The sequence below is a fragment of the Endozoicomonas numazuensis genome, assembly GCF_000722635.1.
Lineage (GTDB): Bacteria > Pseudomonadota > Gammaproteobacteria > Pseudomonadales > Endozoicomonadaceae > Endozoicomonas_A > Endozoicomonas_A numazuensis.
Genome location: NZ_JOKH01000001.1, coordinates 1 through 57,671, shown reverse-complemented (window position 1 = coordinate 57,671; position 57,671 = coordinate 1). Strand labels below are relative to the sequence as shown.

At 46.8% G+C, this 57,671-nt stretch carries 52 protein-coding genes and 2 tRNA genes; 29 read left to right on the top strand and 25 right to left on the bottom strand.

Annotation, left to right across the window (positions count from 1 at the left end; genetic code table 11):
• Positions 1–112 precede the first annotated feature (112 nt).
• From GZ78_RS00275 to GZ78_RS00265, 3 genes are all read left to right on the top strand, one after another.
• Positions 113–1,018 carry an EamA family transporter gene (locus GZ78_RS00275; RefSeq protein ID WP_034831821.1) on the top strand — a complete coding sequence of 302 codons (906 nt, stop codon included), beginning with the start codon at positions 113–115 and terminating at the stop codon, positions 1,016–1,018.
• Between the two features lie 116 nt (positions 1,019–1,134).
• Entirely contained in the window at positions 1,135–1,326 is a 192-nt protein-coding gene (locus tag GZ78_RS00270; protein ID WP_034831819.1) for a flagellar biosynthesis anti-sigma factor FlgM, read from the top strand.
• A 128-nt stretch (positions 1,327–1,454) separates the two neighbouring features.
• Positions 1,455–1,531 (top strand) — tRNA-Arg (locus GZ78_RS00265).
• A 105-nt stretch (positions 1,532–1,636) separates the two neighbouring features.
• On the opposite strand, the gene GZ78_RS29900 is transcribed toward GZ78_RS00265, so the two are convergent.
• Positions 1,637–2,002: a site-specific integrase gene (locus GZ78_RS29900; protein ID WP_236631447.1), complete on the bottom strand. Its 366-nt coding sequence runs from the start codon at positions 2,000–2,002 to the stop codon at positions 1,637–1,639.
• Positions 2,003–2,269: 267 nt separating this feature from the next.
• Between GZ78_RS29900 and GZ78_RS00255 the strand changes: the two genes are divergently transcribed.
• Genes GZ78_RS00255 through GZ78_RS00245 form a run of 3 tightly spaced genes read left to right on the top strand, consistent with a single transcriptional unit; the run spans position 2,270 to position 6,140 of the window.
• Positions 2,270–4,297, top strand: a complete 2,028-nt coding sequence (locus tag GZ78_RS00255) for a MotA/TolQ/ExbB proton channel family protein (protein ID WP_034831815.1) — start codon at positions 2,270–2,272, stop codon at positions 4,295–4,297.
• On the top strand, positions 4,294–5,001 hold the full coding sequence (locus GZ78_RS00250) for an OmpA family protein (protein ID WP_236631446.1): 708 nt from the start codon (positions 4,294–4,296) through the stop codon (positions 4,999–5,001). Before GZ78_RS00255 ends, GZ78_RS00250 begins: the two co-directional genes overlap by 4 nt.
• Entirely contained in the window at positions 4,998–6,140 is a 1,143-nt protein-coding gene (locus GZ78_RS00245) for an HNH endonuclease (RefSeq protein ID WP_034831813.1), read from the top strand. Before GZ78_RS00250 ends, GZ78_RS00245 begins: the two co-directional genes overlap by 4 nt.
• Before the next feature lie 245 nt (positions 6,141–6,385).
• Here GZ78_RS00245 and GZ78_RS00240 read toward each other — a convergent pair whose 3' ends face one another.
• Both GZ78_RS00240 and GZ78_RS00235 read right to left on the bottom strand, forming a co-directional pair.
• Entirely contained in the window at positions 6,386–7,540 is a 1,155-nt protein-coding gene (locus GZ78_RS00240) for a saccharopine dehydrogenase family protein (RefSeq protein ID WP_034831812.1), read from the bottom strand.
• Entirely contained in the window at positions 7,537–8,271 is a 735-nt protein-coding gene (locus tag GZ78_RS00235) for a Rossmann-fold NAD(P)-binding domain-containing protein (RefSeq protein WP_051785672.1), read from the bottom strand. Before GZ78_RS00235 ends, GZ78_RS00240 begins: the two co-directional genes overlap by 4 nt.
• Positions 8,272–8,621: 350 nt before the next feature.
• On the opposite strand from GZ78_RS00235, the gene GZ78_RS00230 reads away from it, so the two are divergent.
• Positions 8,622–9,866, top strand: coding sequence for a dicarboxylate/amino acid:cation symporter (locus GZ78_RS00230; RefSeq protein ID WP_051785671.1), 1,245 nt, complete (start codon positions 8,622–8,624; stop codon positions 9,864–9,866).
• Positions 9,867–10,159: 293 nt separating this feature from the next.
• Here the strand turns inward: GZ78_RS00230 and GZ78_RS00225 are convergent.
• The 5 genes from GZ78_RS00225 to GZ78_RS00205 all read right to left on the bottom strand — a co-directional run bounded on the left by GZ78_RS00225 (position 10,160) and on the right by GZ78_RS00205 (position 19,831).
• A tRNA-Pro gene (locus GZ78_RS00225) sits at positions 10,160–10,236 on the bottom strand.
• Positions 10,237–10,357: 121 nt separating this feature from the next.
• On the bottom strand, positions 10,358–10,690 hold the full coding sequence (locus GZ78_RS00220; protein WP_034831811.1) for a DOPA 4,5-dioxygenase family protein: 333 nt from the start codon (positions 10,688–10,690) through the stop codon (positions 10,358–10,360).
• Between the two features lie 58 nt (positions 10,691–10,748).
• The gene (locus GZ78_RS00215) at positions 10,749–11,087 is read right to left on the bottom strand and encodes a hypothetical protein (protein ID WP_034831808.1); all 339 of its coding nucleotides are present in this window, start codon (positions 11,085–11,087) and stop codon (positions 10,749–10,751) included.
• Between the two features lie 71 nt (positions 11,088–11,158).
• Positions 11,159–14,473: a PAS domain-containing hybrid sensor histidine kinase/response regulator gene (locus tag GZ78_RS27015; protein WP_236631445.1), complete on the bottom strand. Its 3,315-nt coding sequence runs from the start codon at positions 14,471–14,473 to the stop codon at positions 11,159–11,161.
• A 75-nt stretch (positions 14,474–14,548) separates the two neighbouring features.
• A complete protein-coding gene (locus GZ78_RS00205; protein WP_034831807.1) occupies positions 14,549–19,831 on the bottom strand; it encodes a hypothetical protein in 5,283 nt (1,760 codons plus the stop codon).
• 323 nt (positions 19,832–20,154) lie between these two features.
• Here GZ78_RS00205 and GZ78_RS00200 point away from each other — a divergent pair, with 323 nt between their 5' ends.
• The gene (locus GZ78_RS00200; RefSeq protein WP_034831805.1) at positions 20,155–21,357 is read left to right on the top strand and encodes an MFS transporter; all 1,203 of its coding nucleotides are present in this window, start codon (positions 20,155–20,157) and stop codon (positions 21,355–21,357) included.
• Positions 21,358–21,435: 78 nt separating this feature from the next.
• Complete coding sequence (locus GZ78_RS00195) at positions 21,436–21,699, top strand: PepSY domain-containing protein (RefSeq protein WP_051785669.1); 264 nt, start codon at positions 21,436–21,438, stop codon at positions 21,697–21,699.
• A gap of 62 nt (positions 21,700–21,761) precedes the next feature.
• Here the strand turns inward: GZ78_RS00195 and GZ78_RS00190 are convergent, their stop codons facing one another.
• The 3 genes from GZ78_RS00190 to hutI all read right to left on the bottom strand — a co-directional run bounded on the left by GZ78_RS00190 (position 21,762) and on the right by hutI (position 25,523).
• Positions 21,762–22,868: an acyl-CoA desaturase gene (locus GZ78_RS00190; RefSeq protein WP_034831804.1), complete on the bottom strand. Its 1,107-nt coding sequence runs from the start codon at positions 22,866–22,868 to the stop codon at positions 21,762–21,764.
• Between the two features lie 332 nt (positions 22,869–23,200).
• The gene (hutG, locus tag GZ78_RS00185) at positions 23,201–24,175 is read right to left on the bottom strand and encodes a formimidoylglutamase (RefSeq protein WP_034831802.1); all 975 of its coding nucleotides are present in this window, start codon (positions 24,173–24,175) and stop codon (positions 23,201–23,203) included.
• 106 nt (positions 24,176–24,281) lie between these two features.
• A complete protein-coding gene (gene hutI, locus GZ78_RS00180) occupies positions 24,282–25,523 on the bottom strand; it encodes an imidazolonepropionase (RefSeq protein ID WP_034831800.1) in 1,242 nt (413 codons plus the stop codon).
• Positions 25,524–25,847: 324 nt separating this feature from the next.
• On the opposite strand from hutI, the gene GZ78_RS00175 reads away from it, so the two are divergent.
• The 5 genes from GZ78_RS00175 to hutH all read left to right on the top strand — a co-directional run bounded on the left by GZ78_RS00175 (position 25,848) and on the right by hutH (position 31,839).
• Positions 25,848–26,561 carry a hypothetical protein gene (locus GZ78_RS00175; RefSeq protein WP_034831798.1) on the top strand — a complete coding sequence of 238 codons (714 nt, stop codon included), beginning with the start codon at positions 25,848–25,850 and terminating at the stop codon, positions 26,559–26,561.
• A 16-nt stretch (positions 26,562–26,577) separates the two neighbouring features.
• On the top strand, positions 26,578–27,702 hold the full coding sequence (locus GZ78_RS00170; RefSeq protein WP_034831797.1) for a M48 family metallopeptidase: 1,125 nt from the start codon (positions 26,578–26,580) through the stop codon (positions 27,700–27,702).
• 16 nt (positions 27,703–27,718) lie between these two features.
• Positions 27,719–28,276 (top strand): hypothetical protein, encoded by a 558-nt coding sequence (locus GZ78_RS00165; RefSeq protein WP_034831795.1) that lies wholly within the window; start codon positions 27,719–27,721, stop codon positions 28,274–28,276.
• A 366-nt stretch (positions 28,277–28,642) separates the two neighbouring features.
• Positions 28,643–30,319: a urocanate hydratase gene (gene hutU, locus GZ78_RS00160; RefSeq protein WP_034831794.1), complete on the top strand. Its 1,677-nt coding sequence runs from the start codon at positions 28,643–28,645 to the stop codon at positions 30,317–30,319.
• A complete protein-coding gene (gene hutH / locus GZ78_RS00155; protein WP_034831791.1) occupies positions 30,319–31,839 on the top strand; it encodes a histidine ammonia-lyase in 1,521 nt (506 codons plus the stop codon). Before hutU ends, hutH begins: the two co-directional genes overlap by 1 nt.
• Positions 31,840–31,958: 119 nt before the next feature.
• Here hutH and GZ78_RS00150 read toward each other — a convergent pair whose 3' ends face one another.
• The 3 genes from GZ78_RS00150 to hpaR form a co-directional block, all read right to left on the bottom strand.
• Complete coding sequence (locus GZ78_RS00150) at positions 31,959–32,384, bottom strand: cupin domain-containing protein (RefSeq protein WP_034831788.1); 426 nt, start codon at positions 32,382–32,384, stop codon at positions 31,959–31,961.
• Positions 32,385–32,723: 339 nt separating this feature from the next.
• The gene (locus GZ78_RS00145) at positions 32,724–33,200 is read right to left on the bottom strand and encodes a peroxiredoxin (protein ID WP_034831786.1); all 477 of its coding nucleotides are present in this window, start codon (positions 33,198–33,200) and stop codon (positions 32,724–32,726) included.
• 394 nt (positions 33,201–33,594) lie between these two features.
• Positions 33,595–34,017, bottom strand: a complete 423-nt coding sequence (gene hpaR, locus GZ78_RS00140; protein WP_034831784.1) for a homoprotocatechuate degradation operon regulator HpaR — start codon at positions 34,015–34,017, stop codon at positions 33,595–33,597.
• Positions 34,018–34,399: 382 nt separating this feature from the next.
• Here hpaR and idi point away from each other — a divergent pair, with 382 nt between their 5' ends.
• On the top strand, positions 34,400–35,038 hold the full coding sequence (idi, locus tag GZ78_RS00135) for an isopentenyl-diphosphate delta-isomerase (RefSeq protein ID WP_236631444.1): 639 nt from the start codon (positions 34,400–34,402) through the stop codon (positions 35,036–35,038).
• Between the two features lie 80 nt (positions 35,039–35,118).
• A complete protein-coding gene (gene mmsB, locus GZ78_RS00130; protein ID WP_034831782.1) occupies positions 35,119–36,018 on the top strand; it encodes a 3-hydroxyisobutyrate dehydrogenase in 900 nt (299 codons plus the stop codon).
• Between the two features lie 65 nt (positions 36,019–36,083).
• Here the strand turns inward: mmsB and GZ78_RS00125 are convergent, their stop codons facing one another.
• The 4 genes from GZ78_RS00125 to GZ78_RS00110 form a co-directional block, all read right to left on the bottom strand.
• A complete protein-coding gene (locus GZ78_RS00125) occupies positions 36,084–36,935 on the bottom strand; it encodes a CvfB family protein (protein ID WP_034831781.1) in 852 nt (283 codons plus the stop codon).
• 284 nt (positions 36,936–37,219) lie between these two features.
• Entirely contained in the window at positions 37,220–37,699 is a 480-nt protein-coding gene (locus GZ78_RS00120) for a GNAT family N-acetyltransferase (protein ID WP_034831779.1), read from the bottom strand.
• A 115-nt stretch (positions 37,700–37,814) separates the two neighbouring features.
• Positions 37,815–39,044: an OprO/OprP family phosphate-selective porin gene (locus tag GZ78_RS00115; RefSeq protein ID WP_034831778.1), complete on the bottom strand. Its 1,230-nt coding sequence runs from the start codon at positions 39,042–39,044 to the stop codon at positions 37,815–37,817.
• An 18-nt stretch (positions 39,045–39,062) separates the two neighbouring features.
• Positions 39,063–39,983 (bottom strand): pseudouridine-5'-phosphate glycosidase, encoded by a 921-nt coding sequence (locus tag GZ78_RS00110; protein ID WP_034831776.1) that lies wholly within the window; start codon positions 39,981–39,983, stop codon positions 39,063–39,065.
• A gap of 148 nt (positions 39,984–40,131) precedes the next feature.
• Between GZ78_RS00110 and GZ78_RS00105 the strand changes: the two genes are divergently transcribed.
• From GZ78_RS00105 to GZ78_RS00045, 12 genes are all read left to right on the top strand, one after another.
• Entirely contained in the window at positions 40,132–40,713 is a 582-nt protein-coding gene (locus tag GZ78_RS00105; RefSeq protein ID WP_034831775.1) for a thymidine kinase, read from the top strand.
• 151 nt (positions 40,714–40,864) lie between these two features.
• Positions 40,865–41,554 carry a sulfite exporter TauE/SafE family protein gene (locus GZ78_RS00100; RefSeq protein WP_161787268.1) on the top strand — a complete coding sequence of 230 codons (690 nt, stop codon included), beginning with the start codon at positions 40,865–40,867 and terminating at the stop codon, positions 41,552–41,554.
• A gap of 221 nt (positions 41,555–41,775) precedes the next feature.
• Positions 41,776–42,492 (top strand): nucleoside recognition domain-containing protein, encoded by a 717-nt coding sequence (locus GZ78_RS00095; protein ID WP_034831771.1) that lies wholly within the window; start codon positions 41,776–41,778, stop codon positions 42,490–42,492.
• Positions 42,485–42,958, top strand: coding sequence for a YjiG family protein (locus GZ78_RS00090; protein WP_034831770.1), 474 nt, complete (start codon positions 42,485–42,487; stop codon positions 42,956–42,958). The genes GZ78_RS00095 and GZ78_RS00090 overlap by 8 nt, the downstream gene beginning before the upstream one ends.
• 741 nt (positions 42,959–43,699) lie before the next feature.
• Positions 43,700–44,731, top strand: coding sequence for a methionine ABC transporter ATP-binding protein MetN (gene metN / locus GZ78_RS00085; RefSeq protein ID WP_034831768.1), 1,032 nt, complete (start codon positions 43,700–43,702; stop codon positions 44,729–44,731).
• On the top strand, positions 44,721–45,377 hold the full coding sequence (locus GZ78_RS00080; protein WP_034831767.1) for a methionine ABC transporter permease: 657 nt from the start codon (positions 44,721–44,723) through the stop codon (positions 45,375–45,377). The genes metN and GZ78_RS00080 overlap by 11 nt, the downstream gene beginning before the upstream one ends.
• Before the next feature lie 72 nt (positions 45,378–45,449).
• On the top strand, positions 45,450–46,268 hold the full coding sequence (locus GZ78_RS00075; protein WP_034831765.1) for a MetQ/NlpA family ABC transporter substrate-binding protein: 819 nt from the start codon (positions 45,450–45,452) through the stop codon (positions 46,266–46,268).
• Between the two features lie 268 nt (positions 46,269–46,536).
• Positions 46,537–47,172 carry a glutathione S-transferase N-terminal domain-containing protein gene (locus GZ78_RS00070; RefSeq protein WP_034833875.1) on the top strand — a complete coding sequence of 212 codons (636 nt, stop codon included), beginning with the start codon at positions 46,537–46,539 and terminating at the stop codon, positions 47,170–47,172.
• A 278-nt stretch (positions 47,173–47,450) separates the two neighbouring features.
• Positions 47,451–47,918 carry a ClpXP protease specificity-enhancing factor gene (locus GZ78_RS00060; RefSeq protein ID WP_330217592.1) on the top strand — a complete coding sequence of 156 codons (468 nt, stop codon included), beginning with the start codon at positions 47,451–47,453 and terminating at the stop codon, positions 47,916–47,918.
• A gap of 289 nt (positions 47,919–48,207) precedes the next feature.
• Entirely contained in the window at positions 48,208–48,810 is a 603-nt protein-coding gene (locus tag GZ78_RS00055) for an NADPH-dependent FMN reductase (protein ID WP_034831759.1), read from the top strand.
• Positions 48,811–48,979: 169 nt separating this feature from the next.
• Entirely contained in the window at positions 48,980–49,192 is a 213-nt protein-coding gene (locus tag GZ78_RS00050; RefSeq protein WP_034831758.1) for a YgdI/YgdR family lipoprotein, read from the top strand.
• Positions 49,193–49,324: 132 nt separating this feature from the next.
• Positions 49,325–49,801 (top strand): rhodanese-like domain-containing protein, encoded by a 477-nt coding sequence (locus GZ78_RS00045; RefSeq protein ID WP_236631443.1) that lies wholly within the window; start codon positions 49,325–49,327, stop codon positions 49,799–49,801.
• Positions 49,802–49,812: 11 nt separating this feature from the next.
• Here GZ78_RS00045 and GZ78_RS00040 read toward each other — a convergent pair whose 3' ends face one another.
• The 6 genes from GZ78_RS00040 to GZ78_RS00015 all read right to left on the bottom strand — a co-directional run bounded on the left by GZ78_RS00040 (position 49,813) and on the right by GZ78_RS00015 (position 55,053).
• Entirely contained in the window at positions 49,813–50,418 is a 606-nt protein-coding gene (locus GZ78_RS00040; RefSeq protein WP_081869609.1) for a glutamine amidotransferase-related protein, read from the bottom strand.
• A gap of 181 nt (positions 50,419–50,599) precedes the next feature.
• On the bottom strand, positions 50,600–50,983 hold the full coding sequence (gene grcA / locus GZ78_RS00035) for an autonomous glycyl radical cofactor GrcA (RefSeq protein ID WP_034831755.1): 384 nt from the start codon (positions 50,981–50,983) through the stop codon (positions 50,600–50,602).
• 187 nt (positions 50,984–51,170) lie between these two features.
• Positions 51,171–51,743, bottom strand: coding sequence for a BON domain-containing protein (locus tag GZ78_RS00030; RefSeq protein ID WP_034831753.1), 573 nt, complete (start codon positions 51,741–51,743; stop codon positions 51,171–51,173).
• A 105-nt stretch (positions 51,744–51,848) separates the two neighbouring features.
• The gene (locus GZ78_RS00025) at positions 51,849–52,433 is read right to left on the bottom strand and encodes a phosphoheptose isomerase (RefSeq protein WP_034831752.1); all 585 of its coding nucleotides are present in this window, start codon (positions 52,431–52,433) and stop codon (positions 51,849–51,851) included.
• A gap of 381 nt (positions 52,434–52,814) precedes the next feature.
• Complete coding sequence (locus GZ78_RS00020) at positions 52,815–53,201, bottom strand: YraN family protein (RefSeq protein ID WP_034831750.1); 387 nt, start codon at positions 53,199–53,201, stop codon at positions 52,815–52,817.
• Positions 53,173–55,053 (bottom strand): penicillin-binding protein activator, encoded by a 1,881-nt coding sequence (locus tag GZ78_RS00015; protein WP_034831749.1) that lies wholly within the window; start codon positions 55,051–55,053, stop codon positions 53,173–53,175. Before GZ78_RS00015 ends, GZ78_RS00020 begins: the two co-directional genes overlap by 29 nt.
• Positions 55,054–55,260: 207 nt before the next feature.
• On the opposite strand from GZ78_RS00015, the gene rsmI reads away from it, so the two are divergent.
• A complete protein-coding gene (gene rsmI / locus GZ78_RS00010; protein WP_034831747.1) occupies positions 55,261–56,097 on the top strand; it encodes a 16S rRNA (cytidine(1402)-2'-O)-methyltransferase in 837 nt (278 codons plus the stop codon).
• 230 nt (positions 56,098–56,327) lie between these two features.
• Here rsmI and GZ78_RS00005 read toward each other — a convergent pair.
• Positions 56,328–57,671, bottom strand: a 1,344-nt coding sequence (locus tag GZ78_RS00005; protein WP_034831746.1) for an IS1182 family transposase, incomplete at its 5' end; no start/stop codon positions are given.

Genomic DNA, 57,671 nt, shown 5'->3' with positions numbered 1-57,671 from the left:
GTTGGAGCTTAAATTACACGATTTTCTCGAGATTAATTAAGAACTCACTGATTCAGGTATATAGTGTCCGGTTCAGGACAAAAACGCATTACGCCTGTTCAGGAGTATAAATTTGGACAACCTGGCTATTTTCCTCGTGTTCATCTCATCTTTCATGCATGCGGGCTGGAACTGTTTAGGGAAAAAAGTGAGGCCCTCTGGAGCCAGCTTTACCCTCTCTGCAATATTGGGCATGCTGGCTTTTGTGCCTCTGCTACTTTTTTATATCGACTGGTTGAGCGAAATTTCTCAGGAAATTTGGCTTTTGGTGTTATTGAGCGGCTTTTTTCAGGCTGTTTATTTTCTTGGGCTGGGTCAGTCTTATCGTTTTGGGGATATGTCATTGATGTATCCGGTCTCCAGAGCCTTGCCTGTTCTTCTGGTGCCACCTGTCATCGCATTGTTGGGCTGGGGGACAGAACTTTCTACAATGAAGTGGCTGGCATTCTGCTTGATTGTGTCGGGTTGTATCATTTTGCCACTCTGGCACTGGAGTGATTTCAGGTGGTCTCATTACCTCAACCCTGCGTCAGCTTTTGCCATGATAGCGGCACTGGGCATTACGGGGTATTCCGTCGTCGACAGCCATACTCTGATGCTCATGAGAGCGTTATGGCCCGTTGAAGGAGTGGCCTTCAAGAGTGCTCTTCTTTATCTGGTTCTGCAGGCAGTGGCTACCTGTCTATGGTTAATGCTCTTTTCAATGCCTTTTCGAAGGCAGCGCAGGGAAATTGCCCGATTGTTCGAAGATCATCGAGGGGCTCTTTTTTTCACAGGAGTGGCGATGTTTGCCACCTACTCCATAGTACTGGCGGCCATGGCTTTTTCAGATAATGTCAGTCTTATAGTGGCTTTGCGACAGATCAGTATTCCGGTGGGGGTGTTGATGGGGGTGTTTTTACTCGGTGAGAGAGCTTCGTCACAAAAATGGTGCGGGGTTGGATTTATTGTCACCGGCTTGATTCTGGTAAGTCTCTGACGATGCATAAGTTAATGGATCTGGCATGAAACCTGAATGGTAAAAAGCCAGAGTTTGGCTCTGGAACCTGCAAAGGTCTTGTGAGAATATCAGGTGCTTAGCGATCAGGAGGAATCATGGACGATAGCCGAAAGAACGAAACCGAGTCTCGCAGCAGTATACCCAACCGTCATACTGAGGCTCGATTACTGGCTCTTAGAAAAGCTTACCTGGCGGGCGAGCTGAAAGTAGACAGTGCCAGAGTGGCAGACAAACTGCTCACTTTCGAGAGTACACTTGAAAATCATCTGAAAGATAAAAACAGCTGATTGATTTCACCGATAGGGGCTTATCACCTGTCATTGCGCAGAACGACTTTATTTCTTGGAAAAATCACATCGATTCGTTAGAATACAAAGCAAGCCAGCCGGAAAGATAAGCCCGCTGGCTTTTCTATGCTCCCTTGGCACAGCTGGATAGCGCGGCCCCCTCCTAAGGGGCAGGTCGGAGGTTCGAATCCTCCAGGGAGCGCCAATAAAATCAAAGAGTTACAGAGATGTAGCTCTTTTTTTATGTCTGAATTTTGCGAAATGAGAATAAAAATGAGAATAAAACAATTGTTTAAAAAATGACCGTCGCTCATTTTCTGGTGCTGCTTCCCTTTACCTTGGGGGCTTTTCTGATATAGATTTTTTTACCCTTCAGCGTCTTGTGTCCTGAATATTGTTCTTCATGATCTGATACGCCTTTCGCTTTCAAATCATGAAAGGTGAACCGCTCTTCTGACGTTAATTTACCGCTTTCAACCAGCCTGCGCATCGTGTCTTTAAATCGGGAAGATATTTTTTCTTCGGTGAGTCTTGAACCGTCTTTATCTGGAAATAAGTAAGGGCTATTGGTGGCAGGGTTTAGTTTTTGAGCCATCTCTACAGCGCATCTTAGTCGCCGGTTCCAGAAGGTTACTTCTAAGCCCTTTTGAGTTTGTTTTTCGGGATTTTTTGCCATTGGAGGGAGCTGTCACGAATGAGGGAGTCAGGTGTCATGGTTTGGGTCAATAAGTGTGTTAGAGGATCAACTCGCCTGAGTTTCGCTTAATGGGTGGTATGTACCTGAAACTAGCATGCTTATGCTGTAACAGTCTCGATACTATTTAGATACTGTCGTGTGATAAGATCCTGCGAATTTTTAATTTCTCGTTTTTACTTCCACGCTCTCCCTGTCCCGGTATTGATTACCAGCGCTGTAGTATGGGTAACTCATAGAAGGTTTTTAATGGAATCCATTGGATATTTTGTAACTGCTGTTTTTGTATTTTTCATCGTAGCTATTGCTATCCGTTCTTTTCAATGGAAAAAGAAAGGTCAATATCCGCAGTTTGTTGAATATGCCCCAACATTACTAACGACTATAGGTATCTTTGGTACTTTCTTGGGCATAGTACTGGGTCTGTTGGCGTTTGATCAGAATAATATTGAAACCAGTATTGCACCGCTTCTGGGCGGGTTGAAAACTGCTTTTATAACCAGCTTGGCAGGTATGTTGAGTTCGCTGGTATTGAAGGTTCTGTACACTACTATGTTTAAGGATTCTCATGACAGCATGGACTCTGTCAGTGATGCCTCTCCCGAAGCAATTCTAAGAACTATGCAGGCACAGCTTTCTGCAACTGAAAGCTTGAAATCAACTTTGGTGGGTGAGCAAGAATCAACTCTTTTGAGCCAAATTAAAATCATGCGTGGTGTTTTGCAGTCACAGCTGAATGCGACCGAGAATCTGAAAGAGTCATTGGTAGGGAATGAAGAAACTACGCTGTTTGGTCAGTTAAAGATTTTTCGAGGCGATATCAATGATCAGATGAAGATGTCTCGCAATTTGACCACTGAATTGTTTGATGCGCAGCAGGCACAATTTTCAGCATTTACAGAAAAACTCTGGCTGAAGCTACAGGACTTTGTGGACACTATGTCCAAGTCGGCTACAGAGCAGGTTATTGAAGCCCTGAAGCAAGTCATTCAGGACTTTAACAACAACCTGACTGAACAGTTTGGTGAAAACTTTAAGCACTTAAATGAGGCTGTCCACAAACTGGTGGAATGGCAGGAAAGTTATAAGTTGCAACTGGAGCAGATGAACCAGCAATACGAACAGGGTGTTCAGGCTATTACAGCGACTGAGTCATCGGTTGCTCATATCAGCGAAAAGACTCAGCTTATTCCGCAGACTATGCATGATCTGCATAGTGTGATGACCGTTAACCAGCAACAGCTGTCAGAGTTGGAGAGTCATCTAGAAGCGTTTAAAGAGATGCGTGATAGGGCGGTTGAGGCCGTGCCTGAAATTCGCAGGCAGGTAGAAGAGACTGTGACGGATATTTCTGCAGCGGTCAGTACGGCTAATCAACACTACAGCGAGCTGCTGGTTGAGTCTGACCGCTATATCCAGAACCATGTTCAGACATCTGAAGAACTGCTGAATAAGTTTGCGACAGAAACAGAGAAAGGTATAGATGCCGTCGGCTCTCGTTTGATAGAGGGGTCGAAAGCTATAGGTGAGAGTTTGGATACTGCGTCGACAGACTTTACCGAAAGCGTGGTTCGTACTAATGAAAACTTGCTGGGCAGTATTCAGGGGCATATGGAAAGCTCTGAAACACTGATGAGCAAGGTGGTGACAGAGACCGAGAAAGGTATTGATCAAGCGGGTACACGTTTAGTAGAAAGTTCAGTCGCTATTGGCCAGAGCATAGATACCGCCGCTACTGAATTTACCAACAATACAGCCCGTACTAATGAAAGCTTGCAAACCAGCTCTGACTATTTGCAAACACAAACGGAGATCATCAAGCAGCATTTGGCGGATACGGTAAGCGACCTGAATAATACGCTCCGGGATATGATCGAAAAACTGGTAAATGATGCCCAGAGCATGAATAAGACCATGCATGATGCCAATCAGAACCTGGTGGCTGATACCAGTCAGGTGAGAGATAGCTTTGTGAAAGCTACTGAGCAGCTTCAGAAGCAGTTGGCTGATGTAGTGGAAGATGCGGCCATGCAACAGGTAAATCAGGCTCGAAGAACCTTTGAAGCGATGGAAGAGCAAGTTCGCCAGCAGGTCGGCTTGACGGGTGAGGCGGTAGACAGCCAGCTGAAACTGATTGATCAGTCCATGCAGCAGGAAGTCACTCGAGTCATGACAGAAATGGGGCAGGCGCTGGCGCAGGTAACTGGAAAGTTCACTAATGATTACATCAAGCTGACTCAAGCTATGGATAAAATTGTCAGACAGCAGGCTGCATGATGGAACAGATTTTTGGAAAACGCAGGGAGCCTGTTGAAAGTGGTGAGCACTGGTTAACTATCTCTGATCTGATGGCTGGTTTGATGATGGTTTTTCTGTTTATAGCGATTGTTTTTATGCTGGATACTCAGAAAGAGAACGAGAAAATAAAAAATGTCGCTGTCGCCTATCAGGAAAATCAGGTGGCCATTTATGATGCCTTGATGATGGAGTTTGAAGGTGATCTTGATAAGTGGGGGGCAGAAATTGACAGAGAGACGCTATCATTCAATTTCAAATCACCAGAAGTGCTGTTTGATGTTGGTAAGATCAGTCTGAAACCCGGTTTCCAAAACATATTGGATGACTTCTTTCCCCGCTATCTATCCGTGCTGAAACCCTTCAGGGACTCATTGGATGAAGTCAGAATAGAAGGGCACACCAGCAGTGACTGGAATGCAAACAGCTCAGAGAAAGAGGCCTATTTTAAAAATATGTCGTTGTCTCAGGGGCGCACGAGAGCTGTATTGTATTATCTCTACGGTGTCATCCCTTCTGAAACTGACTGGATTAAAAAGAATATTGCGGCAGTTGGCTTCTCTTCCTCCCGCTTGGTTCTCAATGAAAAGGGCCAGGAAGATGCCCATCGTTCAAGACGAGTCTCATTCAGGGCTATCACCAATGCGGATATCCAGATAAAGCGTATTCTGGAGGCTGAGTCTTGAAACTGAAGATTGATTTTAGTGCGTTGCACCGGGCAGTGGCTCCGCTCAAACATACGGTGGCTGAATTCGAGATAATTAGTCAATCCGATGAGCTGGTTTCAGTAGCTTCTGAGCTGCTTCAGGGGTTGGTGCTTGGACAAGATATTCAGCTAGAAGAGATTGATGGCTCTCAGGGCATACTGAACTATAACGGGCATCAGGTGATGCTCTATATCACCGATCAGGGGGATGATGTTGAAGCAGTTCTTCAGGATGGTAAACAGGGGCGCAGGATACATATTGCTGAATGTTCAACATTAGAGTTGATGAGAAATGCAGGGCGGTTTGGTCGCTATGGAGTCATCAGTAGAATGGATGGTATGTTTCCTGTTTCGGGTATAAATCCTGATAATGGTAAAGAAGTGCATGGTGAGTCCGATTTAGGTGTCTGTAAAAATTGTCTGAAAGTATTGAACTATAAGTCGTATGAGGATTTACCCAAGGCTGCGAAAAGTGAGATTTTTATCAATTTTGAGTATGAGAGCTTCTTTGAAACCTATAGCTCCTATTTCAAGAGCTTGCCGGCAACCAGCAAAAAACAATTAGGGGCTGTAGACTACACGGCTGATTGGACATCAATCTCCACAAAATTTCGGCAAAACCTGAATTATTGTTGTGAGCACTGTGGCGTTGATATGAGCCAATATAAACATCTCATGCATGTCCACCATATCAATGGTATTAAAAATGACAACAGCTTGGAGAATTTGCGAGGACTTTGTGCTGATTGTCATAAGAAACAGCCCCATCATGGTCATTTGCATGTGAGCCGGGAAAATATACTTCTTATCAACAACCTTAGACGTGAGCAGAAGAAATTTGATGCTTTCGATTATGACAAGCTAGATCAATATGCTGATACGGCGTTAGGAGGTTTGATCAGTAAGTGTCGAAAATTTAGGTTACCCACGGCTGACCTTGGGGTAATGGTTCAGAGTGGAAGCAGTGTTGTTTCTATTGACCTTGCCTGGCCGAGGTCTAAGGTGGCAGTTTTGATTGACTCTGCCGAGCAGGCTTTACTTGAGTCGGCAGGCTGGACTGTTTTTTCTGTGGGTTCCTCGATGAAACATTTTGAACAGTTTCAGAAAGGGGTTCGATAAAATATCAGGCACCCATTCAGTGATGAATTGGATGTACTGGAAATAAATGAAACGATCTAATACATCAGGATACTGGCAAAGCCTAGAATGTATAGATTTGGCAGATTCACATGAAATTTTGTGAGACTAGCTGGGACTGAAATCCTGCTATTCCTAAGGGGCAGGTCGGAGGTTCGAATCCTCCAGGGAGCGCCATCTATAAAAAGCCTGAAGTGTTTTAAATGCTTCAGGCTTTTTTGTACCCGTCAGGCATGTACAAAAATATGCTCACCCATTTCAGATAGCTGAGTTAGCCAGTTTTGCACGAGTTGGGGGTTGTGAGGAGCCGTCGTCACCCCAGCAGGTAATTCATCGGCCAGCAGGGATTCAACAGCGATGGCAACGGTTAAGGACACCAGCCGTGCCATGGCGGATCCACGTTCATTGCCTGTCTCATCAATGCTGTAACTCTGTTTGAACAGAGTCGCTTCCCCCTCTGGCTCTTTAACCTCTAATTCAACCGCCAGAACAACACGGTCTTGTTCGCCTTCTTCGTATGGGTACTTTGCCCATAGGTCATCACTGATAGCGGCCAGTTCTTCTATACCTTTTTCACCGGTTAAAGAGTCGACCTTTTTAAACAGATCTGACCAGGCCTCTGCCCAGCCATTCAGGCGCAGGGTACCACGAACAAATTCCTGAACATGCCAGTTGTCGGCAATGCCATATTGTTTCAGGAAGGGCACCGAGTCTCTATTGGGGTAGGCTTGAAATATTTCCTCAAGGCCATCGATTCGTTTAAAACGATAACTGATCAGAGCGGTCCAGGGTTTTTCGGTTTGTTGAAGGGTGTTATCTGCAATCCATCGTGCTGGAGATTTCAGTGCCTTCAGCACTCCCAGGGGGGACCAGGAAAATTTGTATTTGAAGTCATTGGCTTGCTTTGGGAATCCTCCGCAATAGGAGCGGAAGGAGTGCTGGTTTTCTGGGTTAAAAACGTCTGATTTCGTGTATTTATCGATCAGTGCATGGGCAAACAGGTGATCCAGCCCCGGGTCCAGACCTACTTCATTGACAAAGCAAAGCCCCTGTTCTTTAGCCTGGGCATCCAGAGCCTGCATTGGGGCTGACACGTAACTGCTGGAAATAAAGTGAGCCTTACGGATCAAGCAGAGCTTGGCAACCTGAACATGCAGGGCAGCGGGCAGCATAGAAACCACCAGGTCGCCCTCTGCAATGGATTCCTCCAGAATGCGCCATTCCAGCTGTTTGACTTGAGCATGAATGCCCAGAGCATTAACGGCTTGTTGAGCCTTTTTTAGAGTTCTGTTCCACAACACCAGAGAATGGCGCGATTGGGCGATTTTTTGAATACCGGGCAATGAAGATAAGCCGGTACCTAACCAGTGAATTGTTTTCATACGAATCCTGCTTGCAGCTCACGAACTTTTTCTTCGAATGTCTGGTGTGCTCTTTTCCAGACGCCCTGTTCCAGATTATCCAGTTGTAGCAGGTAGGGTAATAACTGCCGACAAAAATCTTCACTGCTCTCAACAGGCAGGAGAGAGGGTAAGTGGTCAAGGGCGATCAGGTCCAGAGGGTTATCAGCATTGATGAGGCGCAGCACCGGCTTGTCGAAATGGGTGCAATGAGGATAAATAGGCAGAGGGTTGTAGTCGCTGTTGGGATCACAACTGACATCACAGATGATGCTGAGACGTCTGTCAGGGTTTTCGATCAGCTCCGGAGTCAGGAAAGGAGGTATTTTTTTCTGAATAAAGACACAGTTGATGACAAGGTCAACGTCCAGCAATTCAGGAAAAGGATCATCTCTCGCGGTTTCTTCAAGATCCCACTCAATAGTTTCTATTCCAGCCGCTTGAATCAGCTCTGCCGCACCATGGCCACTGCGCCCTTTCGCGCCAATAATCAGGGCTTTTAATGGGCCAGAATCAGAAAGTTCTGATCGAACATCATCAATCAGGTGTAGTTTACTTAAAAAAGGTTTTAAAGGAGGCAGTAAATGTCTCTGTCGCTTTCGATTCACTGCCAGTGCTTTCAGGGCAACAGCTGCACCAGCGTAGCCTGCCAAGTAGCCAAAGGCCGCAATACGGCGATTATCGTCGTCTACCAGATATTCCAGATCAAACAATTGTCCATTACCTGCACTAAATCGTTTAAGTACCTGCTGCCAGCTATGAGCTGGGGCGATGTCACAACCAACGTCTGCAAACGACTGAGAAGAAATAGCACTTTGGGCTGAATCTTCTACTGTGACCCTGAAGCCAGCTTCCAGAAGTGATCTTTTCTTGATGAGGAATCATGATTGAAAATACTGGAAGCCATGCTTCACTAATATTGATTCTTTGTCGTATAGGTAGTGCAAGACAGATACCGTCTTATATATTCTATAAGGTTATTGAATAATGAAATTTAATTACTTCTAATGAATTATTGATTCCGTAAGATGGTCTGATACTCGCCTTATTGACAGAGCTCTCCATGCCTTCAACGCTCACTTTTGTAGAGAATCCTTCTGCACAACCTAATCGTCAGTGGATATATATTCTGACAGCCCTTGCCCTGGGTGTTTTGACCGGGCTCGTGTTTCATCAGCAAGCAGTAGTGCTGAAGCCCTTGGGCGATGCCTTTATCAAAGCGGTTAAAATGATGGTTGTTCCCATTGTTTTTGTTTCTATTGTCAATGGCATCATTTCTATTCGTGACTTGTCCTCTTTTGGTCGCATTGCTACCAAAGCGTTATTTGTTTTTATTTTCACCATGGCCTCGGCAACCACCCTGGCTTTGATTGTCAGCCAGCTTCTGGGAATAGGCAGTTCCTTGGACCTCAATTTACCCGTTACGGCTGTATCGACAAAAGAAGCACCACCTATTGTCGAGGTTCTGTTGAATATGATTCCATCGAATCCGATTCAATCTATGGCTCAGGGCGATGTCTTACCCACCATCGTGTTTGCTTTGCTGGTGGGCTTTGGGATCAACCTCAGTGGTAAAGGGGCAGAGCCTGTAGCAAACTTTTTTACGGCGTTGGCACAAGTTGTGTTCAAAATGATCGATCTTGTCATGAAGCTGGCCCCATTGGGCATTTTTGCTTTGATTGCTTATACCGTAGGTACTCAGGGTATTTCGATTCTGGGCAAACTGGCAGGCCTGGTATCGACTACCTGGCTGGTGGCTCTGATTGTCATTTTCGGGTTCTACAGTTTGGTACTGAGGTATTTAGGGCTGTCCCCAAAAATGTTTATTCGGAAGATGTTTACGCCACAGATAGTTGCACTGACAACGACGTCCAGTGCTGCGACATTACCGGTTAATCTTCATGTCGCGGAGCAACGTCTTGGGGTGGATAAGAGTATTGCCAGTTTTGTATTGCCCGTAGGTTCAACGGTTAATATGAATGGGCTTTCTATTAATCTGGGTGTTATTGCCGTTTTTGCAGCCAATGTCTTTGGTCTCGATCTGGGGCTGGCTGAATACATCTCCATTCTTATGATCAGTACACTATCTGCTATAGGAGCGGCAGGTGTTCCAGGTATGTTTCTGATTACCATGTCATCATTGCTGATGTCCTTGGGAGCCCCTCTGGAACTGATTGCTCTGGTGGCTGCCGTTGACAGATTGATAGAAATGAGTGGAACTGTGACCAATATTACAGGCGACACTTTCACAGCAGTGGTAGTGGCAAAGATGGAAAATCGTCTGGATGAAACGGCTTATAACAGTTAATAGTCGTGTGTTTTGGTGAGATGAATCCTATAGAGTTTCAACGCGTTAGTAGATACTGAATGATTTGAAAGCTCTATAGGATTTTTTCGTATCTTCTCGGGTATAGGTTACCAGGATATGGGGATTTCAAGCGCTAGTAGTCCGGCCTGCTTACTTTCTGACAACGAGTGAGTGAGCTGGTTGTCGCCTGTACCAAAAAATACTTTAGTTAAAAGTCTTGGAAGGGGTGGAGGAAACAAATTCAGGAATAATCAGGATCAAGCACCAAGGAAAGATTTTTGGACTGCAAATACTGGTCGGAGCGAGAGGATTCGAACCTCCGACCCCCACAACCCCATTGTGGTGCGCTACCAGGCTGCGCTACGCTCCGACTTCGTTCTGAAGGATAAAAAATTATCCCGCTGACGTCGCTGTATATTACCTTGGCGACTGTATTTTGCAAGGGGAATCTGCCACAGACTCGCCCCAGCCGTAGCTCTGGAGCGATCGGGTTATTGAAAGATCTTGAGATTTAAAGGCTCAATACTGCCCATCCAGAGAGCATAGTCCGTATGGTCCTTTAAATCGTCCTGAGTCAGCGGATGGGTGAAAACAGTCAGTCCCTTTCTGTTCAAAGCCAGCCAGGGGATAAGTTTGGCAAATTCTTCATTCTTAAAAGCCAACTGGCAACTCCATTCAGGATGAGGACCAACCGGCTTCCGATGCATTCTGCCTACTGTGACATCAAACAACTGATTGGCTTTTTCAATCACACTTTCAGCTACTGGGTAGGTTTCTTCGTTGAAATAGATGTGGGCATGGTAGCCCTTGATGACATCAGTCATGAGTTATTATTCTCATCCTTCAGAACAAGTCCGACAGGCTCCTAAGTAGCCTGTCGGTTCAGTGCAGAGTTTCGTCTTTGATGCTATGAAATTTAGCCAGTACTTCGTGCATCATTTTAATCTTTTTAAGAATACCCTGAATTTTTACCTTCTGGTTTTCTTGTTCCATAATCGGAAGGCTTTGAATCTCGTCGTTTAATTCAATCAGATAGGGCAAAAAACGGTTAGCTGAAGCACTGAAACCTGAGTCCGGCTGGAAAATAGCAGAAAACTTGCCTTTCTCTTCTTTCTGCAACACTTCCAACTGCTCATCCGCATTGAGAGCCAGAGGGTAGATATCTTTCAGACTGAGTGTCAGTTTGGCCTGGATTTCAGGAATATTTAAGGTTGAACTCATTGATGACTCGATAGGCGAAATAATAGCGCAGTATAGGTTAATCAGAGGCTCTGTTGTAGCGCTTAACGTCTTTATGCTGAGCTCTTATCAGGCTGCCTTTTCAGTTGTTCATAAAACTTTTCCAACTGGTCCATATCGCAGGCCTCAGCTATCTGAGTAAGATACTGACAATACGCTTGCATTTCAGCTTCCCTGAACTCTTCGGTGATGGAACTCAGTTCTTGTATATCACCAAATTCAAGTACTTGAGAGACTTTTCTGAGAAGTGCCTTTTTATGTGTTTCATCCAGTTGCGGGAGTTCTGAGGCTTCAGTCATATCAAGGGGGAGTTGTGACTCTTTGAGATCGAGATTTAAGAGACTGGCCACGACCTGAAGAAGATGGTTCACCCTGAAAGGTTTGGCAAGCACGCCGTCAAATCCTTTCTGCTTGAGACGGGTTTTGATATCAGAGCCTGCGCTGGCGGTGACGGCAATGACTTTCAGGTTTCTCAATTCAGGATTCAAGCGGATGTGCTTGAGTGCTTCTATACCGTCCATTCTGGGCATTCTTATATCCATCATGACCAGTTCCGGTTTCCGGGCTTCCAGACAGGCCAGAGCTTCCAGTCCATCACAGGCTTCCAGCGTTCTGAAACCGGCTTCTTCCATAATGACTTTAAGAAGATCACGGTTTATTTCCAGATCATCAACAATTAAAGCGGTATAGGTATGATTGTCAGGGAGGATGAGTTCCACCTGATCGGATGAAAAGACATTATCGGTGTCCAGGGCCGGAGCTTCTTTTAATGGGATTGAAAACTGGAAACAGCTGCCTTGACCTACATTACTGGTGACGGTCAGGTCATCTCCCATGGCTTTTACCAGGTGACGGCTGATGGCCAGACCCAGTCCGGTTCCTCCTGATTTAAGACCTTCGTCCAGCTGCCTGAAGGGGTCGAAGATGATTTCAAAGTCTTTCGGATCAATACCGACACCGGTATCTTTTACTGAGAAAAAAAGTCGATCACTGCCAGTGTAAATCTCGATTTCAACGGAGCCTTCTTCTGTGTATTTGATGGCATTACCCAGAAGGTTGGTCAGAATCTGCCTGAGTTTGACTTCATCTACTTCCACCCAGTCCGGGACCTGTTCATCAATATTGAGTATTAACTGCAAATCTTTGTGTTCTGCCTTGGGAACAAAGAGCTCCCTTGTTTCCAGTAGTAACTGTCGAAGGTCAACAGAGACCGGGTGCAAGTCCACACCCTGAGTTTCAATCTTGGTGAGGTCAAGAATGTCGTTAATCAAGGTCAGCAGGTGTTGCCCGCACCGTTCAAGAATGGCCAGTTTCTGGTGCTGACCGGGGTTAAGGCCTCCAGATCTCTGTAGGACCTGGGCGTAACCAATGACGCCGTTCAATGGCGTACGCAGTTCATGACTCATGCAGGACAGGAACAGACTTTTTGAGCGGCTTGCGGTAATCGCCTCATCATGCGCAGTCAGCAGAGCCTGCTCAATCTGTTTGCTTTCCGTAATATCCCGGATCACTACGGATATCAGCACACCGTCACGAGTAATGAGTGGGTTACTGGTCAGTTCTGCAGGAAAGATCCGTCCTTGTCGGTCAACGGCTTTAGTTTCCTGACGAAACAGTCGTGTTTGTTTCCAGGCCCTGTCGAGTAAAGGGCAGAGCAAAGGATGTTTCTCGCGGAACTGAGGCGGAACCAGCAGAGAAAGGGGCATGTTAATCAGGTCTTCCCTGGGAAAGCCCAGCAACTCTACCGCTCTGGAATTGACCATGACTATGATTCCATCCGGATTCAGGATAATCATGGCGTCCGGAGCAGAATCCAGCAGAGCCTTGAATTTAAGGGTGTCGCTGACCCGCTCTGTCACATCGTTGGCCAGACCCTCAATGACTCTTTGTTGACCAGAGGTCATGGCATTCCAGAACAGTTCAATCCTTCGAGAGTGACCATGTTTATTCTGGATATCCAGCTCAAAAGCTTCGACCGGCTCTCCCCGGAGCACTTTTTCAAAATTGGTCTTGTAGCTGTGATTGCCCGGATCATTACTTAAAAAGTTTTCCAGCGGACCTTTGAACTCTTCGCTTCGGTATCCCAAAACCGATTCCACCGATCGACTGATATGAACAATCTCGCCGTCTGTATTGAGCTGGAAATAAAAGTAGCGCCCTTTTAACCCCTGCACGATGTGTCCCATATTATTGGCTCGGGCCTGGTGCAGGGCCTTGTCTCTGGCATCAAGCCACTGGGTCAGCTTGACGAATGAGCGGGCCAGTGAACCGGCTTCGTCTCTGGAGCCGGTGTCGGGTAACTCAACGAGCTTATGATGCTCGATAAAGGTATCCATGCAGGATTTCAGGGTGATGAGCGGGTGGGTTATCTTTTTAGAGACGTACAAGATACCACCCAGAATCAACAGCAGGGAGATCAGCATAATGGCGATGTCCACCAGGGCAATGTCGAGAACACCCTGAAGAGCATGCTGCCGGCTGACCGAGGTATAGAGCCACCACTGGGAAGAAGAGACTGGGGCACCAAAGAACCAGTATTCTTTCTGGTACTGGGGGTTGGGTATCCAGGCCCTGAAGGTTTCAGCACGGCCAGAATCAATCCACTGCTCGATGTGATCGCCAAAGCCTTCAATGCCATAGACCTCACCGGTCTGTCGCAGGTTTTTATGGCCAAAGCGATTAGCTTGTACACTGTCGCTGTACAGGTAATCACCGCTGCGATCCACCATATTGAACTTCCAGAGGTTGATTCCGATATTTCGTCCTTCAAACAGCTTTGGGTTGATGACATCGTGAACCATCCGGTTGATATCAACATCCAGCTTGAGCATACGCCCATCACCCGGGTGACGGCAGGGAACGATAAAACTGACCAGCCTTTTTCCGGTTTTTGAGTCCCGGTAGAGTGTGCTCCAATACTCATTGGGTCCGAGCAGCTGTGACCAGTTTTTGCCCAGTTCAGTGGGTGGCAGTTCTGGCAACTGTATGGGTTCTGCCTTGTTTTTCCGTTTATTAATGCAGGCTGAGGCAACGGTGTTTTTGGTGTCTATCCAGCAGACTCTGGTCAGGAAAGGGCTGGAAGCCAGAATGCTGTGGAGCAGTGGGTACGTCGGGTAGGTTTCTGTCTGTAACAGCCAGGTCTGAGCCGAAGCCTGAGACATAATCTCCTTAGTGTAGGCATCCAGTGTGTGGGCAAAATGCACGACGTTATTGCGCATCTGGATCTCTATTTCATGAGAGGATTCCTTGAAAGAGGTATATATATGCAAGGCACTCAACAGGTTATAGAAGAGTGTGACGGGCACGACCGTGAATAGAATAATTTTTTTTCGAATAGAGGGTTTGACCACGCCCTGCCCCAAGCACAAATCCTAACAACCTGTACAGAATAGCCAAGGGTGGTAAAGTTGCTAACGCTTTGCCAGTCGAAATATTTATTCGCATCAACTGCTTGAGTAGTTACTGAGGACCAGAGTGAGAGTGATTATCAGCCATTGAAGCCAGTACTCCGCCTCAAGCTGGGTGCAGGGTATCCCTAAAGTGTTTTGAATACACTGACTGAAAGCCTCAAGACTGGCTTCAACGGGGTCAGGCTCCTGTTTTAAAAGTTTTTGCAGTCCTTCGTTGTTGATGGGAGGCAGAGTCGCCAGTAAATTTACGAAGTCAGGTGGCAGGTGTTCTACAGCTATGTCCATCTCGTCACCGTTCATGACACTGCCTGGTACTTTTGGCTGTTGTTCAGTGGTTTGGCCCGTTGTTTCTGTTGTAGGGAAAACAAGTTGAGGAAAAGGGGCTGGAGGGGCTAAGTTTGCTGGCGGAGCTAAAGCCGTTGGTTGTTGTGTTGGTGCTACTACAGGCTCCCAGTGTGTTCCTGCATTCATCATATTCTGAGGGAGCAAGGGTGTTTGCAGGTTGCCATGAAACAGCGTTAATGTATCCGGGTCATTCAGCCATCCCATGATCTGTTGAAAATCATCGGTGGGTTGTGGCATAACGCCCAGTGCAGGGTTACCCGCCATTGCTGGTATAAACATGGCACCCAGTGGGTTTTGAGGGTTGTGAATGGCAGGGGCTACAATCATAACGTTCAGAGGTGTATTGGCAGCCTGAAGTAAAGGCATCAACAGTTGTTCAATGACATTGTTATCTCCCCACATATGATGTCCTGGTTGCAGAGGCATTAAATCTTGCAGCATCTGAAAACCAGCCTGTGTCGGATTATTCATGAGGTTATTAAGAGCCTGGGCACCCAGACCCAGAAACAGCATGTGAGGAGTGAGTGGGTGATTATCGTGGTGCCATTGATGCTCCAGGTTTATGATCAGATCATTGATGAGTTGAGTGTGTTGAGCTTGTCCTGCAACTCCACCCAGCTGGTTTATCAGGTTGGCCAGCAACAGGTTCAGAGTCGTATTATTTTCAGCATTGATGATCATCTGATTAAAAATATCCCAGAGTTCATCTGTGCCCATATGATCGATGCTCTCAAGGATGTTGTAATAGTCCAGGTTAAGCTGCCCCAGAAGATGGGGTGGGAGTTGGAGGTCGTTCAGGAATTTTTTGAGTAACATTCTCAGTTGAGGCGTTGTATTCGAAAGCATGTTTCTGAGCTGGGAAAGCAAATGATTTCTAATGGCACTGTTCTTCAAAGCCAGAAAAATAATGTTTCTGAATAAACCTCCCACCACGTAATCGTGAAGGCCGTGAGTGGCATAAGGCATATTCTGTATCAGCTTCTTTAACAGAACAATGATATGTTCGATGATTTTCCCTGCACTTTCAGGTCTCATGTTCAGCAGATGCACCAGGCTGTTATACAGGCAGAAATGGTCACTTGCTACTGGCACAATTTGACACCAATGTTGTCTCAGGGTTCTGACAGCCTGCTGTTCGATCTTTTGCAGGTTCGCCTGTGCCTCAGCTTGATTGGCTCTGAGCTGCGTCAACTCCTCCATTGACAATTCAGTGACTCCCTGTTGTTCCAGCTCCTGCTGTTCAAGAGAATTAAGAGGCAGGTTTTCCAGTTTGATCCGTTTTGCGGGGGGTGATAAGAGAGCATTCTGGGAGCTTGAGGATTCATCCTTTTCTGGAGGGGTGCTTCTTTTTTCTTTCTTTGTTCTGATAGGTTCAGGCAGTTTAAGGGTGAACCATTGGTCCTCATTGTGGACTCTTAAAATTCTGAGCAGGTAGTCGTAGTTCCTGTGTTCACTAATCCATTGGTTCAATTCTTGAACAGGAACGGATTGTTGTGTTACCTGGCTTTTTTCTCCGATCCCGTTACGATGCAAGACGGATTTAATCACAATTATTCTGGGTGGTGAGGGAGGAGGAGTGGTGTGATAAGCAGCACCTGAAATCATTTCATCGACAGAGGAGGACAGGTCAATGATCACCAGAGGTTTGGATTCCCGGTTGGTGTTTCGGTGTTCCATGACCTCTTTGATAGCCTGTAACACTGTGTCCCTGTTGGTATAGCTGGGAAACTGTACTTTATCATGACTGGGGATCAGGTTGAGCTCTCTGGCCAGGTACTGGCGTTCATAAGTCCGGGGTGGTAAGCGCAACCTGACGGTTTCTGGCAGCGGGTAGACAGCAGTGAAAGGCAGTAAAAGGTTAAGGCTGTCCAAAGCTCTCGCCCAGTTCTGGGATTTGAGTTTGCTGTAGGCTTCAGGAAAGGTTGTGGCTTCTGCCCGGAGAATATCCATGGGGTTGACACCCCATTTTTTCATCAGTTCGGTCAGGCTTTTTCGGGTCAGTGTCCCGGAGGAGTAGCCGGTTGGCAGTAGTTTGCTATCCGGGGTTGGTCGGGTAAGCTCTATGTGCGTTGACTGCTGACTGGTAAACGTGCTGCTTCTTTTTCTTCTTGTATGCGGAGGGTGGTGAGCAGGTACATCGGTCTCCATTTCCACTGAGTCTGGCTCATCCATATTGATGACTTCGCCCTCAAACAAAGTGATACTCTGATCGGATAAAATTTCCCGGGTCAGTATTTCCAGCAGGGAATCATTGGTCAGGAGTGGCACCTTATCTTCGAAAGATTTCTGTCCAAAAGCTTTGACTAAAGTAGTGCTGATTTTTTCTGAATACTTATTGTTGACCCACTGAATCCATTTATCCTTTTTGATGTCATCGAATTGTTTCTGCTCTTCTTCAGGCAGGTCAGGGCGGTGCTGGTTTACCAAGTGAAACCAGAAAAGCTGTTGCAGCTTGCTAAATCCATTTTTGAAAGCTTCCAGGCTGTCCTTAAAAATATCAATGGCACCGGCTGGGTGAGTCTCAAGTAACTCCTCAAAAGATATGTCCGGCCAGGGATTCATATGCAGGCTCTTTAGTTGGCTGGCGTAAAAGCGATTGACTCTTCGAATGAGGTGGTCCCTCTCGATTTTTTTTAACTCTCTTTCATGCTTTTTCCATGATTCTGGGGCATGGTCGGGTATTTTTCCTGCAGCCACATGCCAGTTGAGTAGTCTGTTGAGTTTGGCTTCGTCCACCAGTGATGGATTGGTTGCCACTGAATCAACCAGAGCTTTCAGAGTGTTGCTGGCAGTCATATTGGGTTCTGTATCAGGAAGTTGGTTGTTTTCCATCTCAGAAAATCGATTTTCAAGTGCCTCAGTGAATTCTACGCGGTATTTTTTATCAACCACTCGCAGCCACCAGTCTTGCTGGTAATCAACCGGCAGGTAGAGCTGGTGATGAAACTGATCAGGCCGCATTTCTCTGGCCAGTTTTAAAAGATAGTGATGCAGCTTTAACTTGAGATTGTTTCTGGAACTGTTATTTCGATACTGGATCACACTTTCAGCCGTAATTTCATCGGGGTCAAAGAACAGGCGCTCCAGTGGCAGTTTGTTCGTGTCAACCCTTTGCATGGGGGCCTGATGCAGATACTCCATATAGCGTCGGTTGAGTTCTGGGTTGGTCTGCCATTTATCCAAAAGCATTATACGCGTTCTATCCACCAGTTCTGGCATGATCTCATGGGCCATGTCGCCAGCGTGATAGGCAATGTTGGCCAGAGATTTTACAACCAGTTTTTTGGCGTCGGCCCAGTTTTTAATTTTCTCCTGATAGACCTGGTAAGGGTTGTAGCCCAGAATGTGCGTTAACATGGCCGCTTCCGGTCCGCCATCGAACAACAGTTGATCGAACAGGACCAGGGAGCAGGGGTGAAAGTCCGTCAGGTCAGCCTGGGTGATAACGTCCCGGAGATACAGGTCGTTTCTTTTCCATTCTTTGCGGTATGAAAAGCCGACACCAAAATTATCGGGTTTGGCGTCACAGCAGATTCGGTGAGCACAATCTTCGTTGCCCAGTTTTTCCAGATTGTTATAGATAGCGGCGATGACCGCATGGAGTATCCGGCTCACTGCTTCAGCGTATCCCATTTTATGGACTTCGCCCCTGCTACCCTGAGACTTTATCTCCATGGCAATGTCTGCAGGGCCATAATCAAGAAGGCCTTCGATAAATGTTTCAGCCAGTTCATCTTTTCTCAGATGACGCTGGATCATATAGATGGTGTACCCTTCCTTCGCCTTTACTCTCAATAGCCTGGTCGTTTCGAGGTTAACACCCAGCTCCTTGTAGAGGGTGAGCGCTGCTTCGTGGGTGAGTAGAAAATTGTCTGCATCTTTTCTGTCCATGTAGCCAGGAAATCGTCTAAGAGCGAGTCCGGGCAAAACATTGTCCAGAGCAAACACCACAGAGAACTGACCTCTACCGATGACCCTTGCATGGGCATGACCAATGGTTTTGTATTCTTCTGTAACGTCTATGCTCATACCATCCTGAACATTCAGGAATTCACCCTGGACATTTCGTTCAAAGACTTCGAGAAACCTCAGATAGTCATCATCTGTCAGCGAGGAAGCAAAGTCAGCACCTGACAGTTCTTGTTCAATAGGGTTGTTGAATGCATTTCCATGGTCATAAAAGTGGCTGGCTGTTCTGAGATCATGAATGCTTTTTTTGTCTTCCAGAGTCTCAAACTCTACACAGACCTCACAGGTTGAACCTTTACTGTTGATATAATGGCAAAAAAAGGTCTTGTTGGGCTTTTTCCGAGAGTTGAGTGCTTGTAAAGCAGGATTAGGTACAAGAATAAAGGTTCTTTGTTTAGGCTTGGACTCTGCGTTTGTATGATTTTGTATTCTCATTCTTACACTGAGTAAAGTCTCTTCGTTCGCAGAGAAGGTAAAGGGGTTGCCACCCGTTGCCAGTTGTTTGAACGTGGAGGGCCCCACTCTTTGAAAGGCGGGACCACTGACCAATGAATGGGCTTCGCTATCAATGCGCCAGGAAGGAAAAAAGCGATTGCTGGTTACCAATGGAGTGCCGCCTGAGAAGGGTGAAATCTCCGGTATGTTTGAGGGTACGGGCGATGCTCCCAGAGGGGTTTCGGCAGGAGTTGAGCTCAGCTCAGGATCAATCAGCATATATTCGTTTTGATCTTTTTGGGAGCGCAGTATATGAACTCGCCAGTATCGGTTGTTGCTGGAAGAGTACTCTTTGATGTTTCGGGCAATCTCTCCCAGCATTCTGAAATAGTCTTCATATTTTTTAACCTTTTCGACATTTTCCAGAAGGCTGTCAGAGGCATGAGAGGATAGGGGCAACGTGAGTAGAGCGATAACAATGAAACTGGAGTATTTGTTCCAGTTTTTACAGTACAGGAACAGGAAAAGGAAGGGCACAGAATAAGCGACCTTTACTAATAGAGTCATAGATACCGACATTAATTCAGTCAATGTACCGCTGTAAGTTCAGTCATTATTTATTGATGCTCTGCCTGAAGAAGGTTTCCTTCGGCTTTGCTATCAGGTGTCTTGTGAACCGTTGAACAGCTATGAAATTTATATTTATGAACCTTCTAGAGTAGACCAGTCTTTATTGGAATATGACTGTAAATCTTTATTTTACTTTCGTGTGAATACTCTGCTGAATGTTGAGCGAACTTTTCATACCTAACTAGTATTAGCATTATCCTGAATGGCGAGCACATTATTGCTCAATAAAGGTCTGGTTATTCGTAATCTGAGGTCATGGTTTGAAGTGGAACTTTGGTGATAATCGCTTTTCTTGTGTGGTTGTTAGCTTGATTATTGCGATTCCTTCTCTTGCATATACTTTCTATTTGCCCGCTTTACCTGCTATGGCCAAAAGTCTTGGTTTTTCTCCTTCAGTGGCCAAGTTGTCAATGACCTTTCTCATGATGACAGCGATGGCTTCTCTGCTTGTGATTGGTCCATTGTCGGATCGCTACGGTAGAAAGCCAGTGCTGATTATTGGCTTGCTAATCAATATTGTTGCCTGCCTGATCCTGAGTCAGATGGATTCACTGCAAATGTTGTTGATTGGGAAAGGTGTTCAGGGGATTGGGTTAGCAACCTGTTTTGCGGTAGCTAATCCCATGATCAGGGATGTAATGGATGGGGCCGGGGCCATGAGAATGATGGCCATGTCTGCGGCTGTTTATATTGGTGCGACCGTTCTGGGTCCGACTGTGGGTGCTCATATCTATGACCGATATGGCTGGTCCATGCAGTTTTATATTGAAGCTGCCTACAGCTTGATCCTGGTTTTAGTGTTTGTGCCTTTTCTTCCAGAAACCTTACCGGTAGAGAAAAGAAAATCAAAGTCTACATGGATAGCCCAATACCTTGATCTATTTAAAGAAGCTCAAAACCGACAGTTGTTGATTCAGGGGGCTGTTGTCAACGGTGCATTTGCTGTTTATATGACCTCTTCAGCCTTTTTGTACATGCATTATTTTGGGTTGAGTTCTCTGGCATTTGGCTATCTCTATGGAATCAAGTGCTTCTTGCAGTTTCTGGCCAGTATTGCGACGGGCAAACTGGTTGAGCATTATCCGGTAGAGAGCCTGATGCTCATCAGTTACCGATTATTGTTGTGTTCCTGTCTTGTTCTTCTTGCCAGTGTCTATATCTGGCCTGAAAGTCTGGTAGCCTGGTTTATTCCTGTGTCAGTGTTGCTGATCGTTAATGGTTGTTTCTGTACCAGTAATAGAATTGCTGTCGTTTATTTAAATCCGGATCGGGCAGGTGTAGCGAACAGTGGTCAGATTTTTCTGCATTTAATGTGTGACACGTTGGGCAGTGGTTTGGTGGCTGTCTTCTATGATTCTTCCCAGAATGTAGCTGCCCTCATGACGGCTGTATTGTTATTGTCATGGGTTATTTCATCTGTGTTAATGCCGTTGTTTTCAGGGCAAAAGTCCATCGAAAAATAGTCTGCTTAGCACTGTTAGGGGCTATGCTGATTGCCGTGAAGTTAGTTTTTTTCAGGTGTATAGCGGTCACCGGAGTGTATGATGGAATCTAAGACCTTCTTCTTTTTAGTGGCCATGTTCATGGCATTTTGTACTTCTTCTTTTGCCAAGCCTCCGGTTCCCGTTGCCAAGCCTTTGTCGCATATTATCAAAATGCTTGAGGGTCAGGGGTATCGACCGATTGTTGATGTCTCTATGAATGATGGGTTGTGGGTTGTGGAAGCCTATAAAGGCAGTGAGAAGAGAGCGTTAAAAGTGAATCCTGATAGTGGTGAAGTGGTTTCAGACCGTCCCGATGACTGATCTGTAATATTCAGGGTATAAGGGTGTCCTTATACCCTGAATGTGCAGAGGTTGGACCCTGATCAGGTTAACAGGCCAGCCCGGGCAAGCTGCCAGCGTTTTTGCTGTTCTTGCATGGATGATTTCATTTCTTCGTATTGTTTATGAAGCTCTGAACTCTCCCAGTTATGTTTAAGCTCTTCTGCTTTGTGTTCTACCCACTGCTGTCGTAACTTGTTCCAGTCATGCCAGGTGTTGCTCACCAGTTCATACTGTTCTTCCAGCTTTTGCAGTGCTATCTGGCAAGTCAGCTTCTGGCTGGCGTACTTGTACTGCATGTCGATTCTGGCTTTTTCAATCCGGTAATCGCTGACACGTTTCAGGCTGTCAGTAAGGCCAACTTTTGAGCAGCCATAAATCAGCCATTTGGTTGGATCAAACTGCCACCACCGAATGCCGTTACGATAGTCATACTGAAAAATATGATGGTAGTTGTGATAGCCCTCACCCCAGGTCACCAAAGCCAGGAAGCCGTTGTCACGGGCAGTGTTCTTATCAGTGTAAGGACGTTTGCCCCAGATATGAGCCAAAGAGTTGATAAAGAAAGTAAAGTGATGGCTCAGTACCAGCCTTAATACTCCCCCCAGCAGCAGCATGGCGACAACATCGCCCATCAGGAAACCGATCAACGCCGGAACACCCACATTCATCAATAGAACCAGTGGCACATAATATTTTTGCTGCCAGACGACAATGGGGTCTCTTTGCAAGTCCTTGATATTGGAAAAGTCACCAGCTTTTGGGTCATAGTCACGCAACATCCAGCCGATGTGTGAGAACCAGAAGCCACGGCGGGCAGAGTAGGGATCTTTGTCATAATCATCGACAAAGGCATGATGGCGACGATGACCGGAGGTCCAGTTCATGATGCTGTTCTGAGTGGCCATGGCTCCCCAGAGTGCAAACCAGAGGCGCAGGGACCAATGAGCCTGATAGGCTTTGTGAGACCACAGGCGGTGATAGCCCGCAGTAATGGCCGTGCCGTTGAACATAAGGATTAATCCGGCAACGATCCATTCACGGAGTTCAAAGCCATGGGTAAAACCGTACCAGGGAACAAGGGTAACCATGGCCACAAATGTGATCGAAAAAAGTAACGTGGTCACCCAAATACGACGGGGTTTCTCCATTGTGCGCTCATATAGTTTTCATCAAGGAATCTGGATTCTCGCACAATGTTTCTACGCTGTTAAGGTGTATTGTTTACTGCTTAGTTATGTGGCCTGTAATGACAGGAAAGAGAAAAGCTTTTGTCTTTCATAGATATATACCCATTGGATTTCAAGATGCTACTAGGCGACAAGTGAGCGAAACCCTGTGAGCCTACAAGTAGTAGGTGATCAGGGTGAGCGAACGCTGGCAACAACGTAGCATCTTGAAAGGCGATGGGTATACAGGCTTTGGGGCAGAAGACTTCTGATACCAGTGTTTAATTATGGTACCCCCAAAGCCGGGTCTTTCTTCATTCTACAGGCTGATCAGTCAGCTGGTTAATCAGCCAGGCGGCCAGCCTTGCTGTGCGAAGATCATGATCAAATTCAGGGTTGTATTCGGCAATATCCATCACCCTGACTTTTGCACTTTGCTTGATGGTGTGAAGCAGGATGGCTGTTATGTCCAGAGGAATGCCCCTGACCGCTGGAGCACTGACACCGGGTGCCTGATAAGGTGGGAAAACATCAAGGTCAATGGTTAAGTAAACGTGATCCACCATAGAGGTAAAGCAGGTCACTTCTTCGATCAGGAAGTCGAGATTGTCCCTGTGTATCTGGTCGTCAGTAATATAGGCTGCATTAAGTTCATCGGCCCGTTCGAATAATGCCGGGGTATTGCTGCTGCGGCTGACACCGAGGCACAGGTAATGAAAATCAAGACCCTGATGCTCACAGAATTGGGCTACCTGCCAGAAAGGTGTTCCTGAGCTGGCTCCCTTTTCAGGCTTTCTCAGGTCAAAGTGCGCATCAAAATTGATAATCCCAATATTCAATCCCTTGGGCGTCTTGTGTTCCTGGGTCAGAAAATCGGCCAGGCCTTTAAAGCTTCCCCAGGCTATTTCGTGTCCGCCGCCAAGGCCCACGGGTAGCATGCCTTCCTTGAGTGCTTTAACAAGTGTTTGACTGAATTGAGTCTGTGCTCCTTCAAGGTCACCATCCTGACAATGCACATTACCCAGATCAAACAGGTCATCGTTCCGATTCCAGGGAAGATTAGCCAGACATTTTCTAATCAGATCCGGCCCTTTGGCGGCACCTACTCTGCCATGATTACGCCTGACACCTTCATCACAAGCCAGTCCTAACAGGCCCAGGCCACTGGAACCTGAATGTTCTGTGTAGGGTTTTATCTTCTGATGCCAGCGCTGTGTCAGTTGTGAGTCTCCATCATGGTCGACCCGACCGTTCCAGATATTGGGTTCTACAGGTATTAGCTCAGACATGGAAATGGACACTCTTGTCGTGTGAAATACCGCCCCTTACTGCTCTGCAACAATACATTGATCCGGGAAGGCGGTACGTCCGGTTCAAAGCTGTTGGTGTTTCAGGTTAGTTGACCCTGGCTTCACCACGATAAAAAGTGAGTGAAGGTGTTTCTCCGGTGAGGCTGGCTGCCAGTGAGGCCGGACTTTGAATGGGCCACAATGTCAGGTTGGCGGTATGACCTTTTTTGATCATACCCTCCTGGTCCTGCAATCCCAGTGCTCTGGCTGCATGTATGGTCACTCCGGCTAATGCTTCTGAAGGTGTTAATCCAAACAGTGTACAAGCCATATTCATTATCAGTCGCAGTGAAGTAAAGGGAGACGTACCGGGATTCAGGTCTGTTGCCAGCGCCATGGGTATGCCGGACGCACGCAGTTTTTCAACAGGAGGACGCTGAGTTTCTTGAAGAAAATAAAAAGCGCCTGGCAATAATGTAGCAACTGTTGTGCTGTTCTCCAGTGCTTTCACTCCTTCATTACTGAGATATTCCAGGTGATCAACAGAAAGTGCATCATAAGCCGTTGCTAATTGTGTCCCTCGACTATCAGACAGTTGTTCCGCGTGAAGTTTTACTCGAAGACCCAGGGATCTGGCGCTTTGAAAGACTTTTTCAGTGTGTGAAAGGTTAAAGGCAATGTTTTCGCAGAAAACATCCACCGCAGTCGCCAGACCTTCTTCTGCAATGGCGGGGAGCATTTCTTCGCAGACAACTTCTATATAGCGGTCAGCCTGACCTGAAAACTCCGGTGGCAAGGTGTGGGCTCCCAGAAAGGTTTTTTCTATTCTGACCGGGTATTGAAGCTCCAGTTCTTTGGCTGCTCGCAGTATTTTCAGCTCTGTCTCGAGATTAAGGCCATAACCGGATTTGATCTCCAGAGTGGTAACGCCGTCACAAAGTAGCGCTTCAAGGCGAGGTCGGGACTGTTCGATCAGCTGATCCAGACTGCAACGTCGAGTGGCATTGACCGTTGACAGAATCCCGCCCCCTTGTTGGGCAATGTCACTGTAACTCTTGCCTTGCAATCGTTGCTCAAACTCAGTGGAGCGATCTCCTGCATAAACCAGATGGGTATGGCAGTCGATCAAGCCTGGCATCAACCACTGACCCTGTCCATCGAGGGTGGCTTTTGGCTGAAGATTGGCTGGTAACGCTTCTGCTGCTCCAAGCCACTGAATCAATCCCTGATCAATCGCTATGGCACCCTCTAAAAGTTCTCCGTAATGACCCGTTCCCATAGAAGGATCCATGGTTGCAATATGGACATGGGTGATCAGTAAATCGCAGGTGCCCGTTACTTTAGTCATGGAGTGTTCCAGTCAGTGTCTGGTGTATGCCGAAGTGATCTCATTCACTTTATGATATGGCCTCTTTTTGTCAATGTCTTATGACTCTAGGGTTCTGACCGAGAATAGTGGTCAAGAATAAAATTCAGTAGAACGAGGCCACTTTTTCTGGATTTTAGGCCGACCTGCCTATTCTCGGTCAGGCGCCTGGGCTGGGTTCGGAAATAGAAGGCTCTTTTGAGAAAAGGTTTTACGTTCTGCTGACACAATCTTGAGATTTAAGCGCGTCGATAGTATTTTGTACGACTATTTAAAGATAATAATAAAACAGAAAAAGGACATTTCATGCGTTCATTCAGAGCAGCGTTGGTATTACTCACGGCTTTTTTATTGGGAGGTTGTGCGGCAACCACCGTCCAGAATAATGTTCATCATTCTTATTCTTCCTCAGAAAGCGAGCGGGAAAAAGTTAAAAAAATCCTGATCGTTCCCTCCGATGTGGTTGTTAAAGAGCTGGGTGTAGGTTCAGTTGAAGAAGTCCCTGAATGGACTGATAAAGGAAAAAAGCTGGTCGACAGCGAGCTAAAAGCTTATATGAACAGTCATCTGAATAAAGTCAGTTGGGTTCCCATGCCAGAATTGACTGAGGAAGAGCAAGCAATATTGAACCAGCATATTGTTCTTTATGATTTAGTGGCGGGTAATGCGCTGACTATCACTAATATTGAGGCTTTTAAATCTGAGACTGAAAGTCCAGACGATACGTTGGGCTCAGGTCTGAGCTTTTTGAAAGAAAAGTCAGGGGCAGATAGTGTCTTACTGACTTTCGGTGCGGATTTTGTCTCCTCTGGGGGGAGAGTCATGACCGCCGTGTTACTTGCTGCTGCAGGAGTAGTTATCCCGGGTGGGCATGCCGTTCTTAATACCGGTTTAATAGATCTGGAGACCGGTGATGTCATCTGGACGAATACCTCATTGAGCACTTCCATTTCCTTGAAAGATGATAAGGGTGCTAAGTCCATGGTAGAGCAGACATTGAGTGCCTTTCCGTCACTTTGAATTTGAGGGATTAAACATGCAATGGAAAGCATTAGCTGTTGTAAGCACCATGCTTATAGCTGGTTGCTCTACCAGCCATATTAAACCCTATAGCTCAGCAGATGTTGCTAAAGCAGAAGGGGAAGAAAACAGGCTCTGGCATTCTGCTGATCGTTACGAAAAGCAGCTTAAAAACTCAAGTCGTGTTTATGGTAATGAAACTTTACAGGTCTACTTGCAGGGCATCATGGACAAGCTCTATCCCGAATTTAAAGGAAATATTCGGGTCTATGTGCTGAAACAGCCTGTTCTGAATGCCTTTGCACTTCCCAATGGCGGAGTCTATGTCAACACGGGTCTTATTGCAGCTATGGAGAATGAGGCTCAGCTTGCTGCTGTTCTGGCGCACGAAGGTATTCATTACATTAATCGACATTCAATGAAGCAGAGAGAAGTCAGGAAGATGACCTCGGCTTTTGCTACAGCAACCATGCTGGCAGGCTTTCCTCTTTTAGGCAGTGTCGGGCTGGCTTCAACGGTTACTGGTTATTCCAGGGATCTGGAGCGTGAGGCAGACGATGAGGGTTATATTCGTTTAGTTGAGGCGGGCTACGATCCTTCACAGTCGACAGTAGCTTTTGAGGCTCTGGCCAGAGAAGCAAGGGCCAGTGAGGTCAAACGACCTATGTTTTTTTCTACTCATCCAGCCATGGAAGAAAGGATTGAGCATTTTCAGAAACTTCAGGAAAAAGACGACAAAGTTCGTGGTAAAGATATTCACGCAGACCGCTATCAGTCGCACGTCGAACATTTAAGAAAAGAAGTGCTGAAAAATAAGCTGGAAACGGGGCGGTATAGCGAGATTATTGCCACTTTCGAAGCGCCCTCTCAGGAGGCTTTATATGATGAAACGGATCAGTACATTCTGGCTGAAGCATTCAGAATGAGAGATAAGGTTGATGATAAGGGTAAGGCTATCGCTCTCTACAAAGAACTGATGACGTTTGATGAAAACTATGCCCCTCCCTATAAGGCGATGGGGCTGCTTAGCTATAAGGAAAAAGATTTTTCACAGGCCAAAGTCTTTTTGAAAAAATATCTTGAACTGGAGCCTGAAAGTACAGATGGCCCTTTTATTAAACAATATTTGGAAATGCTTTAAATAAGGAATTTACATAATGAAAAAATCAGGAGTAAAAGCGATTCTTATAGCTTCAGTCATCAGTATGTTGAGTGGCTGTGCTACCTGGAGCGTGGTTGAAAAGTCAGATCTGGTTAGTCCCGATGGCAGTTTTAAAATTGAGGCGCCATTAGGTTGGGTAAAAGGACCCAATCAGAATGCTGTTTTTCTTACAGAAGAAGGTCCGCACCTGCAAAAAGTTATGATGCAGAGGCTGGATCACCAGAAAGCATTCGAGGGCATTAAAAAAACGTCTTCCGAAGAAATGATGCCTATTGAATTGGCAGACTATTATCTGGCTGCCTTCAAAAAGGCTAGAGATGGCCTGAATGTTCATCAGCTTGATATTAAGCCAGTCAACCTTTCAGGACATGCTGCGTTTCGCATGCTATTGCAAACTACGACTTCCAGAGGGCTGAAAATCAATACCGTTACTTATGGCTTGAGTTCCAGTAAAGGGTTTTATGAGCTTTCCTATTCAGCTCCTGAACTTCACTATTTTGAGAGAGACCTCCCTGAATTTGAAAAGATGGTAAAAAGCTTCGAAACTTTGTGATTTACCATTTATTGATTGCTGAGATCAGGACATTAGCCCTGATCTCAGCTACTTTTTCCTCAGACTCAAAAACATCTTGTGAAGTTCATGAGCTTGGAAAAGAGAATAACCAGACTTCAAAACCCTGTGGTAGAGTTTTCTCGTGGGCTCATACTTTTATGGGGTCTGCAAAAATGAACTGTCTCCCAGTACACTGGATTCGGTAGAACAAAAATAACAGGAGGGTTGCTGCTCAAATCGTGTCGGCGACTCTCAACAATCCTGCCATCCCTGAATCCATGACTTCCAAAAGAATGAAATGGTTTTACTGGCATTTCAAAAGCTATTGATCGCTATAGGCATCAGACATCGTGAGGTATCCCTTTCATGAGTCAAGGCAATCGGTTTGATCCTCTTCGTACTATCCGTGCACCACGGGGTACAGAACTTTCTACCTGTAACTGGCAGGTAGAAGCTCCTCTGCGAATGTTAATGAATAATCTGGATCCGGACGTGGCGGAACACCCCCAGAGCCTGGTGGTCTATGGAGGTATTGGCAGGGCAGCCAGAAACTGGGAGTGCTATGACCGTATCGTCGATACACTCAAGGGGCTCAAGCCCGATGAAACCCTGCTGGTTCAATCAGGAAAACCCGTGGGCGTGTTCAGAACTCACGAAGGGGCTCCAAGAGTCTTGATTGCCAACTCCAATCTGGTGCCTCATTGGGGACACTGGGAGCATTTTAATGCGCTCGATCGTCAGGGGTTGATGATGTATGGCCAGATGACAGCAGGTTCATGGATCTATATCGGTTCTCAGGGGATTGTTCAAGGTACTTATGAAACCTTTGTCGCCATGGCTCATAAGCACTTTGATGGGCAGGCGACAGGTAAGTGGATTCTAACCGGTGGTCTTGGTGGTATGGGTGGGGCACAGCCATTGGCTGCCACTATGTCGGGTTTTTCAATGTTGGCCTGTGAAGTGGATGAATCCAGAATTGATTTCCGTCTGAACACCCGCTATCTCGATGAAAAGGCCCGTACGCTGGATGAAGCTCTGGCCCTTATTGATCAGGCTCATGCTGAAGGTCGTGCGGTATCAGTAGGCCTTCTTGCCAATGCTGCAGAGGTGTTTCCTGATCTGGTGGCTCGTGGCGTGACACCGGATGTTGTGACTGATCAGACGTCCGCTCATGACCCTCTGAATGGCTATTTGCCCAGAGGATGGACAATGGATCAAGCGGCTCGCGAGCGTCAGGTCAATGAGGCTGAAGTGGTAAAAGCCGCCAAGCAATCCATGGCTGATCAGGTTAAGGCGATGCTGACGTTTCAGCAGCGTGGTGCAGCCACGGTGGACTATGGCAACAACATTCGTCAAATGGCGAAAGACGAAGGCGTTGAAAATGCTTTTGATTTTCCTGGTTTCGTTCCTGCGTACATTCGTCCTCTGTTCTGCCAGGGTATTGGCCCATTTCGTTGGGTCGCTTTATCCGGTGACCCTGAAGATATCTATAAAACCGATCAGAAGGTGAAAGAGCTGATTCCGGATAATCCTTCCCTGCATAACTGGTTGGATATGGCTCGGGAAAGAATTGAGTTTCAGGGTCTGCCAGCACGCATTTGCTGGGTAGGTCTGAAAGACAGAGCCCGTTTGGGTATGGCATTTAATGACATGGTAGCCAGCGGAGAACTGAAGGCACCTGTCGTGATTGGTCGAGACCATCTGGATTCGGGTTCGGTTGCCAGCCCCAATCGTGAAACAGAAAGCATGAAAGACGGCAGTGACGCAGTGTCTGACTGGCCATTATTGAATGCGCTACTGAATACAGCTTCCGGTGCGACCTGGGTCAGCTTGCATCACGGAGGAGGTGTCGGTATGGGGTACAGCCAGCATGCCGGTGTCGTTATTGTTGCAGATGGTTCCGGGCCGGCCAGAGAGAAATTGTCTCGTGTGCTTTGGAATGATCCGGGCACGGGGGTTATGAGGCACGCCGATGCGGGTTATGAACTCGCCAGAGAGTGTGCTCGGGAAAATGGCCTCCATCTACCGATGGAGGAACTCTGATGCAAATTACTCCGGGAAAGATGACTCTGCAGCAGTTGCGGGAATTGAGCCGGTCTCAGACCAGAATTGAGCTGGATCAAAGCTGCTATTCGAATATTCAGAAAAGCCTTGAGTGTGTTCAAAGGGTCGTCAGCGAGAACAAGGTTGTATACGGCATCAATACGGGCTTTGGCATGCTGGCCAGCACTCGAATTGCGGAAGAAGATCTGGAACAGCTCCAGAGCAGTATTGTTCTTTCTCATTCGACCGGTGTCGGAGCCTGGATGAAAGACAACACTGTTCGTTTGATGATGGTGTTAAAAATCAATAGCCTGGCTCGGGGTTATTCTGGTGTCAGGCCTGAACTGGTTGATTCTCTGGTTACGCTGATTAATAAGAATGTGTTGCCTTGCGTGCCTGAGAAAGGTTCTGTCGGTGCCAGTGGCGATCTGGCACCACTGGCTCATATGAGTTGTTTGTTGTTGGGTGAAGGTCTGGCCAGGGTGAAGGGAAAAACCGTTTCTGCTGAAGAAGCGCTGACGGAAGCCGGTATTGAACCTTTAAGGCTTGCACCTAAAGAAGGGCTGGCGCTTTTGAACGGAACCCAGGCCTCCACAGCGTTTGCATTGGAGGGGTTGTTCGGTGCTGAAGATCTTCTGGCATCGGCTGTGGTAACAGGCAGTCTCTCTATTGAGGCCGCTATGGGGAGCAGACGACCCTTTGATGAACGTATTCATGTGGCCAGGGGGCTGTCGGGGCAAATCGAAGTCGCAGCCGCATACCGGGCTTTATTGGATCACAGTACAATAGAGCATGCCCATGAGCATTGTAATAAGGTTCAGGATCCCTATTCACTGCGTTGTCAGCCTCAGGTGATGGGAGCCTGTCTGGAACAGTTGCGTCATGCTGCAAGATTATTGGAAGTAGAAGCCAATGCGGTTTCCGATAACCCACTGGTGTTTGCAGACGATGATGAGGTGTTGTCGGGGGGTAATTTCCATGCAGAGCCTGTGGGAATGGCGGCAGAGGCGATAGCTCTGGCCAGCTGTGAAATCGGGGCAATCAGTGAACGAAGGGTGGCTTTGCTGGTGGATCATCACCTGAGTGGATTGCCACCGTTTCTGGTCGAGAACAGCGGTGTTAATTCTGGCTTTATGATTGCCCATAATACAACGGCGGCATTAGCGAGTGAGAACCGGTGTCTGTCTCATCCTTCAGTCACCGATAGCATACCGACGTCTGCTAATCAGGAAGACCATGTTTCTATGGCAACTTATGGTGCTCGCCGACTGCGGGAGATTAATGCCAACACGGGAGCGATTCTGGGTATTGAATTGTTGGCGGCAGGGCAGGGGGTTGATCTGAGAAAGCCTTATTCTACTTCGGAGGCTTTGGAAAAAGTCATGTTCCTATTAAGAGAACAGGTGCCTTTTTATGATCAGGATCGTTACTTCGCGCCGGACATTGAAAAAGCAGGGGAGTTAATTACCAGTGGTTCCCTGAATATGTTTGTTCCCAAAGGGCTATTACCCAGCTTATAAGGTAGAGAGTTAATAACATTAGAAATGGAAAGAGTCCAGTGAAAGGCTCTTTCCTACTTAAAGCAAAATGTATTAATGGCTTTTGATTAAAGAGATTTTTCTATATCAAATTATTTGAATTACTGTTCTTCTTTTTTTACAGTAATGGCCTGGCCTTCATTACCGGCATAGACGACCACAATTTCAGCAGGCTCATCAGAATTGTTTTCACCGTAATGCCATTCATCAACCATCTCAACCAGAGCATCGCCGGCTTTCATTTCTAACTTTTTACCGTCAGATAAGCGTACAACGGTTAATTCACCTTTCACAAGATAGCCTGCATTAATAACCGGATGTTTGTGAATGGGAAGTTTTGAGTGGGGGGCAATGGCAATCCGGAGTACACGAACTTCAGGATTATCAAGGTGGACACTTTTCAGCGGTGTTCCATCCCAGCTGGTATTACTGTGAGCCAGTACTTCAGTAGAGGACTGATCAGCGGAAAAGGCAAAAGAGCTGCCAAGAGCCAGAAACAGAGCAGCGGTTTTAAAGGCTGTCTTCATTATGACGTTACTCCGAGGGTATTATTAATTTATTCATCAAGGGTAAGAAAATGTTGGCCTGATCAGGTTGAGGGGATGCTAGCAGCGTTGATATAGGAAATCCATAAGTAGTGAATATAGCTTTCTTAAGAATATAGAAAACTTGTTTATTAATTGAATTGTTGCCTAATAAACTTATTAATCGTTCTTAATAGCTGTTGGTCTAATGCTTAGTAAAGAGGGATGGTTTATTCAAAAGGCCAGTGAATAAATTAACTATTTTGAATGATAAAAGAAAAGAATAACCTTGTATGAAATGTGGCTTTAAAAGGTCGGGCGATATATTATCGCCCGGCGATTTCAGGAGAGTGCTGCCAGAAGAGTTTCTGCCTTGCTGAGTTCGAATGTTTTAGGTGGTTCAACATTCAGTAAAGTGATTTCACCATGGTCAATAATCATGGCATAGCGTTGGGATCTCAGTCCACCAAAACTGCCTGTATCCATTTCCAGACCCAGGGCTTTAGTTAGCTCGCCATCACCATCGGCCATCATGGTAATGGCACCAGCATTCTGGTCTTTGCTCCAGGCTTGCATAACAAAAGCGTCGTTGACAGAAAGGCAGGCAATGGTATCAATACCTTTCGCCTTAAAGTCATCAGCCAGAGCAACATAGCCTGGTAGATGGGCATTGGAGCATGTTGGTGTAAAAGCTCCGGGTACAGCAAAAAGCACTGCTTTTTTGTCAGCAAAGAATGCATCTGCAGGTGTTGTACTCTGTTCATCACCACTGATCACAGTGATATCAACAGAGGGTAGTCTGTCACCTTGCTTAATCATGTTGCTCTCCTGAGTCTGAAAGGCACTTATATGCAAATATGCAAAATTACTCTGGCAAAAAGGGCGCGCATAGGCTCAGGTAACTATACCCCGAAAATTATTTCATCACCGACAGTGATCAGGAAATAAATCTCTTGGCTGTTTCACTAGGAGGCTGACCGAGAATAGCGTCCGAGCATAAAATTCAGTAGAACGAGTCAGCTTTTTCACTGAATTTGTGCGAATAGTTGACCTATTTAAGCAAATTCAGTGAAAAAGATGGCCGTTCTTTCTGGATTTTAGGCCGGGCTGTCTATTCTCGGTCAGCCTCCTAGTCATACGTCTGAGTACACTGCATGCCTTTATGCAGGGAACTTTGTTGTCATTTTAAAATCAATAATCTCTAAGCCTGGTTTCAGTTGGTGAGAACGCTGACTTCATCCAGCAGATCTTTCAGCAGCTCCATTTTTTCCTGACTCAGGCCGTGAGTGAGTCGACTATAGCTGTCTTCCACCATAGGCGCCATTTCATCCAGCAGTTTCTTGGCTTTTGGAGTGGCTTTTATAAGAATACGTCGATGGTCTTCTGATGACTTTCGGCGACTGACATAATCCTGCTGTTCAAGCCTTTGGATAATGCCTGTCAGGCTGGGACTGAGGATACAGCAAGCATCAGCCAGCTGTTTGGTTTCCATCTCGTCGGCGTCATTCAAAACCCGCATCACTCTCCATTGTTGCTCGGTAATGGAGTGCTCTTGAAGCATGGGACGGAAGAAGCTCATGGCAGCCTCTCTGGCCTTGAGTAATTTGAGCGGTAGAGAGTCTTCGTACTTACGCATTTTTTTAAGTTTACAGCTAATAACTATGAAAGGCGGATTGTGTGCATCTTGTATTGGATAATCAAGACAATGATGCAATTAATCACATGGTATTTATTCGTACTGGACAAATATTGGGAAGGCTTTGCTTATACCTCTAAAGGGGTATATAGCTGGAACGCACGCTTTCCTGTTGGGTATTGCTGGAAATATCAGATTTGGATAAATACTGATTCGATAATGCTGAAATTACGCTTCGTCTATTCTGTTTGTGTGAAAAATGATCGCTTGGGGTGTTTTTGTGTGTGCTGAGTCAGTGAAGGATCGAGCAAAGAAAGTGGACTGTAGACAATTTCGGGACTATCAGGCGTCCAGCCGTGATGACTCGGTCCAGGCGAGTTTGATGAATGAGCCTTTGATAGTGGTGAATGAGAATGACCAGGTGCTGGGCAGTGCCAGCAAGCTGGCCAGTCACAAAGCTCCGGGAGTGTTGCACAGAGCTTTCAGTGTTCTTCTATTCAACCCATCAGGTCAGTTGTTGGTTCAGCGTAGGGCCAGCAGTAAGATTACTTTTCCCGATTGCTGGGCCAATACCTGCTGTTCGCATCCTCACTATGTCTCATCGGAACTAGAGTCTCGAAATGAGTTGGGTGTAAAGAGAGCGGCTCTTCGAAAGTTAAATCAGGAGCTCGGAATACCGGTAGAGACCTTGTCAGAAGATGATTTTCTGATGATGACAAAAGTTCGTTATCGTGCCGATTCAGGCAGTGAGTGGGTTGAGGAAGAATTGGACTATATTCTGGTGGTTCGCGCTGATGTTGAGCTGGCCATCAATACCAATGAAGTGTCAGAAGTTCAGTGGCTTAATCCTGAGCAGCTATCAGAAATGCTTTCAAGGCCTGATGGGAAAGAACCGGTTTCAGTAGCTCCCTGGTTCAGACTGATATCAGAACACTTCCTTTTTGGCTGGTGGTCCGTACTGGATGATCCTGTCGCGCTGAAAAAGGCTTCAGATCGTGAGATTCACCGGTTGAAGTTTTAGTCTGAATCCAGCATATAATGATATCTGCATCTGAATGATTAGCCTGAGTTGACAACAACAAACACCCGGGAGTGCAGATCATGGCAACTGTTGGTTTTATTGGTCTTGGAAATATGGGAGCTCCCATGGCGGCTAATCTGGTCAAGGCCGGCCATGAGGTGAGTGTATTCGATCTTGTTCCTGAAGCGGTGAAAGCGTTGGCCAGTCAGGGTGCGAAAGCAGCGGCCAGTGCTGAGCAGGCTTGCTCTGGGGCTGAATTTGTTATTTCAATGTTGCCTGCCGGCAAGCATGTAGAAAGTCTTTATCTTACTCAGGGGCTGTTGGAATCCGTTCCTGCTTCTGCCATTTTCATCGATACAAGTACTATTGATACTGATACTGCCAGAAAGTTATCGGCGGCAGCTGCCGAAAAAGGCAAGTCGATGGTTGATGCTCCGGTATCCGGTGGTGTGGCTGGAGCTGCTGCAGGTACTCTGTCGTTTATGTGCGGAGCGTCCGATCCAGCCGTTTTTGACCGGGTTAAGCCTTTGCTTCTGGATATGGGTAAGAATGTCTTTCTGGCCGGTGGGCCAGGGGCTGGGCAGGTGGCGAAAGCTTGTAACAATATGCTGCTGTCGATCTTGATGATTGGTACGTCCGAGGCGCTCAACCTCGGTACTAAAAATGGTCTGGATCCAGCGGTACTGTCTGACATTATGCTGGCCAGCTCAGGTAAAAACTGGGCGCTTGAGGTGTATAACCCTTATCCTGATTTGATGGAGAATGCTCCGGCTTCCAAGGATTATGAACCTGGTTTTATGAGTGAGTTAATGTTGAAGGATTTGGGGCTGGCTATGGCTGCAGCTGGAGGCAGTAATGCGGTGACCCCTCTGGGTGGGCTCGCTTATGCTTTATATAACCGCCATGTTTCCCAGGGAATGGGGAAAAAAGACTTTTCCAGTATATTTCAGGCTATTGAGAGTCTCAGGCCGGAAAATTGAGATAGATTGTCTTCCGCGCTCCAATCGTATTGTGAAGCGCGGGCTCCTGTTCAGCCAATCAAATATTAATCGTTTATTCGAATGCCTGTAGGTTCAATCTGAATCAATCGTTGTTTGTACAGTCCGCCCAGGGCCATCTTGAAAGTACGCTTGCTGACACCAAATGCTTTTTTGATTTCGGCGGGATCCGTTCTATCGTTCAAAGGCAGGTAGCCTCCTGCCGCCTGTAATTGATCAAGGATCTTCTGGCCGAGATCGCCCACGACCTCCCGATTAAATCCTGGCTTTGTGATACTGAGGTCAACTTTTCCGTCTGGGCGAATACGTTTGATAAAGCCGTCCAGTTTGTCACCTATTCTCACTGGGCTGGTCAGTTCTTTGTCAAACAGAAGCCCCTGATGTTGGCCGTTGATGATCGCCATATAACCCAGATCTGTTCTGTCATGAATCAGCAAGGATACGGATTCGCCCTGGCGATATTTTCCTGGTGTCTCATCAATAAAGCGGTGCAATCTGGAGGAGGCGACAATTCTTCGGCTTTGTTCGTCCTGATATAGATAGACGACGTAGTTTCCGCCTTCACGCATTCTGACTTTTTGTTCCTTGAAAGGTACCAAAAGGTCTTTGCCCAGGTTCCAGTCCAGAAAAGCGCCTACAGGATTGACTTCTTTGACTTTCAGGAATGCAAATTCACCGACAGAAGCCAGAGGTGTTTCTGTTGTCGCGATCAGATGATCATCAGAGTCCAAATAGACGAACACATCCAGTTCATTCCCGATTTCGCAGTCTTCAGGTACATGCCTTTTGGGTAGCAAAATCTCATCAAACTGTTTGCCTTCCATGAATACGCCGAAGCCTGCTTTATCGACGACTTTCAGACGATTTTTCTGGCCAACTTTAACGTACTTTTCAGGCATAACGGCTCCTTTGAGCGAAAGAATAAGAGTCTGACAGAAAGTCGAGCATAAAGTTCAGTAGATCGATCACTGTTCTTTAATGGTTTTAGACGGGGATGTCTATTTCTGGTCAGGCTCCTGAGGTCAAATATCAGAGGGAGCGGGAGTATATAACACCCTGTTTGGCAATACCCAGAAATTCATCTTTTAATTCGAGCTTTTTTATGAAGTGATTGTCAGCCGGGAAACCTTTGGAAGCCCCCGTGAAGAGGGCTGTTGTACTAAAGGGTATACGTGCAGGCTTGTCAGAGCTTCTTTTCCCAAAACAGAGCTTGCCCGTGACTGTCATCCAGTTCATAGCCTGAAAAACCAAATTTCCGATAGGCAGCCTGTGCCGTAGGGTTGCCTTCCAGTACTTCCAGAGTGACTTTACAGCAGTTTTTTTCTGTGGCGACTTGCTCAACTTTTTCCAGTAGTTTTGTGCACAGGCTCTGGCCCCGAAACGACTCTTTGACAACCATGTCATGAATATTGATCAAAGGTTTGCAGGCAAAAGTAGAAAAGCCTTCGATACAATTCGCGAGGGCCGCTGGTTGGTCATCAACCAGACAAAGCACTGAAAAAGCAAAAGGTCGTTTGGCTAATTCCTGAATCAGATGCTCTCTGGAATAGCTGTTTAACGGCTCTCCCCCACCCATGGGATCTCTGGCGTAGTGGTCAAGCAATTCGATAATGGCCTGACCGTGGTCAGGATTAGTATAATCGGCGACAAGTATTTCTAGCATAAAGATGACTTTGGTCGTATATGTTTTCAGGAGGTCGAGTGGGTCATTTTTGCATGACTGATTTTGTATAGACAGCAGCCTGGCCAGTTTCTTGACCAGGCTTTGAGTAGGTGAATTAGAATGCCAGTTGGGTCCTGAAGGTGACTAAATTGATTTTTTCGTCGCCTTTTTTGCCGTCTTCTATATCCCCGTGAATGTAGTTCAGGGTAAAGCGCAGGTTGAGGTTGTAATAATAGCTCAGACCGAGTGTGTAATTCGTCATTTTGCCTCTTTTGATGGTGGACTCCTCAAGGTCAGTCCAGGAACTTCGGGCTGCCAGCTCCCAGCGCTGGTTGACATTAGAGGGCTTGCTAAACACGCCTTTCGCCGGGTTGTAGGTAATGTAAGTTTCACCATCGAGGAAATAGCTGGCCTGAAGATAGGCGCTTTGGAAATAATAAGTGTCGGAGAGGTTCTCATCTCTCAGGCGGGTGACCAGGTATTCACCTCGCAGGGCAATGGGACCATTGACGTAACCACTTTCCAGTCCGCCGACCTGTTTACTTTCTGCCTTGATTTTACCCGTACGAACCAGTTTCGGGATATCTTCATTCTTGGCTTCCGGGTGGACTCCCAGGCTGACTGTACGACGGTCGTCATTAAAATCTACCCATTGCAGTGAAGCACCCAGATGAAGGGTCTCTGCAGGTTCCTGAACAGGTGCCCAGGTCAGGCGGGTGCTGGTTCTAATGGGTTGCTTGCTGTAACTGACTTCATCATTGATATTGGCTTTTTGAATGGCTGCAGTAAAGGTGCCTTCTCCTACCTGAGGTTGCCACATGATGCCAACAGATCGTTGAGGGGCCAGCGTAGTCAGCATTGAGGGCTCATTGAATGTCCAGAAACGTGAACTGTGCTGGTTTTCCAGGCCTATGGGCGATTTAAATTGTCCCAGGGTCAGTTTCCAGGGGTTGAACTGAAGCCAGGCATCTTTGTGGGAGATGCTGTTGAAGTCATAATTGTATTTGAAGTTCCAGTTTGTTCCGTAACTGCCTGAGATAAACACTCTTTGATCACGCCAGTCATTTCCATTGGCCGGGATCACGGTTCGATCACCCCTGGCGCTATACCAGTCATATTGCAACAAGGCTCCCAGTGTTAATTTAAAATCTCCATGTTGAAACTGAATGCCTTTCTCACCATAGCTGAAGTGACTGCTGTCTTGAGCCTCATTATTGGCAGAAGCTACCCCGATGAGAAAACAACTGATGAAAAGTGAAGAGCAGAGTGGGTTAAATATTCGACCTGAAAACGGAATAGCCGTGGCTGGGGTCGAAGAGCGGCTCGATGAAGGTTTTGTTTTCATTGTTCAATCCAGTCCTGTCTAGTGTTGGTTGTTGAATTCGCGGGCAATCATTGCCGCAAGTTGGGTGTTGTGTCTGAGAATGGATAAGTTGGCCTTCAGCAGTTGCTCGCCATGATGCTGATACAAGTGCTGAATGAGAAAAGGGGTCAGTGCTTTGCCATGGATGCCCTGTTTCTTTGCGTGGAAAACAGCGTCATCGATTTTTGGGGAAATCTCTTCCCAGGGCAGGGCTTCTTCTTTGGGCAGTGGGTTGCAGATCAGCAGGCCGCCGCTATCGGGTAAGGAGAGCTGGTATTCGATCAGTCGGGCTGCCTGCTCTGGAGAATTCACTTTGAAATCTACTTGAAGGTCGGATCCACGGCTGTAGAAGGTGGGTAGAATATCTGTTTTATAGCCCGCTACGGGAACGCCATGAGTTTCGAGAAATTCCAGTGTTTTTGGTAGATCGAGAATCGCTTTGGGGCCGGCGCAAATTACGGCCACAGGTGTTCGTCCCAGCTCAATCAGGTCAGCGGAAATGTCCAGTGTTTGTTCGCCATGTTTGTGAACGCCTCCGATTCCGCCAGTAGCCATGATTTGTATGCCCGCCATGGCAGCTATCATCATGGTGGCTGAAACAGTCGTTCCTCCTGATGATTCTTGGCAGATTAAGCCCGCTAAATCTCTGCGACTTGCTTTGTGGGTTGTGACCTCTGGAGATGCCAGACATTCCAGCTCATGTTTTGATAATCCTGCTTTCAGGCGTCCGTTGATAATGGCCGTTGTTGCAGGTTGTACGCCCTCATCCAACAATATTTTTTCAAGTTGAAGGGCTATGTCCAGGTTTTCGGGGAATGGCAGTCCGTTGGAAATTACGCTGGACTCAAGTGCTACAACAGGAATACCAGAGGTCAGAGCCGTGTTAACATCCGGATGGATATCAAGAAAGTTGTTCACCATACAGGCTCCTAGTGAATTGAGCGAAAGGAACACCGCAGTTTTCCTGACAGCATTAATGCACGGGTTCTGGTTAAAATGACTTGGCATTCCGGTTCCGGTCTTGCCAATCCAGTGCTTCAAGTGAATCACAGTTTAGACGGAGATATTGATGGCCTCGCTGTACTTCTATTTTTCTTCCATGGACTCGGGAAAGAGTACATACCTGCTGCAGGCTGCACATAATTACCAGTCAGCTGGAAAGCGGGTGCTTTTGCTGACCCCTGCCATTGATGATCGTTTTGGTAAAGGAAAAATCACCTCAAGGATTGGTTTGCATAAGGACGCTCTGGTTCTCAGTAAGGAAGATAATCTGCTTGAGCAAATTGCCCGTGAGCATAAAGAACAAAGACTGTCCTGTGTCATGATCGATGAAGCTCAGTTTTTGACGGAAGATCAGGTCTGGCAGTTAAGCGACGTGGTGGACGATCTGGGTTTGCCGGTACTTTGTTTTGGTCTCCGCACTGATGCTTTTGGTCAGGCTTTTCCGGCCAGCGGTGTGCTTCTGGCTCTGGCAGATGAACTTTGTGAACTGAAAAGTATCTGTAAGAAATGTGAAAAAAAAGCCAGCATGCAAGTGCGACTGGATGCTGATGGTAAGGTGGTTAACAGTGGTAGTCAGGTGCAGATTGGTGGGAATGACAGCTATCTTTCTGTCTGTCGCAAGCATTACAAGGAGCTGTTTGGTCGATAAAAGTCTACTGTCGTAATGATGAAGAGGCATCTATGGGTATAAATGACAGTGGATTCAACACATAGCAAACGGTTATATTTATATCCTCTTCCGATATAAGCGATGTTTTAGTGTTGTTATGGATCTGAGCCTGTACCAGCTGATAATAGCTATGCTTGTTGTTTTCGTGGGTGCTTTGATCCAGGGCATGATTGGCTTTGGGATGGCGGTGGTGGCTGCCCCTGTTCTCTATATCATCGCTCCGTCCTTGGTGCCTGGAACCTTGATCTGCATGGCTATGTTTCTGGCTATGCTCACGGTTAGAAAATACCGGGGTTCTATTAAACTCGCAGAAATGAAGTACGCTGTGGCCGGCAGAGTTCCAGGGTCGCTACTGGGAGCCTATCTTCTAGCGGTGGCCTCCAGAGAGCACATGAGTATGTTTATGGGAGGAGCGGTTTTACTGGCCGTATTTGCCAGTCTGTTTTCGGTGAAGATTCAGGCGACAAAGTCCAGTTTGTTTATTGCTGGGGTCGTGTCCGGGATTACTGGGACAACATCATCTATTGGCGGGCCTCCTGTTGCTCTGGTTATGCAGAACGAATCAGGCGATAGAATTCGGGCCAGTATGTCCATCTACTTTGTCTTTAGCAGCATCATCTCCCTATCATTCCTATTCGCTGGCGGTATGGTCGGCTGGCAAGACTTTAAATATGCTCTGGTGCTGGTTCCTCCCGTGTTGCTGGGCAGTAAAATGGCCTCTCGTGTTTCCCATCGAATCGATCAAAGAATAATTCGACACGCCTTGTTGGTTCTTTGCAGTATTGCCGGTGTCAGTGCTATTGCTTCTGGTGTTCGGTAGCGCTTCATATTCAGCGCGATCAACTAAAAAGAATTTATTTTTCCTGCTTTGGTTACTGAGGTATTCATCCTGTTTAAGTCGTGTGCTGGATGTTACGTTTCAGTTAGTTATTAGTCACATAGAGCCTGCGAAAACTCCCAATGCCTTTGGTTAAGCAATTCTATTACCATGTTAACCATTAACTTATTAATTAATTACTTGTTGCTAAAGGGGGGAAGCCCATGAGCGCTCATGATGACCAGAAGGTCACGCTCGGAAGCTATGTGGCACTGGCTTTTGCAGTAGTCTTTTTCTCAGGCCTGCTGAAATCGACGGAATGGTATGGTGTCTTTGATTTCACCACGCTGAATGGAGCCTTCGGGAAGTTACTGAACGGAGTTACGACAGGAGCCGGTGGTGTTGTTGAAAGCACAGCAACAACTTACCGTGGTACCGGCGGCAGTGGTGCTCTCGATGGTTTTCTATTTGCTTTGGGTCTGGTGCCTACATGTATGTTTGCCCTGGGTATGATCAATGTATTGGAGCATTATGGTGCTCTCAGGGCGGCCCGAAAGCTGCTTACCCCTTTGCTTCGTCCACTGATGGGTGTTCCCGGTACGGTGGGTCTGGCCTTGATCGGTAGCCTTCAGTCTACGGATGTAGGTGCAGGTATGACCAAGGATCTTTCTGATAATGACGAATTGACGGACAAAGAAAAGAACACTTTCACTGCCTTCCAATTCTCCGGTGGCGCACTGATTGTTAACTTCTTTAGCTCTGGTGCCATTCTATTCACGCTGACTGATGCTGCGGGTCAATCTGTACCGGGTTCCATTGGTCTTGCGGTGGCCATCATGTTTATTTTCAAGGTAGTGGGCGCCAATATCATGCGTTTTTACCTTAACTTTGCCAGCAAGAAAACAGAAACCGAGACCCGTCTGGAGGCCCGCAATGTCTAAGGCAGCTGCAACCGAACAGAAAAAGATGATTACGGATATCTTTGTTGAGGGGGCTCGAAAAGGTTGGGCTATTGGCACCAGCAGCACGATCCCTAATGTGATGATGGCTTTTATCATCATTAAGGCGCTGACGATTACCGGTGCTCTGGATATGCTGTCTTCTGTGTTTGGGCCGGTCATGGGTGTGGTGGGTCTTCCGGGTGAGGGCGCAGCTGTACTGATGAGTGCCATCATGTCTATGGGCGGTGCGGTCGGTGTGACTGTGGGCTTGCTCTCTGAAGGGCTTTTGCAGGCGCGTGATATTGCAATTCTGGCACCTGCTATCTATCTGATGGGTTCAACGATTCAATATGCAGGCCGTATTCTGGGTGTGATTGGTACCGAAGCTCGTTATTACCCTGTACTGTTTGGTATTTGTATCCTGAACGCTTTCATGGCTATGTTTGTGATGAACATTCTGGTCTGAAGGAATCAGTGTCCGGAACTTCTGCTCGTAACAGAAGTTCCGGACGAAGATGGCTTATAATATCGACCCTGGAGAGTACGGGCCACGTCTTCACTATCTTTAATGGTTACCATTCCCCATCGTTCTCTGAATTCTGGAATATCATTCTTAACTCTCTTTTTCTACGCCTCTTTTTCTACGCCTCTTTTTCTACGCCTCTTTTTCTACGCCTCTTTTTCTACGCCTCTGTTTTCTTTAATGCCTAAACTGTTCATCTCATGATCAAGGTTGTCATCATTCCTGGATCGATCCGCCTTAATGCTATCTCCAATACTCTTTAAGGTCTTGCAAGGTAAGGCGAATCTCAAGGGAGGCGGTATGCTTTGAGATAAAGTAAATGGGCTACAAGGCGTTTCAACCTATCTTGTTCTGTAATCTCAAGCCATGTCTCGTGCTACATGGACTGTCCATGAATGAGTGTGTTGACTTGTTGGGCTGGCTCAGGTAGTGTTTCGCTAATGCGCTGATTTGTCTTGGCTTGCGGGCGCTATAGAAATACCGCTAAAAGAAGGGTTTATGAACGAATTCATGAAAAACCACTCTGTTTAGCGCAGAGTGGTTTTTTTTTTGTCTGCGAAAAATAGGCCGCCCTGAAGAGGGGTTGCTCTCATAAAGCCCACCCAGATAGATGGATTGATAAAACTGACTGAGTATAACTCAGGCAGCATGCCCTGATTTTATCGGGATCAGGCAGGAGTAACGATGATAGAACTGAAAAACCTTACCAAGGTGTTCCAGGCGGGTGAAAAAGAGGTTAAAGCTCTTGATAGCATTAATCTCAGTGTGCCTGAAGGATCGATATACGGTGTGATTGGCTCCAGTGGCGCCGGTAAGAGTACCCTCATTCGTTGTGTAAACTTGCTCGAACGTCCCAGTTCTGGGGGTGTGGTGGTTGATGGACAAGATCTTACCCGGCTATCTGAAAAAGGGCTGCGTCAGGCTCGACGCAACATCGGTATGATATTCCAGCATTTCAACCTGCTATCGAGTCGGACGGTTTATCAAAATATTGCTTTACCGTTAGAGCTGGCAGGTGCCACTCAGCAAGAAATAGAAACGGCCGTTGCTCCCTTGCTGGAGTTGACTGGGTTGAAAGACAAGCGTGACAGTTATCCTTCCCAGCTGTCGGGGGGGCAGAAACAGAGAGTGGCCATTGCCCGTGCTTTGGCCAGTAAGCCAAAGGTTTTGTTGTGTGATGAAGCGACTTCTGCGTTAGACCCTCAAACAACCCGGTCCATTCTGGCGCTTCTCAAGGATATCAATCGTGAGCTGAAGATTACTGTGTTGATCATTACTCATGAAATGGACGTTGTTAAAACTATTTGTGATCGTGTTGCCATACTCAGTCATGGTCAACTGATTGAAGAGAATGATGTTGAATCATTCTTTTTGAACCCCCAGACCGATCTCGCCAGAGAATTCGTGCGCAGTGCTATCCACGAAAAGCCGGTTGCAGAGGTAGAGAGTCGTTTTCAGTCGGAACCTGTAAAAGGTTCAAGGCCGGTTGTACGGATTACTTTTGTAGGGCAGCGGGTCGTTGAGCCATTGATTACTCAGGCGGCAAAACAGTTTGGTACTGATTTCGTCATTCTGCAGGCTGATATTGAAACCGTTCATAGCAAGTCCATGGGCTTTCTGATGGTGGAAATTATGGGGAATGAAAAGGATGTAGAGGCATCCATGAATTTTCTGAAGGAAAATGTGCAGGTGGAGGTAGTAGGCTATGTCAGTTGATTCCTGGCTGCTCCTGGTTAAGGCGCTTTGGGAAACTGTCTATATGACAGCAGTGTCCGGAGGTCTCAGTTTTCTATTGGGCATTCCTTTGGGTGTGCTGTTGTACATCACCAAGCCTGGCCGTATTAAAGAGAATGCCGTTTTGAATTCGGTGTTGGGTGCCGTCGTTAACGCTACTCGATCTGTGCCGTTTATTATACTGCTGGTAGCGATTATACCGTTGACTCGTTTGCTGGTGGGTACTTCCATTGGTACAACCGCAGCAATCGTACCTTTGACTCTGGCGGCTATCCCTTTTGTTGCCCGTATTGCGGAAGGCGCTATCAATGAAGTGCCTTCAGGTCTTGTGGAGGCCGCTCAATCCATGGGGGCTACCCCTTTGCAGATTGTCAGTCGAGTGTTGTTGCCTGAGGCACGTCCCGGACTGATTAACGGCATGACGATTACTCTGGTGACTCTGGTCAGCTATTCGGCGATGGCAGGAGCCATAGGCGGTGGTGGTCTGGGTGATCTGGGTATTCGTTACGGCTATCAGCGTTTTGATGGTGTCATCATGCTGGCTACGGTAGTGATCCTGATTGTTCTGGTGCAGCTAATACAGAGTATTGGTGATCGTTTGCAAAATTATTACGACAGAACTCGCTGATTATATTGTTGAATGGGACAAGCTGTATCTGTTGCTTGTCCCCAAAGAACTGGCTGGCTGGAGAAGTGAAGTATGTTTTCTATAGATAAATTTAAAACGCTTGCAGGTGCAGCGCTGGTGGTGGCCACTGTACTGCTAACAGGTTGTGGCTCTGATAATGCCTCTGATGGTCCCTTAAAAGTAGGTGTTATGGCAGGGCCGGAAGCGGATGTCATGAAAGTGGCTGCTGACATTGCCAAGAAGGATCATGGGGTTGATGTTGAGCTGGTTGAGTTTTCCGACTATGTTTCTCCCAATGTTGCACTGGCGGATAGCTCTATCGACGCTAATGCGTTCCAGCACAAGCCTTATCTGGAAAGTATGATTCGGGATCGTGGCTTCAAGCTGGCTGCTGTGGGAAATACCTTCGTGTACCCGATTGGCGCTTATTCCAAGAAGATAAAGGATATCAGCGAGCTGAGAGACGGAGCTAAAGTTGCCATTCCTAATGATCCGAGTAATGAAGGTCGTACGTTGATCCTGCTGGCGAATAAAGGTTTTATCAAGCTGAAGGATATTAACAACCTGGAAGCTACGCCGGCTGATATTATTGAAAACCCTAAGAAACTGAATTTTATCGAGCTGGATGCTGCGCAACTGCCTCGTTCTTTGGATGATGTTGATCTGGCTTTCATTAATTCAACCTACTCCGTTCCAGCGAATCTGCTGCCTGAACGCGATGCATTACTGGTTGAGGATAAGGATTCTCCTTATGTCAATCTGATCGTGGCTCGTGAGGATAATAAAAATGACCCTCGCATCCAGGCTCTGGTTGAGTCCTATCACACTCCTGCTGTAGAAGAAAAAGCCAAGGAGTTGTTCAAGGGCAGTGCGGTACCTGGCTGGAAGTGATTCCAGGCCGATTAAAGAGCTCGCTGACCCTGGCGGGCTTTTTTTGTTTCGGTAAAACGTTATTTTGTTGGTTTTTCGGGTTATTACGCTGCGGAGTCACGAAAGTTTTCAGGGCATCTATTCCGCAGGGTGTAAAGTTTGCTAAGATAACCCGTTATTTTCTTGTATCGGCTCGTTAAGTCAGTGTTGCTCATCCGAATTATGGAATCGAATGAGTGGTCTGGCTCGGTCGGGAGCACATTTCCTTTACATGAGGCGGGGGTACTTCATGGCTGTAGTTGCCAAAAAGTCATCCATGATTTTTTTCTCGGATCCATCTGACCACTACTGTCACAGGGTTCGCATTGTTCTGGCCGAAAAAGGGGTTGCGGTAGATATTCAGGATGTAAGTCCTGAAAATTTGCCTCAGGAACTGTCTGATCTCAACCCGTACAATAGTCTTCCGACTCTGGTTGATCGTGAACTGGTGCTTTATGAGCCCAGTGTCATGATGGAGTATCTGGATGAGCGTTTTCCTCATCCTCCGCTGCTGCCTGTTTATCCGGTCAGCCGTGCTCAGAGTCGTCTGATGATGCATCGAATCCAGAAAGACTGGTGCAGCCTGGTGGATACCATTATGGATCCAAAAACCAAAGAGACACCTGCGGCCCGTGCTCGTAAAGAGCTGCGTGAAAGCCTGTTGTCTGTTGCACCTATTTTTGCTGAAAAGCCATTCTTCATGAGTGAAGAATTTACCTTGGTTGATTGCTGTGTTGCTCCGATCTTGTGGAGACTTCCAGCCATGGGTATAGAGCTGCCTAAGCAAGGGCAGGCAATCCTGGATTATGCTGAACGTTTGTTTGAGCGTGAATCTTTCAAGGAAAGCCTGTCTGAAATCGAAAAAGAGATGCGTGACACTCTTTGATTTGAGACTTGCCCTGACTTCATCTCAAGCAGTTGAGTGTCGGGGCGAACGATCTGGCTAATAAGCCATAAGCTAAGGCAGCCTTGAGCAGTGATAGTTTCTTAGCGGATGAGAAGCCCTTTATATTTTCCCCGGAATAACCTTCAGTGATTGAACCACTTTCACAAGGTAGAGAAATAGCTGAAGGGCTTCTTCTATAGTGGTTATTGATGGTTGAAAAGGATGAGTTGGCTTTTTGCCAGGCAACCATCGGAAGTTAGCCTGGATGGAGACAGATTATGACGATGACCAGCAGTCGCCCATACATTGCCAGAGCTTTGTATGACTGGATTCTTGAAAATGACTGCACCCCTTACATTTTAGTGGACGCTGCCCGAAAAGGGGTAGAAGTGCCAAGAGAATATGTTAAGGATGGCCAGATAGTACTCAATGTTTCCCCTGCAGCCGTTCGTGCTATGCATATGGGAAATGATGTGATTACTTTCGACGGGCGCTTTGGTGGTGAAGCATTGACGATAATGGTGCCAGTAGAAGCGTTGATGGCTATTTATGCTCGTGAGAACGGTCAGGGCATGGTGTTTGAGGTTGAGCCATTTTCAGAGATTGAAGAAGAAGTATCTCCGCACTTTGAGCTGGAAGCTGTCTCAGATCCTGAGCCGCAGGAAGCTTCTGTTGCTGCTAAAGAAGAAGAGTCAGATAAGCCTCCTCGCAAGCCTGGAAGGCCTCACCTGAAAGTCGTTAAGTAGGTTTAGATTGATCTTAAGATCGATTTTGCCTTCTAAAAAAAACCGCCACTCTGGCGGTTTTTTTATTCTGATCTGTTTGTTTATCCAGTCAGCCTGTTACCGGTTTTTTCTTTAACGTATCTTGGTTGTGGCTTGGCCTATTTGTCCTTCGATTGAGTAGGGCTGGCTTCGCTTGCGTTGAGTGTTATGGTTATCATCTCCTGTTGTTTGCTGGGGAAGTCACTGCATCGCCATAGCAGGTGTAATGATTTTATTTGATCTTTAATCAGAAAAGTTAACAGAGGTCTTAATGAACCTGACAATTATCAGTGGAAGTCACCGGAAAGATTCTCAGAGTACACGTATCAGTCATGTGCTGAAGGAGCGTGCTGTAACTTTGGGTCTTTTTACTCAGGTTGATATCCTTGATTTGGCTGAAAACCCTCTGCCGCTTTGGGATGACTCGATCTGGTCGGGTAATGAGGAGTGGAAGGCTCTTCTTGCGCCCTGGAGAGCTGCATTGAATGCCAGTGATGCCATTATTGTGGTAGCTCCAGAGTGGAATGGTATGGTTCCTTCGGGTTTGAAAAACTTTTTCCTTGTATTTGGTGCTGCGCAGCTAGGCCACAAACCTGGCCTTATTACTGCGGTATCTGCAGGGCAGGGGGGTTCATATCCTGTTGTAGAGTTACGCACCAGCAGTTATAAGAATTGTCGTCTCTGCTACATCCCGGACCATCTCATTGTCCGTAATGTTGCTTCAGTCATGACAGGTGAAGATGCCGAAGCAGATCAGCATATGCAGGATCGTATGGACTATAGTCTTGCTGTTCTGAAAGAGTATGCAATTGGACTCAAAGGGGTCCGGGAAAGTGGTGTCATTGATCATAAGACTTTCCGAAACGGTATGTAGTCCAGTCTTCTGGGGGGTGCCGGGTGTGCACTCTCCTGACAGTTTATCTTCGTGGTTATACTCTCTGTATTTACATCTGCTTCCATGCTTTCTGGGGAAAATAACGGTTTTTGTTTGCAGAGCCGGAATCCTTTTCTAAGCTGTGGTGATGGTTGTATAGGAGTGTTTTATGAAGCGCATTAATCTGATTCTTGCTTTGGCTGTCACTGTTCTTCTGATCGGGTGTTCCAGTCCTCATATTATTACCCTCAAAGATGGTCGTTCTATTACGACGAAAGATACCCCGCATATGAACAATGATGGTTTTTATGAATACGAAACTCTGGATGGTTTTGACGCCAGTGTGAATGGCGAAGAAGTACTCGAGATTCATGAAAAATAATATCAATGGCTGATCCTGTCAGGGTATATGCAGTGACTCTGTTGCAGGAAAGTGGAGTGAAGCAGGTTTATGGTGAGCATGGTGTATCGGTTGTTGAGTCCCCTGGTATCTCGATGGCAGGGGGTCATGCTCTTGTCTTTATCTTTGCTGCTTTCGGCCTGTGTGGATCAATATAAGCAGGAAGCTGCGCTTGAGCAGGTCAGTGTTGATCTGGCCAGGCAGGCTGAGGACTCAGGTTATGGCTTGATTACCACAGATGAGTTGTCAGAAATGATCGATTCCAAAGAGCCTTTCCTGTTGGTGGATGTCAGGAAGGCTGAAGATTATGGAAAAGGGCATCTTCCGGGTGCTGTTAATTTTACCTTTCCAAAAACGGTGATCATGAGTGATAGCTGGGATGAGTCACTGATGGGTGGTCTCAAAGAGGAAGACTTTGTTCGACTATTAGATGATAAGGGAAGGGTTCTGGTATTCACCTGCAGAAGAACAAGTTGCCTTCGTGGTCATAATGCCGCTATGTGGGCTGTGCGTTTGGGTTATCACAATGTTTTTCGCCATCCCGGCGGTGTAGAGGCGTGGAAAGGGAAAGGTTTTACGCTAGAGAAATAAGGTTGGCCGACTCAGTCGGCCCCTTCATGCTTTAGTGCCCAGTGGATAAAGTTTGAAATCAATATCTTGCCGTTTTTACCAGATACTTCTGGGTGAAATTGCACGCCCAGCATGGGGCGATCATTGATCATGATGACTTCAACCTCATAAAACTCGGACCGTGCCAACACGGTTGTGTTATCTCCTGCTTTTATTCCTTCGCAATGATCTTCCTTGAAAACAGGATCTACCGGAAGATTTTCAAAGAGCTTATGGCTTTCCAGAATGATTATGCTGTCCTGATCTCTTCTTTCCTGATCCCTGTAAACTGCGCCTCCGTACGTCAGGGCAATAGCCTGGTGCCCAAGACAGATTCCGAGTGTTGGGGGGAGTGGTTGTTGTAAAAACTGGAATTGTTGCATCAACTCATTTTTTATTGCCGGACTGTCAGTAAAGAGGTGTGGGCCGCCAGAAATAATGACTGCCGATGCAGAGCGAAAGGGAAATAAATTCGCTTCTTTCAAGGGGATAATTTTGGAAGGGGTGTTCAGACTTGAGAGAATACTTTTTATATCGGGCGTTTTGTTGCTGCCGCAATCAATAATGATGACTGGGGCGATTTTATTTTGATCCATCATAAGCTCTGTAAATCAGAATGAACTTTTATTTAAGCAATGATGCGTTAAAAAAGCAGCTCTCTTTTTCAGGTAACTGTTTCGACTGTCGGAAAACCCGACTCTGCAAAATATGAAGAATAAAACCAGAAAGGCTGTTCTTGGAAAGGTGGGAGGAAAGCGGAGCTTTCCTCCGGAATGAGGATTACATTTCGTTTGTGAAGGTGCGGGTGATCACGTCGCGCTGTTGTTCGGGGGTCAGGGAGTTGAAGCGAACAGCATAGCCGGATACACGGATAGTTAGAGATGGGTATTTCTCAGGGTCCGCTGCGGCTTCTTCCAGTTTTTCTCGGGACAAAACATTAACGTTAAGGTGTTGGCCACCTTCACGTATGGTTTTTTCTTCAACATTCAGTTCGATGTCGCGGCTTTCGAATGTTCCCAGCTTTTCAATAGGGAGCACGGTGTCGTTTTCGAGTTCGTCGCCTTTGGCGCAAATGAGGCGGGCTTCGCTTGTAGCTTCATCAATCAGCCAGATGGAGTTAACGAGAGTGTCATTTTCACTGGAGGTGATTTGGATGCCTTTCATAGTGCTTCTTAACCCTTGATTCTGATTTCGATAGTACAGGATATGGAAAAATTAATTTACATCATATCAATCCAGGTCGGGCATATAAGTAAGTATTGTTACTTAACTTATTAAGTGAGTTGGCTTGGGTTGAGGAACAGGGAGAGCTGGCACAAACTGGTGTTTGCGCCAGTTGGAAGTGATGGGTTTATTGAGTGTACTCGAAAACTTTTACAATTTTCTGAACGCCGCCAGTGTTTCTGACGATATCAACCGCAACCTGTGCTTGTCTGGGGGTGGAAAGTCCCATCAGGTAAACAGTGCCTTTTTCGGTGTTGATCTTTATGCGGTCAGCGGAAAGCTCTTCGCTTTTGATCAGGTTGGCTTTTACCTTGGTGGTTAGCCAGGAATCATTGCTCTGTTCAAGCAGGCTGGCGTTGCTGCCTATAGTGAGTTCGTTATAAACCTTGTGAACTTCGTCGACATTTCTGGCAGTCTCTTCAGCAATGTTCTTCAGTTCGGCACTTGAGACTTGTCCAACTAATAAAACAGTGCCATTAAAGCTGACTATTTTAACCCGGCTGTCTTTAAAGCGTTCGTCGGCTTTGTTGATGTTGACGGCTGCGACGGTTTCAATAGTCTGGTCGTCTATCCAGTTACCCCATGAGCGTTCCGTAGGGTCCATGCTGATGGGGTCTTCATTAACGCTGTCTACAATGGTTGCACAGCCACCCAGCAGAAATAGCGAGCTGGTTAAAATCAGGGCGAATAAACGCTTCACCTTTTTATCTCCTGGTCGGTGATGAGTTGAATAGAATCTGTTTTTCCAGTGAACTTTTTTCGATACCGAGAATGATTAGAGTCTATTTCCTTGGCTCATGAACGGTTACTCACCTGAAAACAGAAATTCGTCTATCAGATCACATAAGCAATGAATGACCAATGTATGAACTTCCTGAATTCGAGGGGAGCTATTGTCCGGAACCCGTATTTCAATATCTTCGGGGTGGAGTAGTCTGGCCATGTCGCCCCCCGTTTTTCCGGTCAGCGCGATCACCTGAATGTCCCGGTCATGAGCCGCCTGTATGGCCTGTACGATATTGGGGCAATTGCCGGATGTTGAGATGGCCAGCAGAATATCGCCTTGCTGCCCCAGTGCACGAATCTGTTTTGAGAAGACTTCATGAAAGCTGGTGTCGTTAGCAATGGAGCTTAATGTGAGGCTGTCTGCGCAAAGAGACATGGCTGGCAGAGCTGGTCGCTCCCGTTCGTAACGGTTCAGTAATTCAGAAACAAAGTGCTGGGCATCGCCTGCTGCTCCCCCATTTCCACAGGCGAGAATCTTTCCTTCGTTCAGAAGGGATTGCACCATAATTTCGGAAGCCTGGGCGATCAAGGGGGGCAAGCAGTCTGCCGCGCGAATCTTGGCATCAATGCTGTCTGAAAAATGTTGTGTGATGCGCTCATGCATGTCTCAAAATCCCGAATGGTTCGCCGCCATATCTTTCGCTATAGGCATTTTCTATCGATATAGGCATTTTCTTTCGCTATGGGCATTATGGAAATCGTGAAAGCCGTTTGAATATAAAGGGGGTGGTAATAGAACCGTTAGTTTACCGTGAATTTTTTTTCATTACCCCTTTTTATTATCTTCATCCGTTGAATATGAGTGGAACAGGGATAATTCACTCGTTTGTATCTGTCCACCGTTGTTTAGTGCAATCAGGCTTTATATCTCACTGTGTTCACATTGAGCCTGTCGAAGTGCATTGTCAGCATTCTTCGATAAGTCTCAGGATGAATGAAGCCAGTATGAGCCGTAACGTTTCAGTTGCAATGACTGGAAGGTGACTTAAAAAATACCCTGTAGCCATTCTATAAGCTTTTCGGGGTTTGCGTCATGATGTGTGGATGAATTTTTAATCAGCAGGGCGTCAAAGCGGCATAGCCTGTGCTGATGTTTACGGTGGCAAGCAAGAAAGTGGTGAGCGGCTTTTCTGATTTTATTCTGTTTACTGATAGTTATGGATTCTGCAGCTGAGCCCAGCTGTGATTGAGATCTGAAACGAACTTCCACAAAAACCAGAGTTTCCTTGTCGAGCATGACCAGATCAATCTCACCTGCTTTACAGGCGTAGTTTCTCTGGATCAACTTCATGCCCCGGGCGCTGAGGTATTTCAGTGCCCGGTTTTCTGCTGATGCGCCCTGGTTATTGTGAAGCTTTAACTGCCAGAACATCAGCTTTTTCTTGTACCGGGATAGGAAGGGGTCTTAGTCGGCCATTGCGGAAGACCTGCCAGGAAAGCTCTCTTTCAACATGGTGAGTGCTATTGATGCTGAGTAAGCCTGTCAGCCCTTCCAGTCGGCTGCCGGGCAGGCTGGCCAGTTGCTGAAGGCGAGGATAAAGCTTAAAGGCGTCGGCGCCCATAGCGTACAGACTGCCATACTGGCCTCTGGAACTGCTCCATGTGGCTCGAATGTTGGACTCAAGGCTGCCTTTCTGATCAGGAAGATACCAGGCCATCACCGGTACTCTGAGGCTGTCCAGGTCCTGGTCTCTGCTGGGGGTGACTCTTCCTGAATATGCACTGGATGTGGCATAAACCGGAAGTTTTCCGGCAAACTGATAAGAAAGAGCGGGTTTGAGCTGACGGGCTTCCTTGGGGTTGGAAGGCATGTAGATCATGTCGACATCGTGCCTTCTGCGAGGTTCAAAGCCCAGTTTTTTTCTAAGAATTCTGTTGAGTTCCTTGGCGCGCTTCTGACTCTCGTCCACCTGTAAGGCCTGGCCAGCCAGCTGGCTGAATTCGGTTGTGTTATTGAACTCAGAGATTCCGGCGACTTCTCCGCCAAGATTTGTCCATTCGGCCACAAAGCTGTTGGTGGCTCTGTCTCCCCATGAGCTTTCCGGGCGCAGTATCAGTACACGGCGATGTCCGTCCAGTATTCCGCGTCGGGCTACTGTTCTGGCCTCGTCTTCAGTGGATAGACCATACTCGAAAAAGCTGTCTTTTTGAGTGATATGGCTGCCATTGTCTTCCAGGGTGTTTAATGCAAGAACGGTTACGCCTTCAGGTGTGTTTTCTTTTAGCAGGCTTACATTAATTTTGTCCAGTGGGCCTATGATCAGTTCGGTGCCTTTGGTTTTGGCTTCATTGGCCAGCTCGACAACATTTTTACCGTGAGTGTCCACAATGGTTACTTCTGGTGTGCTCTCTTCGGAGTCAGATAGGTTCTCGTAGTAAGCTGCCAGGAAGCCGTCCCGGATGGCTCTGCCGGCTGATGCTAATGGGCCGCTGACAGGAAGCAGCAGGGTGATTTTGTCTGGCTTTTGGGTACTGACTACCTGAAGAGCGCTGATATCTTTTGGTAAATAGGTAATGGCCGGGTGGTTCTGCCATCGGGTTCGCCAATTGCTCAAGTCAGATAACTGTTGGTCCAGTGATTTTCCCGGGCGGTAGACAAGGGCCAGTTCGAGCCAGCCTTTCATGGCTTCGTTGCTGGTCTGGTTGCCCAGGGTAATCAGGCGCTCTTCAGGGGCGTTGAGCAGAGTTTCCCAAAAGGCGTCCCTGTTTTTGGGATGTTGGTCGAGCTCGCTGATATTGGATAGCATGCTCCATTCATCCAGAGCGGCTACATACTCTCTGTAACGATTGTATGCCTGAGCCTTGAGTGTATGGCTTTTATCCAGAAGTCGGGTGTTGCTGCTATTGATGACAGAGGCTCGATCCAGCCAGAAAAATATTTCCCAGTTCTGCCCTGTTAATTCAGCAATGCGGGCTCGGGTAACGGCCATTTCAGCCTTTAGAGTGTCTGGAAGCTCTTCGTAATTCAGGCTGTCGAGAATAGTTTGAGCTCTGACCATCTGGGAGTCGACCAGCTGATCTGAGGCCTGGATTTTCAGTCTGGCGCTTTCAGGAAACTGACTTCGTTTGGCTCGCTCCAGTAGCTGGTCAGCACCTTCGGGTGCGAACTCAATGGCTGGTAGAGGTTGTTCAGCTATTTTGCTGGGCTGTGATGAGCACCCTGCTAGCACTGCGCTAATCAGCAGGGTGGTTATCAGAGTGCGTTTGGAAAGGTTCTGGCTCATAAAATCGGAGTCAATGCCCGGACTGTTTTTGATGACAGCATTCTACCCCAACACGCAGTGTGCGTCAGCTTGATGAATCAGAGTTAAAGGTTCTGTTTATTATGGATTCTGTCAAGCAGCCTTTTAAAAGAGTAAACTCATCGCTAATTGGTTCTAACTCCCTCGATTGTGAATAGTCTTCATGGTCACTTGAATGGCTGGCAGAATATGTCTGAAAGTACTCTTTTTGTTGTTTCAACCCCCATTGGTAATCTCGAGGATATGACGCCGAGAGCTATTGAGGTGTTGAAGCAGGTTTCAGTGATTGCGGCGGAAGATACCAGGCACAGTCGGAAACTGCTCAATCACTTTGGTATTGAAACCCCCATGATCCCCTGTCATGAGCATAACGAAAGACATCAGGCCGAGGTGCTGCTGGCACGATTGCAGCAAGGGGACTCCGTGGCGCTGATCAGTGATGCTGGAACACCATTGATTTCCGATCCTGGTTTTGTATTGGTGCGCACAGTTAGAGAGCAGGGAGTTAAGGTGGTGCCGGTGCCTGGTGCCTGTGCTTTGGTGGCCGCTTTATCGGTCAGTGGCTTGCCAACTGACCGCTTTTACTTTGAAGGCTTTCTGCCTGCCAAGTCGTCTGGCAGGAAAAAAAAGCTCGAATCCCTTGGTGTTATGACTAATACGTGGGCCGTGTATGAGTCTACACACCGTATTCTTGATAGCCTTGCCGATTTTCGTGAAGTGCTGGGAGCGGATCGTTATATTGTTTTGGCCAGAGAAATGACCAAGACTTTTGAGACAGTTATTGCGGGTACCGTCGAAGAGGTGGAAAAGATTCTTCAGGAAGATTCGAATCAGTGTCGTGGTGAGTTTGTGGTGCTGGTTGAAGGGGCTGCAGTGCAGGAGGAAGAAACGGTTGATCCAGATACAGCGAAACTATTGAAGCGATTGTTACAAGAGTTGCCAGCTAAAAAAGCGGCAGCAGTGATTGCAGATGTTTCCGGGTATCGGAAAAAGCAGCTTTATGATTTGTCGCTCACGATGAAGTGAGTATTCTGTATTCAGGCTCCGTTGTGGAGCCTGCATTTTCAGTTTTTTATTCTCGGTAGTTATTGTTGCTGCCTTAGTTAACTTCAAAAGTTTGATGGGGGCTAGGAGGCTGACCGAGAATAGGTCAACGAGAGCGGCAATGAGCTTTTATAATTCAAACATGGGCAAAAAATAACCGCCTTTATGCAGGATTTTTCCCATTTTGGCAGATTTACACCTTTTCCTGGCCTTTATGCCGCTTTTTTAACCTTTTCCAAATCTTCAAGGCGGACTGATCCCGTTGAGACCGCCTTCACAAATTTTTTGAAATTATGAGCTGTGCATACCAATGAGAACTCGGCCTCAACTTTCTCCTTCCCTCGCAGGTTGAAGCCCCTGAATCCAGAGTTCTTTATCTGACCAAACGGCGGCTCTGCTATCACCTTGCGACGCTCATAGATGCTTTTCGCCTCGGTTGTCTCCATTTTTTTAGTCATGGCCTGACGTGCAACTTCAAATTTGTCTGTACGAATGACACGCCCCGCACTTTTCTTCGAACCGCTACATCTGAAGCGATAAGGGCACTTCTTGCATACATCCTTATTTGCTCTGTAACTCTTTCTCTTGGCTTTACTGGCAGGGTCGGTAACCATCTGTTCGCCCGCCGGACAGATAAACACATCTGATTCTATCTCGTATGTAAAATCTGCTTTGACAAATTTTCGATCGCTGTCTTCAAGGTCATCCGTAGCCGGCTTTTCTTCTCTGTCGGTAGCGATATAACTGTCTATTCCGTGCTCATCCACAGCATGCAGGTTTGGCCCTGAAAAGTAACCATTATCCATGCTCCACATACCTACAACTGCATCATCAATGGCTTCTGTCAGCGCCTGAAGCGCAGGTTCAACTTCCTGCACATCGTTGGCGTGCTGACTGATATGCTGGCCAACAATGATCTGGTGATCGGCATCAACATTAATCTGAGCGTTGTAGCTGTAATCACAGTAACCTTTCTTGGTCATCATCCGGGCATCATGATCTGCAAAACTAATCTGCTTTTTGTCGTCTATTGGTTCGTCCGGGTTCAGGGCTTTCTCTCGTTCTTCGAGGGCTTTTTTGGCTACCCTGATTTTCTTTAACCGCTCTTCTTTGAACTGGAGGTCTTCAGGGATGCTGTAACCACTGGCTTCTTTGTAGGTGTCATTTTCCTCCTGGTCGCATTGACTGGCTTTCTCGATCAGGTCATCAATTTCTGCACTGAGTTCTGCTTCTTTGAGCTTGAGTCGCCCGTAACTCATGGCCTTGTGCTTTGAGCTGTTGGCTTTGAACTTTGAACCGTCCAGACTGATATGCCCGAGCGATGCCAGTTCCAGCTCCATTGCCAGCTTGACGGATTGTTTGAAGCAGTCATGGAAGAAGGACAGGTTATCTTTACGAAAGTCACCCAGGACTCTGAAGTTCGGGCAATTCATTTGCGAGATGTACATAAACGCCAGATCTTGCCGACAGCGACGTTCAATCTCACGGGAGCTGAAAACGCCATGGCTATAGGCGTAGATCAGGATGGCGACAATGAGCTTCGGGGGATAAGCGTG

Bases quoted from the DNA above. Each gene is read 5' to 3' on its own strand.
- GZ78_RS00075 (WP_034831765.1), top strand. From the start codon at position 45,450: ATGTTTTCTATAGATAAATTTAAAACGCTTGCAGGTGCAGCGCTGGTG.
- GZ78_RS00110 (WP_034831776.1), bottom strand. From the start codon at position 39,983: ATGGTGAACAACTTTCTTGATATCCATCCGGATGTTAACACGGCTCTG.
- GZ78_RS00205 (WP_034831807.1), bottom strand. From the start codon at position 19,831: ATGACTCTATTAGTAAAGGTCGCTTATTCTGTGCCCTTCCTTTTCCTG.
- hutI (WP_034831800.1), bottom strand. From the start codon at position 25,523: ATGACTAAAGTAACGGGCACCTGCGATTTACTGATCACCCATGTCCAT.
- GZ78_RS00015 (WP_034831749.1), bottom strand. From the start codon at position 55,053: ATGAGCCAGAACCTTTCCAAACGCACTCTGATAACCACCCTGCTGATT.
- grcA (WP_034831755.1), bottom strand. From the start codon at position 50,983: ATGAAAGGCATCCAAATCACCTCCAGTGAAAATGACACTCTCGTTAAC.
- GZ78_RS00025 (WP_034831752.1), bottom strand. From the start codon at position 52,433: ATGCATGAGCGCATCACACAACATTTTTCAGACAGCATTGATGCCAAG.
- GZ78_RS00070 (WP_034833875.1), top strand. From the start codon at position 46,537: ATGGCTGTAGTTGCCAAAAAGTCATCCATGATTTTTTTCTCGGATCCA.
- GZ78_RS00060 (WP_330217592.1), top strand. From the start codon at position 47,451: ATGACGATGACCAGCAGTCGCCCATACATTGCCAGAGCTTTGTATGAC.
- hpaR (WP_034831784.1), bottom strand. From the start codon at position 34,017: ATGCGTAAGTACGAAGACTCTCTACCGCTCAAATTACTCAAGGCCAGA.
- GZ78_RS00080 (WP_034831767.1), top strand. From the start codon at position 44,721: ATGTCAGTTGATTCCTGGCTGCTCCTGGTTAAGGCGCTTTGGGAAACT.
- GZ78_RS00150 (WP_034831788.1), bottom strand. From the start codon at position 32,384: ATGAAGACAGCCTTTAAAACCGCTGCTCTGTTTCTGGCTCTTGGCAGC.
- GZ78_RS00240 (WP_034831812.1), bottom strand. From the start codon at position 7,540: ATGAAAACAATTCACTGGTTAGGTACCGGCTTATCTTCATTGCCCGGT.
- GZ78_RS00270 (WP_034831819.1), top strand. From the start codon at position 1,135: ATGGACGATAGCCGAAAGAACGAAACCGAGTCTCGCAGCAGTATACCC.
- GZ78_RS00250 (WP_236631446.1), top strand. From the start codon at position 4,294: ATGATGGAACAGATTTTTGGAAAACGCAGGGAGCCTGTTGAAAGTGGT.
- GZ78_RS00255 (WP_034831815.1), top strand. From the start codon at position 2,270: ATGGAATCCATTGGATATTTTGTAACTGCTGTTTTTGTATTTTTCATC.
- GZ78_RS00095 (WP_034831771.1), top strand. From the start codon at position 41,776: ATGAGCGCTCATGATGACCAGAAGGTCACGCTCGGAAGCTATGTGGCA.
- idi (WP_236631444.1), top strand. From the start codon at position 34,400: ATGAATGAGCCTTTGATAGTGGTGAATGAGAATGACCAGGTGCTGGGC.
- GZ78_RS29900 (WP_236631447.1), bottom strand. From the start codon at position 2,002: ATGGCAAAAAATCCCGAAAAACAAACTCAAAAGGGCTTAGAAGTAACC.
- hutG (WP_034831802.1), bottom strand. From the start codon at position 24,175: ATGTCTGAGCTAATACCTGTAGAACCCAATATCTGGAACGGTCGGGTC.
- GZ78_RS00115 (WP_034831778.1), bottom strand. From the start codon at position 39,044: ATGAAAACAAAACCTTCATCGAGCCGCTCTTCGACCCCAGCCACGGCT.
- GZ78_RS00120 (WP_034831779.1), bottom strand. From the start codon at position 37,699: ATGCTAGAAATACTTGTCGCCGATTATACTAATCCTGACCACGGTCAG.
- GZ78_RS00100 (WP_161787268.1), top strand. From the start codon at position 40,865: ATGCTTGTTGTTTTCGTGGGTGCTTTGATCCAGGGCATGATTGGCTTT.
- GZ78_RS00165 (WP_034831795.1), top strand. From the start codon at position 27,719: ATGAAAAAATCAGGAGTAAAAGCGATTCTTATAGCTTCAGTCATCAGT.
- GZ78_RS00175 (WP_034831798.1), top strand. From the start codon at position 25,848: ATGCGTTCATTCAGAGCAGCGTTGGTATTACTCACGGCTTTTTTATTG.
- GZ78_RS00125 (WP_034831781.1), bottom strand. From the start codon at position 36,935: ATGCCTGAAAAGTACGTTAAAGTTGGCCAGAAAAATCGTCTGAAAGTC.
- GZ78_RS00230 (WP_051785671.1), top strand. From the start codon at position 8,622: ATGCCTTCAACGCTCACTTTTGTAGAGAATCCTTCTGCACAACCTAAT.
- mmsB (WP_034831782.1), top strand. From the start codon at position 35,119: ATGGCAACTGTTGGTTTTATTGGTCTTGGAAATATGGGAGCTCCCATG.
- GZ78_RS00020 (WP_034831750.1), bottom strand. From the start codon at position 53,201: ATGTTCTGGCAGTTAAAGCTTCACAATAACCAGGGCGCATCAGCAGAA.
- GZ78_RS00090 (WP_034831770.1), top strand. From the start codon at position 42,485: ATGTCTAAGGCAGCTGCAACCGAACAGAAAAAGATGATTACGGATATC.
- GZ78_RS00195 (WP_051785669.1), top strand. From the start codon at position 21,436: ATGATGGAATCTAAGACCTTCTTCTTTTTAGTGGCCATGTTCATGGCA.
- metN (WP_034831768.1), top strand. From the start codon at position 43,700: ATGATAGAACTGAAAAACCTTACCAAGGTGTTCCAGGCGGGTGAAAAA.
- GZ78_RS00050 (WP_034831758.1), top strand. From the start codon at position 48,980: ATGAAGCGCATTAATCTGATTCTTGCTTTGGCTGTCACTGTTCTTCTG.
- GZ78_RS00215 (WP_034831808.1), bottom strand. From the start codon at position 11,087: ATGAGTTCAACCTTAAATATTCCTGAAATCCAGGCCAAACTGACACTC.
- rsmI (WP_034831747.1), top strand. From the start codon at position 55,261: ATGTCTGAAAGTACTCTTTTTGTTGTTTCAACCCCCATTGGTAATCTC.
- GZ78_RS00040 (WP_081869609.1), bottom strand. From the start codon at position 50,418: ATGATGGATCAAAATAAAATCGCCCCAGTCATCATTATTGATTGCGGC.
- GZ78_RS00220 (WP_034831811.1), bottom strand. From the start codon at position 10,690: ATGACTGATGTCATCAAGGGCTACCATGCCCACATCTATTTCAACGAA.
- GZ78_RS00170 (WP_034831797.1), top strand. From the start codon at position 26,578: ATGCAATGGAAAGCATTAGCTGTTGTAAGCACCATGCTTATAGCTGGT.
- GZ78_RS00145 (WP_034831786.1), bottom strand. From the start codon at position 33,200: ATGATTAAGCAAGGTGACAGACTACCCTCTGTTGATATCACTGTGATC.
- hutU (WP_034831794.1), top strand. From the start codon at position 28,643: ATGAGTCAAGGCAATCGGTTTGATCCTCTTCGTACTATCCGTGCACCA.
- hutH (WP_034831791.1), top strand. From the start codon at position 30,319: ATGCAAATTACTCCGGGAAAGATGACTCTGCAGCAGTTGCGGGAATTG.
- GZ78_RS00190 (WP_034831804.1), bottom strand. From the start codon at position 22,868: ATGGAGAAACCCCGTCGTATTTGGGTGACCACGTTACTTTTTTCGATC.
- GZ78_RS00105 (WP_034831775.1), top strand. From the start codon at position 40,132: ATGGCCTCGCTGTACTTCTATTTTTCTTCCATGGACTCGGGAAAGAGT.
- GZ78_RS00055 (WP_034831759.1), top strand. From the start codon at position 48,208: ATGAACCTGACAATTATCAGTGGAAGTCACCGGAAAGATTCTCAGAGT.